Genomic DNA, 54,140 nt, shown 5'->3' with positions numbered 1-54,140 from the left:
GCCGTACTGGCCTGGTCCTGGCAGGGCGCGGAGATGAATCCGCTGCTGCTGATTCGTGACAGCGCCAACATGGCGACCTTTGCCGCCGACTTCTTCCCGCCGGACTTCAGCAACTGGCAGCTGTACCTCAAGGAGATGATCACCACGGTGCACATCGCCCTCTGGGGCACCCTGCTGGCGATCGTCTGCGCCATCCCGCTCGGCATTCTCAGCTCCGAGAACATCGTGCCCTGGTGGGTCTACCAGCCGGTGCGCCGGCTGATGGATGCCTGCCGGTCGATCAACGAGATGGTCTTCGCCATGCTCTTCGTCGTCGCCGTCGGCCTCGGCCCCTTCGCCGGCGTGCTGGCGCTGTGGATCAGCACCACCGGCGTGCTCGCCAAGCTGTTCGCCGAGGCGGTGGAAGCCATCGAGCCAGGCCCGGTGGAAGGCGTGCGCGCCACCGGTGCCAGTGCGCTGCAGGAAGTCATCTTCGGGGTGATTCCGCAGGTACTGCCGCTGTGGATTTCCTACTCGCTGTACCGCTTCGAATCCAACGTACGCTCGGCCACGGTGGTCGGCATGGTCGGCGCCGGCGGCATCGGCGTGATCCTCTGGGAAGCCATCCGCGGTTTCCAGTTCGGCCAGACCGCCGCCCTGCTGCTGATCATCATCGCCGTGGTGAGCCTGATCGACCTGTGCTCCCAACGCCTGCGCAAGCTCTTCATCTGACGGAGTGAGGCGCTGTGCGCCTCTCGAAAAAAACCATGCAGTTGTCTAGACAACCCAGCGAACCGCTTTACCTCGAACTGGCCCAGGTGCTGCGCGGCGAGCTGCGCCACTACCGCATCGGCGACTTCCTGCCTGGCGAGATGCAGCTGGCGCGGCGCTTCGCGGTCAACCGCCACACCCTGCGCCGCGCCGTCGACGAGCTGATCAACGAGGGCCGCCTGCTGCGCCGCCAGGGCAAGGGCACGCAGGTGCTGCAACGCCCGCTGGTCTATCCGCTGCAGGCCGACAGCGCCTACAGCGATGCGCTGGCCGCCCTCGGCGTGCGCACCGAGGCGCGCCTGCTCGAGCGCCGCCAGCTCAGCGCCAGTGCCGAGGAAGCGCGCCACCTGCAACTGGCCGAGGGCGCCGCGCTGATCGAGCTGAGCACCCTGCGCCTGCTCGACGGTGAGCCGGTCAGCCTGATCCGCCACCGCTACTGCGCCAGCCACGCCGAACTGCTCGCCGACTACCAGGGCGGCTCGTTGCGCCGCTACCTCGGCGAACGCGGCCTGCCGCTGACGCGCCGTTTCAGCCTGATCGGCGCGCGCCTGGCCGATCGCGACGAGGCCGCACAGCTGCTGATGCCCCTGCGCATGCCGCTGCTGTCGGTGTTCACCCTGTCCTGCGACGCCAGCGGCCGACCGCTGGAGATCGCCCTCTCGGCCAGCCGTTCCGACCGCTTCCAATACCAGGTCGCCACCTGATGGAGAACCCCATGCACACCCGCGAACAATCCCCACGCCAGCGCTGGATGGCCGTACTGGCCCGCGCCAGTGCCGCCGAACTGGCGCCTTTCGAGAGCGCCCTGCGCGACTGCGCCTACCAGCTGATCCGCCCGGCGGAAATCGGCATGACCTTGGTGCGCGGCCGCATGGGCGGCACCGGCGCGCCGTTCAACCTCGGCGAGATGAGCGTCACCCGCTGCGTGGTGCGCCTGGCCGATGGCAGCACCGGCTACAGCTACCGCGCCGGTCGCGACAAGCGCCAGGCCGAGCTCGCCGCCCTCGCCGATGCCCATCTGCAAGGCCCGCAACAAAGCCGCTGGCTCGCCGAGCTGATCGAACCGCTGGCCGCCGCGCAGGCCCGACGCGCCGCGCAACAAGCTGCCGAAACCGCCACTACCCGCGTGGAGTTCTTCACGCTGCTGCGAGGAGAAGACTGATGCATCGCGCCCCATCCGACCTGTTGCAGGCCGCTTTCGCCGACCCGGTGCTGGACGCGCAGAAGTGCTTTCGCGCCGCGCTCAAGGCCTTGTCCGAACCGGGCACGCGCCAGCCGCTGGTCAGCGTCGCCGCCATCGAGCCACTGCAGGCTGCCGGCTACGCGCTGTGCCTGAGCCTGCTGGATAACGACACGCCGCTGTGGCTGGCGCCGGCCTTCGACACCCCGGCAATCCGCACCAACCTGGCCTTCCACTGTGGCTGCCCAATTGTCGAGACACGCGGGGAGGCCATGTTCGCCCTGCTCGACGCCGCCGCCCTGGACGACCTCTCCGGCTTCTACGCCGGCAGCGAACGCTACCCGGACCAGTCCTGCACATTGCTGATCCAGCTGGAGCACCTCGACCGCGGCCCGGCACTGAGCTGGCAGGGCCCGGGTATCGACGGCAGCCGCCTGGTCGGCCTGCCGCTGGCGCCGGCGTTCTGGCAGCAGCGCGCCGCACGCAACGACTTCCCGCGCGGGCTGGACGCGCTGATCTGCGCCGATGGCGAAGTGCTCGGCCTGCCGCGCAGCACGCGCATCGGCGATTCGCTGCAGGAGGTGGCCTGATGTACGTCGCGGTCAAGGGTGGCGAACAGGCCATCGACAACGCCCACGCGCTGCTGGCGAAGAAGCGCCGCGGTGACACCGGCATCGCCGAACTCGGCGTCGAGCAGATTCGCCAGCAGCTGCCGCTCGCCGTGGCGCGGGTGATGAGCGAAGGCTCGCTGTACGACGAGGAACTCGCCGCGCTGGCGATCAAGCAGGCCGCCGGCGATCTGGTCGAGGCGATCTTCCTCTTGCGCGCCTACCGCACCACGCTGCCACGCTTCGCCGAGAGCCTGCCGCTGGACACCGGCGCCATGCAGCTCAGCCGGCGCATCTCGGCGACCTTCAAGGACGTGCCCGGCGGCCAGTTGCTCGGCCCGACCTTCGACTACACCCACCGCCTGCTCGATTTCGCCCTGCTCGCCGAAGGCGAACGCCCCGGCCCGCAGGTGGATGCCAGCGCCACGCTGAGCAACTGCCCCCGCGTACTCGGCCTGCTCGGAGAGGAAGGCCTGATGACGCCGGAAATCGACCGCGGCGAGCCGGTGCCGGACCTCACCCGCGAGCCACTGGAGTTGCCCTGCAGCCGCGCCGAACGCCTGCAGGCACTGGCGCGCGGCGACGAGGGCTTTCTCCTGGCGCTGGGCTATTCGACCCAGCGCGGCTACGGCCGCAACCACCCGTTCGCCGGCGAGATTCGCATCGGCACCGCCGAGGTCTGGATCGAGCCGCAGGAGCTGGGCTTCCCGGTCTGCCTCGGCGAGATCGAGCTGACCGAGTGCGAGATGGTCAACCAGTTCGTCGGCGAGAGCGCCGCGCAGGCGCAGTTCACCCGCGGCTACGGCCTGGCCTTCGGTTATGCCGAGCGCAAGGCGATGGGCATGGCGCTGGTCGACCGCGCGCTGCGTGCCGGCGAGTACGGCGAGGAAGTGCAGGGCCCGGCGCAGCAGGAGGAATTCGTCCTGATGCACTGCGACAACGTCGAGGCTGCCGGCTTCGTCTCGCACCTGAAGTTGCCGCACTACGTCGACTTCCAGTCCGAGCTGGAGCTGATCCGCAAGCTGCGCCAGCCGCAGGCCGAGCCGGCCGAAGCGCTCGCTGAAACGCCAGCGAAGGAGAAACGCGCATGAATGCCCACGCCATCCCCGCCCGCGAGGCGGGCTACAACTTCGCCTACCTCGACGAACAGACCAAGCGCATGATCCGCCGCGCGCTGCTCAAGGCGGTCGCCATTCCCGGCTATCAGGTGCCCTTCGGCGGCCGCGAGATGCCGCTGCCCTACGGCTGGGGCACCGGCGGCATGCAGCTGACCGCGGCCATTCTCGGCGCCGACGACGTGCTCAAGGTGATCGACCAGGGCGCCGACGACACCACCAACGCGGTGTCGATCCGCCGCTTCTTCGCCCGCACCGCCGGGGTCGCCACCACCGAGCGCACCCCCGCGGCGACGGTGATCCAGACCCGCCACCGCATCCCGGAAACGCCGCCCGCCGCCGGGCAGATCATGGTCTACCAGGTGCCGATTCCCGAGCCGCTGCGCTTCATCGAGCCGTCGGAAACCGAGACGCGCACCATGCACGCGCTGGGCGACTACGGCGTGATGCACGTGAAGCTCTACGAGGACATCGCTACCTTCGGCCACATCGCCACCAGCTACGCCTATCCGGTGACGGTGGACGGGCGCTACGTGATGGACCCGTCGCCGATTCCCAAATTCGACAACCCCAAGCTGGACCGCAGCCCGGCGCTGATGCTGTTCGGCGCCGGCCGCGAGAAGCGCCTCTATGCCGTGCCGCCGTACACCCGCGTGGTCAGCCTGGATTTCGAGGATCACCCGTTCCAGATCCAGCAATGGGAACAGTGCTGCGCCATCTGTGGCAGCGGCGATTCCTACCTCGACGAACTGATCGTCGACGACGCCGGGACCAAGCAGTTCGTCTGCTCGGATACCGACTATTGCGCGCAGCGCGCCCAGCAACAGGAGAACCGCCCATGAGCGCCGCCGAACAGCTGCTGCCCGCCGCAAGCGTCAGCACCGAGCCGCTGTTCGCGGTGCGCGACCTGACCCGCCTGTACGGCCCGGACAAGGGCTGCCAGGGCGTGTCCTTCGACCTTTACCCCGGCGAAGTGCTGGGCATCGTCGGCGAGTCCGGCTCGGGCAAGTCCACCCTGCTCTCGCTGCTCTGCGGCCGCTGCCCGCCGGATCGCGGCAGCGTGCAGTACCGCGATGCTGCCGGCGACTGGCTCGACCTCTACGCCGCCAGCGAGGCTGAGCGGCGCACGCTGCTGCGCACCGAATGGGGCTTCGTCGAACAGAACCCGCGCGACGGCCTGCGCATGGGCGTTTCCGCCGGCGCCAACATCGGCGAGCGGCTGATGGCCCAGGGCGTCAGGCATTACGGTCAGCTGCGCGCCGCCGGGCTGGATTGGCTGCAACAGGTGGAGATCGACCCGGCGCGCATCGACGACCTGCCGCGGACCTTCTCCGGCGGCATGCAGCAGCGCCTGCAGATCGCCCGCAATCTGGTTTCCAGTCCGAAGCTGGTGTTCATGGACGAGCCCACCGGCGGCCTCGACGTGTCGGTGCAGGCACGTCTGCTCGACCTCCTGCGCGGGCTGGTGCGCGAGCTGGATCTGGCGGTGGTGATCGTGACCCACGACCTCGCCGTGGCGCGCCTGCTGGCCGACCGGCTGATGGTGATGCGCCGCTCGCGAGTGATGGAGGCCGGCCTGACCGACCAGATCCTCGACGACCCGCAGCACCCCTATACGCAGCTGCTGGTGTCCTCGGTGCTGCAGCCATGAAGGAATCCGCCATGAACACGCTGATCGAGGTCCGTGACCTCGCCAAGACCTTCACCCTGCACCAGCAGCACGGCGTCAGCCTGCAGGTGCTGCGCGGGCTGAGCTTCACCGTCGCGGCCGGCGAATGCCTGGTGCTGCACGGCCAGTCCGGCGCCGGCAAGTCGACCCTGCTGCGCACGCTGTACGGCAACTACCTGCCCGCCGGCGGCAGCATCCGCATCCGCCATGCCGGCGACTGGCTGGAGCTGGTCGGCGCCGAGCCGCGCCAGGTACTCGCCGTGCGCCGGCAGACGCTGGGCTACGTCAGCCAGTTCCTGCGGGTGATCCCGCGGGTGCCGGCGCTGGAGGTGGTGATGGAACCGGCGCTGGCGCGCGGCTGGACGCGTGCCGACGCCGAGGCGCGGGCCAAGGCGCTGCTGACCCGGCTGAACATTCCCGAACGGCTCTGGCAGCTCGCCCCCGGCACCTTTTCCGGCGGCGAGCAGCAACGCGTCAACCTGGCGCGCGGCTTCATGGTGAGCTGGCCGGTGATGCTGCTCGACGAACCCACCGCCTCGCTGGACGAAGCCAACGCCCGCGTGGTGCTGGAACTGATCGACGAGGCCAAGGCGGCCGGCAGCGCGCTGATCGGCATCTTCCACGACCGCGCGATCCGCGAGGCAGTCGCCGACCGTTACCTGGACATGACGCAGGAGGACCTGGCCCATGCCAGCTGAACAGATACTCAGCAACGCCCGGCTGGTACTGGCCGATCAGGTGATCCACGGCAGCCTGCTGATTCGCGACGGCCTGATCGCCGACATCAGCGCAGGCGCCAGCAGTCTGCCGCAGGCCCAGGACCTGGACGGCGCCCTGCTGCTGCCGGGGCTGGTGGAACTGCACACCGACAACCTGGAAAAGCACATGAGCCCGCGCCCCGGCGTGGACTGGCCATCCGCCTCGGCGGTGCTTACCCATGACGCCCAGATCGTCGCCGCCGGCATCACCACGGTGTTCGATGCGCTGTCGATCGGCGATATCAATCCCAAGGGCAAGCGCATGCAGCAGCTCGGCGTAATGCTCGAGGCCATCGCCGCGGCCGAAGCGGCCGGGCAGACCCGCGCCGAGCACCGCCTGCACCTGCGCTGCGAAGTCAGCCACCCGCAGTGCCTGGAGCTGTTCCGCGAGCTGGTCGAGCAGCCGCTGGTGCAGCTGGTCTCGGTGATGGACCACGCGCCGGGCCAGCGCCAGTTCGCGCGCATGGAGAAGTACCGCGAGTACTACATGGGCAAGTACCACCTGAGCCCGGCGGAGATGGATGCCTTCGTGACCGAGCAGCTGGCCAACTCGGCGCGGCACAGCGACCAGCAGCGCGCGGCCATCGTCGATATCTGCCGCAGCCGCGAACTGGCGCTGGCCAGCCACGATGACGCGACCCTGGAGCACGTTACCGAGTCGGCGGACTACGGCATGGCCATCGCCGAATTCCCGACCACCTTCGAGGCCGCCGAGGCCAGCCACGCGCGCGGTCTGAAGGTACTGATGGGCGCGCCGAACATCGTCCGTGGCGGCTCGCACTCGGGCAACATCGCCGCCGCCGACCTGGCGCAACGCGGCGTGCTGGACATCCTTTCCAGCGACTACTACCCGGCCAGCCTGCTGCAGGCCGCACTGGGCCTGGCCGAGCAGGACAACGGTTACGACCTGCCCCAAGCCATCGCCACCATCAGCCTGGCCCCGGCACGCGCGGCCGGGCTGGATGATCGTGGCGAGATCGCCGTCGGCCTGCGCGCGGACCTGGTGCAGGCGCAGGTACACAACGGCCAGCCGGTGATCGGCCAGGTCTGGCGCCAGGGCCGGAGGGTGTTCTGATGCGCCGAGCACAGCCTGTCGACCGCGCCGCCCCCGCACCTGCGGCGGGCTCTATACTGCCCGCCCACCCTCGACTTTCGACCCTCGGGAGTAACCTGATGCAAGGCCGCCTGATCTATCTGATCGGCCCCTCCGGTGCCGGCAAGGACAGTCTGCTCGACGCCGCTCGCGCAGCGCTCGCCGAGCGTGGCGTGCGCATCGCCCGGCGGGTCATCACCCGCTCGGCCGAGGCCATCGGCGAAGCCGCGCATTCGGTGAGCGCCGAGCAGTTCGCGCGAATGGAAGCCGAACAGGCCTTTGCCCTCGCCTGGCGCGCCAACGGTCTGGCCTACGGCATTCCCGCGGAAATCGACGCCTGGCTGGCGGCCGGCGAGGATGTGCTGGTCAACGGCTCGCGTGGTTACCTGCCGGAGGCGCGCCAGCGCTACCCGGAGCTGCTGGCGGTGCTGCTGACCGTCGAGCAGGACGTGCTGCGCGAGCGCCTGCTGAACCGCGGCCGGGAAACCCCCGAACAGATCGAGGCGCGCCTGGCACGCAACGAACTGTTCAGCGGCGAGCTGGACGACTACATCCGCCTGGACAACTCCGCCTCGCTGGCGAGCAGCGTCGAACGCCTGCTGCACCTGCTCGACGAGCACCACCGATGCGGCTGACCCTGCTCGGCACCGGCGGCGCCGCGCAGGTGCCGGTGTACAACTGCAGCTGTCCGGCATGCCGCGCCGCGCAGCTCGATCCGAACCGTCGCCGCCGTGCCTGCTCGGCGCTGGTGGAGTGCGGCGAGCTGCGCTGGCTGCTCGACAGCGGCCTGCCGGATCTCTGCGAGCGCTTCGCCCCGGGCAGCTTCAACGGCATCCTGCAGACCCATTACCACGCCGATCACGCCCAGGGCCTGCTGCAGCTGCGTTGGGGCATCGGCCTGCGCATTCCAGTACTCGGCCCGGACGATCCCGAAGGCCTCGCCGATCTCTACAAGCACCCCGGCATCCTCGATTTCAGCGAGCCGTTCGCCGCCTTTGAACAGCGAACCCTCGGTACGCTGCGGGTCACCGCCCTGCCGCTGGTGCATTCGAAACCCACCTTCGGTTATCTGCTGGAAGGTCATGGCCGCCGCATTGCCTACCTCACCGACACCGTCGGCCTGCCGGACAGTACGCGGCAGCTTTTGCAGGACACCGCGCTGGATGTGCTGGTGCTGGACTGCTCAACCCCGCCACGCGATACGCCACCGCGCAACCACAACGACCTCACCCGCGCGTTGCAGAGCATCGAGGAACTGCAGCCGGCGCAAGCCGTGCTGACCCATATCGGCCACGAGCTGGATGCCTGGTTCATGCAGGCGCCGAGGGAATTACCGGGCAACGTGCGCCTGGCGCACGACGGGATGACACTCTAGCGCTGCACGGACGACGCGAAAGCTGACTTCAGGGAACGGGACGAAACAGCCGTTGGCCCGCTGGTGACGCGTGGAAAACGCTGCGCGGTTTTCCACCCTACGGTGTCGGTGTCGGTGTCGGTGTCGGTGTCGGTGTCGGTGCGAGCGTAGGGTGGATAACGCGAAGCTTATCCACCATGGGTCCGTTGCAAGACGAAACGTAGGGCAGGGCCTCCGACGCGTGGAAAACGCTTCGCGGTTTTCCACCCTACGGCCATGAAGCATGGAGCGGATTCAGGGCTGACGTCGGCTCAGCGCCCCGGCTGCGGACGGAAACCCGGCACGCCGCTCGGCCGGTCGACGCGCGCGGCGGGCATGCTGCAGTTGAGATCGCGGAAGGGTCGGCCGTCGAGCTGCTCCCAGCCTTCCCCTGGGGAGGTCTGGCGGCAGATGATGGTGCCGTCGAGCTTGCTCTGCCATTGGTAATAGGGCGCCGGCGCGGCGCTGGCCGCGATGGGCAGGAACAGGCTGAGGGCGAGCAGGAAAATGCGCATGGCGGACTTCGGCGGTGCGATGGCGCCACTCTAACCGTTCGGTTGGCCTTGGCAAGCGCCGTCCGGCGCGCTCAGAACCAGACCCGCGCCGCCTCGCGCATGAAGATCTCCACGGTCTTCGGCCCGACACCTTCGAATTCCTGCAGGCGCCTTTCCACCCCGCTGCGTGTCTCACCGAGCTCGCGCAGGCGGCTCAGGCTGCCGCCGTACTCGCTTTCCAGCTTGTCGCAGAGTTTCAGCAACCGCGCTGCAGTGGATTCGTCGTAACGCACGTAGCGCGCCTGGCCGAGCAACTGCACCAACCGACGATGACCAGAGCGGCGAAGCCTGTCCGGCGTGTCCAACTGGTTGCGCTCGACCAGCACGCGATAGGCCTCGGCGGCGATGTCGCGCTGGATACGCTTGCCGAACAGAAAGCTGGCGACGAACCACTTGAACAGCTCGGCTTCGCCCTGCATCACGTCGATGCCCAGATCTGCTGCCGCTGCTTCCGTCATGTGCCCTCCCGTCCTCGTTGAACATTCGAAGGCTGCGTGGCGGAAGGGTTCGCCGGTACATGAGCGAGATCCCGCCTATCAGATCATTGTCATAGGCGGATTTTTGCCTACTGACACCGCGCTCTGCGCCATCACCCGCGGCCTAGAGCCCTCAAAGCAGCTGGCACGGCTTCTGCTACTGGCAATCTGCTCGATGCGATTCCAACGACAAGAAGAGCTGCCAGCGATATCACTCGTCCGGACTTCCCGGCGCCATCGCCCCTCTGCTTGTTCGACCGGCGCGTTCGCTGAATGCGGCATCGTCTATCGTCAACATGCTGCGTCAACCAATAAAAATGAAACGGAGATCCACCATGAGACTGACCAAACGCCTGGGCCTGCTCGCTGCCGCTGCGGCCTTCACTGCCAGCACCGCGGCCGTCGCTGCGCCGACCTTCATCAACATCCTCACCGGCGGCACCAGCGGCGTGTACTACCCGATCGGCGTGGCCCTGTCGCAGCAGTACAACAAGATCGACGGCGCCAAGACTTCGGTACAGGCCACCAAGGCCTCGGTAGAAAACCTCAACCTGCTGCAGGCCGGTCGCGGCGAGCTGGCCTTCTCCCTGGGTGACTCGGTGGAAGATGCCTGGAACGGTGTCGAGGACGCCGGCTTCAAGGCCCCGCTCAAGCGCCTGCGTGCCATTGCCGGCACCTACAACAACTACATCCAGATCGTCGCCAGCGCCGAATCCGGCATCAAGACCCTGGACGACCTGAAGGGCAAGCGCATCTCCGTCGGCGCGCCGAAGTCCGGCACCGAGCTCAACGCCCGCGCGATCTTCAAGGCCGCCGGTCTGGACTACAAGGACATGGGCCGCGTCGAGTTCCTGCCTTATGCCGAGTCGGTCGAGCTGATCAAGAACCGCCAGCTGGACGCCACCCTGCAGTCCTCCGGCCTGGGCATGGCTGCCATCCGCGACCTGGCCAGCACCATGCCGGTGACCTTCGTCGAGATTCCGGCCGAAGTGGTCGAGAAGATCGAGAGCGATGCCTATCTGGCAGGCGTGATTCCGGCCGGCACCTACGACGGTCAGGACGCCGACGTTCCGACCGTGGCCATCACCAACATCCTGGTGACCCACGAGAAGGTCTCCGATGAAGTGGCTTACCAGATGACCAAACTGATGTTCGACAACCTGGCCGCCCTGGGCAACGCCCACTCCGCCGCCAAGGACATCAAGCTGGAAAACGCCACCAAGAACCTGCCGATCCCGCTGCACCCGGGCGCCGAGCGCTTCTACAAGGAAGCCGGGGTTCTCAAGTAACCCAGCGCTGAACGACGGGCTGAGCAGGCCGTAGCGCCTGCTCCAGCCCGCTCCTTGTAGCAGCAGGCTTGCCTGCGTTGCCTCGTCGGCAAGCCTGCTTCTACAGGCATCCCCTTGCAGTGAGAGAGTGATTCCCATGAGCGAAAGCCAAGGGCTGCACGCCAGCCCCAGCGAATGGCCGAGGGCGCTGTTCTACGTCGCCCTGCTGTTCTCCATCTACCAGATCGTCACCGCCGCCTTTCACCCGGTGTCCAGCCAGGTACTACGCGCCGGTCACGTCGGCTTCCTGTTGCTGCTGGTGTTCCTCTGCTACCCGGCACGGGGCAACGGCAAGCCGTTCCAGCCAGTGGCCTGGCTGCTCGGTCTGGCCGGCTTCGCCACCTTTTTCTACCAGTGGTACTTCGAGGCCGACCTGATCCAGCGCTCCGGTGACATGACCACTGCCGACATGGTGGTGGGACTGACGCTGATCGTGCTGGTGTTCGAGGCCGCGCGCCGCGTCATGGGTATCGCCCTGCCGATCATCTGCGCGCTGTTCCTCGCCTACGGTCTGCTCGGCGAATACCTGCCCGGTGATCTCGCGCACCGCGGCTATTACCTGGACCAGATCGTCAACCAGCTGTCGTTCGGCACCGAAGGCCTGTACGGCACGCCGACCTACGTATCGGCGACCTACATCTTCCTGTTCATCCTGTTCGGCTCGTTCCTCGAGCAGGCGGGGATGATCAAGCTGTTCACCGACTTCGCCATGGGCCTGTTCGGCCACAAGCTCGGCGGCCCGGCCAAGGTGTCGGTGGTGTCCTCGGCATTGATGGGCACCATCACCGGTTCCGGCGTGGCCAACGTGGTCACCACCGGCCAGTTCACCATCCCGCTGATGAAGCGCTTCGGCTATCGCCCGGCGTTCGCCGGCGGCGTCGAGGCCACTTCCTCGATGGGCAGCCAGATCATGCCGCCGGTGATGGGCGCGGTGGCCTTCATCATGGCTGAGACCATCAACGTGCCCTTCGTCGAGATCGCCAAGGCCGCGCTGATTCCGGCGCTGCTGTACTTCGGCTCGGTGTTCTGGATGGTCCATCTGGAAGCCAAGCGCGCCGGCCTCAAGGGCCTGCCGAAGGACGAATGCCCGAGCGCCATGGCCGCGGTGAAGGAGCGCTGGTACCTGCTGATCCCGCTGGTGGTGCTGGTCTGGCTGCTGTTCTCCGGGCGCACACCGATGTTCGCCGGCACCATCGGCCTGGCGTTGACGGCAATCGTCATCCTCGGCTCGGCGATCATCCTCAAGGTCTCCAACTTCGCCTTGCGCATCGCCTTCTGGATCGCCCTCGGCCTGCTCTGCGCCGGCTTCTTCCAGCTCGGCATCGGGGTGATCTTCGGCGTCATCGCCGCGCTGGTAGCGGTGTGCTGGTTCATCAAGGGCGGCCGCGACACCCTGGTGATCTGCCTGCATGCGCTGGTTGAAGGCGCACGCCACGCGGTGCCGGTGGGTATCGCCTGCGCCCTGGTCGGCGTGATCATCGGCGTGGTCTCGCTGACCGGCGTGGCCTCGACCTTTGCCGGTTACATCCTGGCGGTCGGCGAGAACAACCTGTTCCTTTCGCTGCTGCTGACGATGCTGACCTGCCTGGTGCTGGGCATGGGCATCCCGACCATCCCGAACTACATCATCACCAGTTCGATCGCCGCGCCCGCGCTGCTCGACCTGGGCGTGCCGCTGATCGTCTCGCACATGTTCGTCTTCTACTTCGGCATCATGGCCGACCTCACCCCGCCGGTGGCGCTGGCCTGCTTCGCTGCCGCGCCGATCGCCAAGGAAAGGGGGCTGAAGATCAGCATGTGGGCCATCCGCATCGCCATCGCCGGGTTCATCGTGCCGTTCATGGCGGTGTACAACCCGGCGCTGATGATGCAGGGCGGCGACTGGGGCGCGACGCTCTACATGCTGTTCAAGGCGGCCTTCGCCGTCGGCCTGTGGGGCGCGGTGTTCACCGGTTATCTGCAACGGCCCATGGCCCTGTGGGAGAAGGTGCTGGCCTTTGCCGCGGCCGCCTCGATGGTGCTGGCGATGCCGATCAGCGATGAAATCGGCTTCGCCCTCGGTGCGCTGTTCCTTATCCAGCACATCTGGCGCGCCCGTCGCGCCGAGCCGGCGACAGCGTGATCGGTCTCTGCCTGGGGCTGGCCGGCGTGGTGTGGGCCGAAGTGCCCACGCCCGCCTTCACCCTGGCGTGGAACCACACCATCGAGAAGATTCGCTGGGAAGAGGATTACCGCGTGACGCCGGACGGGCTGCTGCTCGGCGAAGCGCGGGTCAAGGGTTCTGGTGCCGGGATGGAAATCCCGGATGACGCCGAACTGCGCGACGGAGCCTGGCACTACCAGCGCCAGATGCCTGCGTTGCCACTCCTGCGACTGGGGCGAACCCCCGAGGCAGGGGATTACCAACTGTGTTTTGACCAGCGTTGCCACGCGATGAGCGAATGGCTCGGCCCGCCAAAAGCGGACCAGCCGGCGCTGGAAGTCTGGGGCTGTACCGTGCAAACGGCGAGTGTCGGGAACGATTGACCGGCTGGCCGGTGATCGTTGATGAGGGGTGTTCGCGCAGGCGGCACCCCTTTTTCTTTGGTTCTTTTCCGGCCAGGCAGGCTGGGTGCGTTGGATGAACGTTTTGCTTCATGGCCGTTTGCGAGTTGCCTGGTGGGCCGTGCGAGCAGAACAGCCGGATCGCTTTTGACTTCGGATTTTAAGCGGACACTGATAGCCCCAAATCTCTACAGCGCGCCTAGGAGAGTGGACAGGATCAAACGCTTTGCTTGGGTTCTTACGCACAAGTTATCAGGCGACGCCATTCGCCCCCATCAGGAGGGTGAGTGGAATCGGTGCGTAAGGGGGTGAGCCGCAGGGATGCGGCGAAAGGCTTAAAGGGCCATGGATGGCCCTTGTAAGTCGACCCCTGAAGCAGCGATGGAGCGAACGAACCCCGCGCGAAGCGCGGGGCCGGATGGCAGGGGCAAGACCTTTTGGTTTCTTTTGGGGCGACTGCCAAAAGGAACTCGCCCAGCAGGGCGAAACCAAGCTCCCAAGCACCTCGCCAATCGGCGAGAGCTGAAGACGTTCATTCACCGCGTGCTATCCGCCAGTCAGGCAATACTCCTTTTTCAGAACGGCGAGGCAGCCATTCCCCGCCCATAAAAAAGACGCACACCCCTTTCGGTGATGTGCGCCAAAGCGTCCCGCTCGCACGCTGTTACTTGGTTTGCATGATCAGATCGCGGCGCATCAGCGTCTTGATCTTCACCAGATGGTCGTCTTCCTGGGTTTTGGCATGAACGAAGCTGTCGGCGATGTTCGGATGACCGGCCGCCTGCGCCAGCTCGATCAGCAGTTCCCAGGCGGCGTTATCCGCCAGCTCGGCCGTCAGCAACGCATTCAGACATTGCGGAACATTGGTCCGCGGATCGGTCAGCACCTGCATGATGCCCATCGCCATCACCCCGGCGACGTCGGCGCAGGGCGTCTGCGCGGTCGGGTCGGCACCGAGCTTCTCCATCGCCGCATGCACCAGCATCATGTGCTCGAACTCTTCGTCGCGGATGTGCTGCAGCACGCCCACCAGATCGTTGCCGGTGTCCATGTTGCGCGCCTTGGCGATCATCGCCTCGTACAGACGCACGCCGTTGCGCTCAAAGGCCAGGCGCTCGCCGAGCTTGTCGATGAACACCTCGGGGCTCTTGCCCTTCATCATGTCGAAGCCGGTCTTGAGCATGCCCTTGGCCGAACCCGGCACCGGTACGGAGCCGATGCGGTCAGCTTCTTCGTTGCGCTCGGCGCGTTCAACCAACATGCCGCGCTCGTCGCCCGGCACGTCCGGATGAATCTCGTTGACCGCGTCGAGCAGGCGTTTGGTGTCCTTCGGGGACATTTGTACGCCGGTGAAATTGGTACCCACTTTCGCTGCAGTAGCCATGGTCGTCTCCTCAGGAAGCCTTGCGCATCAGTTCGCCACCCGGTGCCCACTGGTAACCCGCCGAGACGATGTCCGAGGCGAGCCCTTGCGAGGCGAGGTGGTTGCGGTAATCGAGCGATGATTGCGGTTCCTTGGCCTTGTCCACGTAGACCGGGCCGGCGGTACGCAGGTTGACTTCGGCGGCCAGCACTTGGCGGACGAAATCGCGCTGGCTCTTGAACTCGACCATCTTCGGCAGCGGTCCGGCGAGGATCTCCGCCGGGTCGCGGCCCTCGAGCTTCTTGAACCACTCGCAGGCGACGTTGAGATGGCCCAGCTCGTAATCGAGGAAGCGCTCCCACATCGCCTTGATGCGTGGATTGCTCTCCTGCTCGGCGCAGCTGGCGTACATGTAGACCTCCATCGCCTCATGCACCAGCCACTTCTCCATATGGCTCTCGCTGGGGTCGGAGAGCGAGCCGTACTGGGTCACGTGCTGCTCTTCCACCGAGGCGATCTCGGCATACAGCTGGCGCGCCAGCGGGTCGGCGAACAGCGGGCCGATGTTCATGTAGTAATCGTGGGTCTGGTACTCCGCACCGGTGATCAGCGCCGCGTGGATCTTGGTGATCAGCGCGGCGGAGTTCTTCTCGTAGTTGTCGCGGATATCGTTTTCCGGATGACGATGGTGCTCCGATGTTTTGCGCCCGGGCACGATGTCGGTATAGCCCTGCAGGATGTTGTTGGCATCCTTGCCCTCGAGGCGATCGAGCATCGCCGAGTAGCGGTACAGGTGATCGAAGTCTTCCAGCAGGCCGAAGCGATAGGTCTGCGCCTGATAGGGGTCGGGCTCGTTCTGCGCCACGGCGGCGGTCACCTCGATGGCCACCTGTTCGTAGGCCACGGTGGTTTCCAGCGGCGAGTGATCGGCGCCGATCAGCCAGTTGACCATCGTCGCCTGGTGCTGCTCGACGCGGCGGATCTCGGCCAGCGGCAGGCGCAGCTCCTTGTTGAAACGGGCGATGCCGTGTTTCAGGCGCAAGGCGTCGGTTTCGACACCGTTCATGAGGATGATGCGCACACGGGTAAACGCATCGTCATCGAGTTTGCTGATCGGCTTGCCGGCCATTTCCTTCCAGGTGAACTTCTGCTTCTCCAGTGGCGTGCCTTTGTTGTCGAGAATTCCGGAAATGGTCTCCATGGAGCCTCCGTTGTCATTCGTGGGGTATCAGGCATAGGGGGGATCGCCGCGTGGGAAAATGCGCGACCTATAAAGGGGACCGGGGCGGCTGGAAAATGATTCGAACCGTTCAGCGGATCCTCAGATCGCTGCCGATAAACGGTAAATCGAGGATTTTCGGCTCTAGCGCTTAAACCCGACGCAACCCGCGCCGTTGCCGGGCGCGCCGTTTCGCTTGTTCAGCGGGCCAGTCGAACGAGCGTTGCTTCCCGCTCGTCGGCAGGCATCTCGGCAAGGGTCGCGACCGCTGCGTGAAAGCGCGCCCAGTCGCCGCCGTTCTCTTCGAATAGCGCGGCGAACGCCGGCACCCAGCGGTCGTAAAGGCCGAACGGCAACAATGTGGCGTTGTTCAGCGGCTGGGCAAACCAGCGATCGAAACGCGCGTCGCCCTGCCATTGCTCATCACGCAAGGCCCGATAGCGCTGACGCAGCGCCGTGAACTCGGTCTGCTTGAGCGCGCGCAACTCGGGTGTCGGGCGATCCGAGGCGTACAGCCTGTCCAGGCGGCTGCGCGTATCGAGCAACAGCTCAACCAGTTGCCGATAGCGCATCCGCCCCTGCTCGTCCTGCTCCGGCAGGCCGCGATGGGCACGCCACTGCCGCAGCCCTTCGCGCTCGACGAAGGTGGCATAGGACTCGTTGAACGCCGTATCGCCGGGCAGGTACAGCTGCTGGTGCGCCAGTTCGTGGAACACCAGCGCGGTCAGCTGCTCGTCGTTGCGCCGCAGCATCGAACTGAGCAGCGGGTCGGCGAACCAGCCGAGGGTGGAATAGGCCTCGACGCCCGCCACATGGGTATCCAGCCCGGTCATGCGCAGCCGTGCCGCCTCGCCGCGGGCAGCGCCCTGGCAGAAATAGCCGCGATAGGCGACGCAGCCGGCGATGGGAAAGCAGTGCTCCAGCGGTTTGACCGAGAACTCCTCGGTGGCGAACAGATTCCACACCACATACGGCCGCCCGAGCTCGGCGTAGAGCCGGTAGCTGCGATTGTCCGGCAGGTCCAGCGCCTGGCTGGCGAACGTGCGCGCCTGTAGTACCTCGGCCAGCCGCTGGCGCAGCGCCGGGTCGCGTGTGTCGTCGGCGATCAGTGTTTCGATGGGTTGGCGTTGGCGCAGCAGATCGAGCTGGCCGACCGCGAGCTGGCTGTAATAGCTGCAACCATTCAGACAGACGGCAAGCAACAGCGGAACCCAGTGCAGGTTGCGGGTGTCGATCAAGGCGGCGTTGGGCTTGGGCATCGGATGAACCGGTCAGTGGTCGGGCGGCGCCGGCGCGCGTAGCGCACCCTACAAAGGCCATGCCGTCGAATGCAACCTGCGGCTACCAGGCTTCCTCTTTCGATTTCTCGCCGGGCCGGATGGTTTCGGCTGGAGCATTGCACATGCGCGGTTTCCTTCTTCTCCTGTTCCTCGCCAGCCTGACCGGCTGCGCGGCCATGATGCCCAAACCCGACCCCGAGCAGGCCTGGATCGATCTCAATCCGAACGGCGAAACCCAGCTGCAGGCCGTCGCCGTCGACGGTCGGACGCTGGAGGATTCGCGCTATTTCCAGGTAGCCCCCGGCAGCCGCAAGCTGGAGATGCGTTACCGCTTCGACGTCGACGGCGCCAACATCGGGCCGGGCAGCAACGCCCTCGCGCGAGACTGCAAACTGACCCTGGAGTACGACAGGTTCACTGCCGGCGCGCGCTATCGACTGGTCGCCGGCGGTTATGGTTTCCGCCCGTGGGCCAAGCTCTATGACCAGCACCAGTACGTGCTGGCGCGTGCCGAGGAAAAGGGCTGCGGCGACCTCGCCGGCGGCTGAGCCTGCGTTGAAATGCGCCGCTTTCTGGCGCACCCTCGACGGCATCGGACAGGCGCCAGCGCGTCTTGCCCAGCCATTCGCCGAGGATCCAGTCATGCGTCGCTCACTTTCCCTCGCCATCCTTGCCCTGCTGCTGACCGGCTGCGCAGGGCCTTTGCCGCAACCCGATCCGAACATGGCCTGGGTCGAGATGACCGCACAGACCAGCGACATCTTCATGTCCGACCAGCTGGACGGTAAACGCACGCCCGACGGCCGCTATTTCCAGGTCCCGCCAGGCGCCCATGAACTCGAAGCGCGCTATGAATTCGAAGTGACAGGGGGCGCCTTCGGCCTGTTTGGCGAAACCCATACCATTCGCTGCACCCTGGTGGTCCGCTACGACGATTTCCAGCCCGGCCAGCGCTACCTGTTCCAGGCCCGCTCGCTGGGCTTTACCCCGCAAGGCTGGTTGCGCGACGAACAGCGCAACGTGGTGGCCGAGGCCCAGGCCGAACACTGCCACTGAGCCGACAGCATTCTTCGCATGAGGTAACCGATGTCTCGCATTGCCCAGACCCGCTTTTCCGCCCTCGACCTGGCCCCCATTCGTGATGACGGCACGCCAGCCCAGGCCCTGCACAATGCCCTGGCCCTGGCGCGGCACGTCGAGGGGCTCGGCTTCGAGCGCTTCTGGGTCGCCGAGCACCACAACATGGACGGCATCGCCAGCGCCGCGACCGCAGTGTTGCTCGGCTATCTGGCGGCCAACACCACACGCATCCGCCTCGGCGCCGGCGGCGTGATGCTGCCCAATCACGCACCGCTGGTGATCGCCGAGCAGTTCGGCACGCTGGAGGCGCTCTACCCGGGCCGCATCGATCTGGGCCTCGGTCGCGCACCGGGCGCCGACCAGTTCACCGCCCACGCCCTGCGTCGCGACCGCATGGGCAGCGCCGACGACTTCCCGCAGGACGTCGAGGAGCTGGAGCTGCTGCTCGGCCCGCGCCAGCCGAACCAGCGCGTCATCGCCATGCCCGGCGTGAACAGCAACGTGCCGATCTGGCTGCTCGGCTCCAGCCTGTTCAGCGCCCAGCTGGCCGCAGCCAAGGGCCTGCCCTACGCCTTCGCCTCGCATTTCGCACCGCGCTACATGCACCAGGCGATCAAGCTCTACCGTGACAACTTCAAGCCTTCCGCGGTGCTCGACAAACCCTACGTGATGCTGGGCGTGCCGCTGATTGCCGCCGACAGCGATGAGCGGGCCGAACATCTGGTGACCAGCGTCTACCAGCGCATCCTTTCGCTGATCCGCGGCCAGAGCCTGGTGCTGCGCCCGCCGGTGCAGAGCATGCAGGGTCTGTGGCTGCCGCACGAACAGCAGGCGGTGGGCGATTTCCTCGGCCTGGCGCTGATCGGCGGCCCGGAAAAGGTTCGCGCGCGCCTCGAGGTGCTGCTGGAGCAGACCCAGGCCGACGAGCTGATCTTCACCTGCGACCTCTACGAAACCACCGATCGCCATCGCGCCTTCGAGATCGTTGCCGCTCTGCGCCAGTAGCAGCGGGCGACTGCCCTGACCGGCGGTGGCCTACTACGGCCCTGCCGGCGAACCCTGCCGCCGACCACCGTTCCAATGGCACACATTCCCTGGGCGCAACGACGCGCCCCGCCACCGGAACACGCATGAATTTTCTCGAATGGATGGCCGTACTCGGCGTCCTGCTACTGATCCTCGCCCTCGCTTCGGCCTTCCTGCGCTGGCTGCCGATCACCACGTCGCTGATCTACCTCGGTTTCGGCGTGCTCATCGGCCAGCTGGGCATCGGCCTCTGGGAGATGGAATTCCTGCATATCGCCGGCTGGATGGAACACCTCACCGAGGTCGCCGTGCTGGTATCGCTGTTCGTCAGCGGACTGAAACTGCGCATGCCGCTACGCCATCCGGCGTGGAAAAGCGCCTATGTGCTGGCCGGGCCGGTGATGCTCGCCTGCATCGGCGGCGTCACCCTGCTCTGTCACTACGTGTTCGGCCTGAGCTGGGGCGTCGCAGTACTGATCGGCGCGATCCTGGCGCCCACCGATCCGGTGCTGGCGAGCCTGGTGCAGGTCAACGATGCCCGCGACAGCGACCGCCTGCGCTACGGCCTGTCCGGCGAAGCGGGATTCAATGACGGCACCGCGTTCCCCTTCGTGGTCTTCGGCCTGATGCTGATCGCCCAGGGCCAGCTGGAAGCCGACTGGGTCGGCGAGTGGGCGCTGCATCGGCTGTTATGGGCGGTGCCGGCTGGGCTGCTGATCGGCTTTCTGCTGGGCAAGCTGGTCGGCCGCGTGGCGATCTACCTGCGCGCACGCCACACCGATACCGCCATGTCGCCCAACGATTCGCTGGCCCTGGCGCTGATCGCGCTGGCCTACGTCGGCGCCGAGTTGGCCGGTGCCTGGGGCTTTCTCGCCGTGTTCGCCGCGGGCCTCGGCCTGCGCCATGCGGAAATGGCCGCCGCCGATGATTCGGAGACGCCGTCCGAAGAGCTGATCAACGATGCCGTGCCGCATCTTGCCGAAGGTGGCCTGGCGCCGCGCGCGCTGTCACTGGATGACCGACAGCTCGGGCAACCGCGGGTCGCCGCCGGCGTACTGATGGGCGATGTGCTGGCGTTTGGCGGACAGCTGGAACGCAGCCTGGAAGTGCTGCTGGTGACCATGCTCGGCGTACTGGTTTCGGTGCACTGGGACTGGCGCGCGGTGCCGCTCGGCCTGGCGCTGTTCCTGTTGATTCGTCCGCTGAGCGTGATGCTGCTGATGCCGCGGCGCTATCTCGACCGCGGCCAGTGCCTGACGGCCGGCTGGTTCGGCATCCGTGGCATCGGCAGCCTGTACTACCTGAGCTATGCGGTGACCCACGGCCTGCTGCCGGAAGAAGCGCATACGATCATCGGCCTGGTGCTATCGGTGGTAGCGCTGAGCATCGTGGTGCACGGCCTGAGCACCCAGCCGCTGTTGCGGCGCTACGAACGCAGCCGCGGCGAGACGCCCGACGGCCAGGGGTGAAGCCGGCATCCCGGGCAGCCGACCAATCAGTCGCTGCCGGGTCGCCTGGACGGCAGATCAGCTGTTGGCGAGGCGGAAGCCGACCTTCATGGTGACCTGGAAATGCCCGACCTTGCCGTTCTCGACGTGGCCGCGGATTTCGCCGACCTCGAACCACTCGACGTTCTGCAGCGAGCTGCTCGCCTCGGCGATACCGTTCTGAATCGCCTCATCGACGCTGTTGCGCGAGGAACCGACGATTTCAACCTTCTTGTAGGTGTGATGATCCGACATTGAAACAATCCCCTTCTGGTCTGGAGAGCCTCCGCTCGGTGATGACGCGTCCTGTTCATTGAGGCCCGCAGATCGCCCCGGAAGTTCAGCGCAGCGGTCAGTCTGCGATGGCGGACGGCGAATCCTGATGGCGGGAAATGCCGCGCGGTTCGTAGGGTGGATGTCGCTTTCTACATCCACCGCACCGCCACCGGGTGGATGCCCACCCCGTGGATGGCCACCCCGTGGATCGGTGAAGCGCGATCCACCCTACGACCTGCAGCGGCACACGCAGGGTGGCTAACGCGCAGCTTCCACGCGGTTCCTGGCACGATCACTCCACGCGCCGATAGCGGTAATGCTGCGGCTTGAACACCTGATTGAAATGCCGACCCAGCGAGTCAGCTTCGAGCAAGGCCTGCACCGCATCGGGCGGGACCTCTTCATAGCGGTACAGCGCGCCGCTGCTGAATTGCACTTCCAGCACCTGCTGCTCGGGGTCGTAGCCGAGCGAGCGCAGGCTCCTCGAAGACACCGCTACATGCTTCATACCGCCGGCCCGGGTTCCTGGGCGAAGCCTTCGGCCTGCATGCGCCATAGCGCGTCGAACTCACCACCCTGACGGCGCAGCTCCTGCGGCGGGCCGTCTTCGACGATACGGCCGTCGCGCAGCACAATGATGCGATCGAAGCTCGCCAGGGTGGACAAGCGGTGCGCCACCGCGACCACGGTGCGGTTGTGCACCAGGTTGTTCAATGCCGCCTGGATCTCGCCTTCGGACTGGGTATCCAGCGCCGAGGTGGCTTCGTCGAGGATCAGAATCGGTGCGTCCTTGAGGAAGGCGCGGGCGATGCCCAGACGCTGGCGCTGGCCGCCGGAAAGCATCACCCCGCGCTCGCCGACCAGGGTGTCGTAACCCTGCGGCAGCTCGCGGATAAAGCCATCACAGAAGGCACTGCGCGCCGCCTCGCCCACCTCCTCGTCGCTGGCGTCCGGGCGGCCGTAGCGGATGTTCTCGCGGATGCTGCGGTTGAACAGCGCGGTTTCCTGCGGCACCACGGCGATCTTCTCGCGCAGGCTGTCCTGGCTGACGCTGCGGATATCCTGGCCATCGATGAGAATGCGCCCGTCCTGCACGTCGTCGAGGCGCTGGATCAGGTTGATCAGGGTCGACTTGCCGGCGCCGGACGAGCCCACCACGCCGACCTTCTGCCCGGCCGGAATATGCAGGTCGAGGCCTTCGAACACGGCGCCGCGGTCCGGGTAGCTGAAGCCGATGCGCTCGAAGGTGATATCGCCTTCGGCCAGCATCAGCTGGTTGTCGCTGTCATCGAGGCCGTGGGGCTGGACGATGATGCGCAGGGTGTCGTCGATCGCGCCGATCTGCTGCGTGGCGTCCACCAGCGCCAGCGCCAGATCCCGCGAGCCATGCAGGATGCGAAAGGTCAGCGCGCTGACCAGCACCACGTCGCCGGCCGTTACCTCGCCGCCCACCCACAACTGGATCGCCCAGATCAGCATGCCGCCGGCCATCACCGACAGGCAGATGTCGTGCATCACCCGTGCCTTTTCCAGGTACATCCAGCTGCGCCGCTGGGCGCGGGCTTCGAAGCCGATCTCGTGGGCCAGGCGCTCGGCCTCGCGGTCACGGGCGGAGAAGGCCTTGATGGTCCAGACGTTGGAAACCGCATCCACCAGCTCGCCGCCGACCCGCGCCGATTGCGCGGCGAAGCGCTGATGCTTGTAGCGACCACGAATACCGAAACCGGTGATCAGCACGGCGACGATGGCGACGAACAGGATCAGCGCCACCGCCATGCGCACGTCCACCGTCAGCAGCACCACCACGGCGCCGAGAAAGTCGACGATCGGCGGCACGATCTTCCACGCCAGGCCGCCGTAGATGGCGCCCGCCGCCTGGCCGACGGCGGAGATGCGATTGCCCAGCGAGCCGGCGAAATGCTCGGTGAAATAGCGCATCGGGTGGCCGGTCAGGTGCTTGAACAGGTCGACACGGATATCCACCACGCTGGCGACCACGGTGCGGCAGCCGAGCCAGCCGCCCAGGCGCCAGAACACGTTCTCGGTGACGATCAGGCCGATGAACAGCCCCAGCGGCCACCAGACGTTGGCCGAGCCGCGATCCGCCGTGCCCTGGGCCATGGCGTCGACCAGCAGTTTCATGCCGTATTGCACCGCCACCGCGCAGCTGGCGGCACCGATGATCAGCGCCAGCAGGCCACCGAAATGCCAGGGCCGGGCGCAGATGTAATGCCAGAGAAAGGCGACCGGGCGGCTCGGCAACGGCAGCTCGTCCGCCTGCGCCTGCGGTATCCCGGTCGCCTGGTTCATGGCGTGGCTTCGGCGAACTGCGGGGCCGGGCTGGACTGGCTGAAACGCATCTGCTGCAGCCGCAGCTCGTCGGCCAGGCCCTCGTGCACGCAGCGCTTGCCGTTTTCGTCAGGGAAGCCGAGCAGGCCGACCGGGCAGTGGCGCTCGTCGGTCCAGCCCGGGTAGTCGAGCACCGGATACAGGCAGATGCCTTCCACCGGCACCCCGGCCTGCATGGCCAGGCCCGCCTGCTCGCTGACATAGCGCAGCCAGTCGCCGCGCACGTCGCCCTCGGCCCCGGTTTCGGCGATCAACAAGGGTCGCTGATAGCGCTGATGGATCTCCCGCAGGATGCCCTTGAAGGGCCGGTAATCCGGGTTGTGCCGCTCGATGGTACGGCCATCGCCGTGGTACCACTGGTTGTTCGAGTAGTAGTTGATGCCCAGCACGTCGAGGTACTCCGGGGCACCGCCGAGGCCCGGCCATTGCTCGCCGCAGAGCATGTCCCAGGCCTCGAACTGCGACTGGCGGAACCGCTCGGCGTCGCGCTGCGGCCCGGGCCGGTCGTTGCCCGCGACCACATGGATGGCCGGGTCGACCTGAACGAAACGCGCCCGTGGCTCGACCGCACGGATCGCCTGCATCGCGGCGATGGTGGCGCGCACCAGCTGGTGCTTGAGTTCGAAGCCACGGCCGCGGGCCATGGGATTGAAATAGGCCTCGTCACCGCCGGCCCAGGCCCAGAAGGAAATCTCGTTGAGCGGCGCATAGAACGGCACCTCACCGGTCTCGTCCTTGATCAGCTGCGCGGCCGCTGCGGCATAGCGGGCGAAGCGCTCGGCGAACTGCGGTCGCCAGATGTCGATGTCGTCCGGCCAGCCGTAATGGCACAGATCCCAGATCACCTGGGTGCCCTGGCGCTGCGCCGCCTGCAGCATGGGCAGAAAGCTGGACCAGTCGTATTGCCCTGGCTGGCGCTCGATCAGGTGCCAGCGCAGACCGTCGCGCACGCTGTGCAGGCCGTAGCGGTGCAGCTCGGCGTAGTCGTGGGCCGCCCAGCGGTCGTGCCCCGTCGCGGCAATCAGATCGAGACGGCGGCCGTCGCTGCGCCGGTGGTTCGAACACTCGAAACCACCAAGGAAGAAACTCTTGAACAGACTGGGGTGGTGCATCGTTTACCTCATGGATGACTCGCTACAGCCGGGCGGCAGCCGAGCGGCACTGGCCTGCCGCGGCGACAGGCTCATGCATAACGACCGTCTGGCTTCAGCCGAGTTGCTCGGGCACCGCTTGCGGCTGCGTTGCCAGCTCGGCTTCCTCGATGCGCTTGTACAGCGCCAGCGCCTGCCCGACCACTTGATCCATGTTGTAGTACTTGTAGGTGCCCAGACGGCCGACGAAGGTCACGCCGGGCGTCTCGTCCGCCAGCTGCTGATAGCGCTTGTAGAGCTCGGCGTTTTCGGGACGGGGGATCGGGTAATAGGGGTCGCCCTCGGCCGCGGGGTACTCGTAGGTGACGCTGGTCTTCGGATGGACCTGCCCGGTGAGGTGCTTGTACTCGCTGATGCGCGTGTAGGGCACGTCCTCGCTGGGGTAGTTGACCGTACCCACGGCCTGGAACTGTTCCTGCTCGAGCTGCTTGTGCTCGAACTTCAGCGAGCGGTACGGCAGCTTGCCGAAGCGGTAGTCGAAGTATTCGTCGATCGGTCCGCAGAAGATCAGGTGGTCGTACTGCACCTCGTCGCGGATCTCGCGGTAGTCAGTGTTGAGCATGACCTTGATGTTCGGATGCGCCAGCATCTTCTCGAACATCCGGGTGTAGCCATGCTTGGGCATCTGCTGGAAGCTGTCGGTGAAGTAGCGGTCGTCGGTATTGGTGCGGGTGGGGATGCGCGAGGTCACCGACTTGTCCAGCTGCGACGGGTCCAGACCCCACTGCTTGCGGGTGTAGCCGCGGAAGAACTTCTGGTACAGCTCGCGGCCGATGCCGTTGATCACCACGTCCTCGCTGGTCTGGATGTTCTCCACCGGCTCGGCGCGGCTGGCGAGAAAATCCGCCGCCTCCTCTTCGGTCGTCATGTTCAGACCGTAGAGCCTGTTCAGCGTGGTCATGTTGATCGGGATCGGCACTTCCTGCCCGTCCACCTGCGCCAGCACGCGATGCTCGTAGGGCCGCCACTCGGTGAACTGCGAGAGGTAGTCAACGATGCGCTGGGCGTTGGTGTGGAAGATGTGCGGGCCGTAGCGGTGGATCAGCACGCCGGACTCGTCGTGATAGTCGTAGGCGTTGCCGGCGATGTGCGGGCGGCGGTCGACCACCAGCACGCGCTTGTTCAAGCCCCGGGCCAGCCGCTCGGCCAGCACGCTGCCGGCAAAACCGGCACCGACGATGAGGTAGTCGAAGCCGCGCCTGCGCGCCTGTGTCTGGTCGCCAGAGCCTGCGCCTAGACGTTCCGGGTTGCGGTCCTGCGGGCTCATATCGCGCATTGCATCTTCTCCTTCATCAGGCTCCAGGTGTGATCCCAGGACATATCGCCAAGGATCTCGTCGGCCTTGGCCAGCAGCGCATCGCGGTCCTCGGCATCGGCCAGCGCAGCTTCGGTGGCGGCGACGAACGCCTCGGCGCTGTCGGCGATACGCACGATGCCGGTATCGCCGTAGGTGCGCACCACATCGGTGATCGGCGTGGAGACCACCGGGCAGCCGCCGGCGAGGTATTCGGGGGTCTTGGTCGGGCTGATGAAGCGGGTCGACTCGTTCAATGCGAACGGCATGATCGCCACGTCCCAGCCCGACAGGTACTGCGGCAGCTCGTCGTAGGTCTTGCCGCCGAGGTAGTGGATGTTGTCGCGCTGCGGCAGCTCGGCCGGGTCGATCTTGACCACCGGGCCGATCAACACGATCTGCCAGTCCGGCTTCATCCGCGCGACCTGCTCGATCAGTTCGAGGTCGAGGCGTTCGTCGATCACGCCGTAGAAGCCGAGACGCGGATGGGGAATCTCCGCCTGGTCGTCCGGGTCATGCTGCGGCCGGCGCGCGGCGGCGAAGTGCTCGACATCGACGCTGCTGGGGAACGGGTGGGCGTTGTCGTGGCGCTGGCGCTTGGCCTCGTAGAGGCTGTAGCCGCCGGTGAAGACCAGATTGGCCCGGCACATCAGCTCCACTTCGCGCTCGATCAGCTGCGGCGGCGCGCCGCGAAACGCCGACAGCTCGTCCATGCAGTCATAGACGATCAGGTTGGGCGCCAGGTGATCGGAGAAGGCCAGGCTCATTGGCGTGTAATACCAGAGCAGCAGGTCGCTGACGCCCAGCTTCTCCAGGTAGCCATCGAGCAACTGACGTTGCACGCGGGTCGCGTCTTCGCCCTCGCAGCCCGCCGGCAACCGGGGAATCAGCACCTGCACGCCGTTCTCCTCGGGGCGCACTTCCAGCCAGGGCTCGGCATCCTCGGTGGGGATCGGCTCCTCATGGAAAAGCACGTTGTAGTCACGGGCGAAACGCGACATCAGGTGCTGAGGGCGCTGGTAGACGAAGCTCCAGCGCAGGTGCGACAGACACAGCAGCGTCGGCACCTGATCATCGAAGACCACTTCGGCCGGCGCCTGCTGCGCGTTACGGGATTTGCCGATGTCGTATTGGAAAGGGCCGGCCCAGCTCATCTAGCACCTCGTGTCGGTAACCGTGCCCAGGCGCTCCTGCCCGTTCACCTGCCACTCCGATGCCAGCGCTGCCCTGCGTAAGGCGTTTCGACGTGCGACACGGGGCTGTCAAAACGTCCTGCAACCCGCGTCGTCCGCCGGTAGTGGACGGCAATCAGCGGTACGGGTTCCCGCCAATCATCCGATAGCGCAGCCCGTCGACCGGCCGGCGGGTAGATGGAACTCGTTCGAAGTTCACCCCGTCCCTATCAGCAGGACGCCTGATTTAAACCGGCACCGGAACCCCCCGCGCGCAGCTTGTCGTCGCCGTCCCGTTCCGTTTCGCCGAACCCAATTACGGAGACTCATGCAGCGCCAGCCATGGCCCGCCGCAGTGTCCCGAGCGTGTCGAAAGACTGCGAATTTCGGAGGTAGACAGATGATTCTGGTAACAGGAGGGGCTGGATACATAGGCTCACACGCAGTGCTCGAACTGCTGCACGCCGGCCACGAAGTGCTGGTGCTGGACAATCTGTGCAACAGCTCGCAGCTGGCCCTCGACCGCGTCGAGCAACTGGCTGGCCGGCCGCTGCACTTCGTCAAGGGCGACGTGCGCAACCGGGCGCTGCTCAAGGCGCTGTTCGCTGCCTATCCGATCACCGCAGTGATGCATTTCGCCGGTCTCAAGGCGGTCGGCGAAAGCGTTCGCGAACCGCTGCGCTATTACGAAACCAACGTCGGCGGCAGTATCGCACTGTGCCAGGCGATGGCCGAAGCCGGCGTGTTCAAGCTGGTGTTCAGCTCGTCGGCGACGGTCTACGGCGAGTCGCCGGTGATGCCGATCACCGAGGACCGCCCGACCGGCGTGCCGACCAATCCCTACGGCCAATCGAAGCTGATGGCCGAGAATGTGCTCAAGGGCCTGGCAGACTCCGACCCACGCTGGTCGATCGGTCTGCTGCGCTATTTCAACCCCATCGGCGCTCACGAGTCGGGACTGATCGGCGAAGACCCCAACGGCGTGCCGAACAACCTGCTGCCGTACATGCTGCAGGTGGCGGTCGGCCGTAGAAAGCAACTGAACGTCTATGGCAACGACTACCCGACGCCGGATGGCACCGGTATCCGTGACTATATCCATGTGGTCGACCTGGCCAGAGGTCATCTGAAAGCCCTGGAACGTCTGCAGCTGATTCACGGTGTTTCCACGTGGAACCTCGGCACCGGCAAGGGTCATTCGGTGCGCGAGATGATCACCGCCTTCGAGGAAGTCACCGGCCGCAGCCTGCCCCATGTGATCAAGCCGCGCCGCAGCGGCGACATCGCCCAGTGCTGGTCGGACCCGAGCAAGGCCGAACGCGAACTGGGCTGGCGCGCCGAGAAGGACCTGACCAGCATGCTCGCCGATGCCTGGCGCTGGCAGAGCCGCAACCCGCGCGGTTATGCCGCGGACAAGGTCACCGCGGCCGAATTGCTACCCACGCAGACCGCGCTGGCCAGCTGAGCCAGCCGCGCTGTACCCCTGAGCTACAAGCACATCACGGCTGAACAGCGGTGATGTGCTTGCCTGCGTTTGCCCGCCGTTACTGCCGCTCGGCCAGATAGGCCTCGGTGGACTGCACGTTCGCATAGCCGAACGCCAGCGACGCCATGATCGCCGCATGCACCTGCTCCGCCGGCACCTGGGTGCCATTGAATTCGAGGTCACGCGCTGCACAGGCGTCGTGGATCACCGTGGCGCTGAAGCCGAGATCGGCACTGGCACGGGTGATGGCATCGATGCACAGATGGCTCATGTTGCCGACGATGGTCAGCGTGTCGACGCCGCGCCCCCTGAGCAGGGCCTCCAGTTCGGTGTCGCGAAACGAGTTGACCTGATGCTTGAGGATCACCGGCTCGCCCGCAAGGCTCTCCACCTTGGGATGAATCCGCGCGCCATCCGAGCCCGGCGTGAAGAATGGCGCATCCGCCGAGGCGAATTCGTGGCGCACATGCACCACCAGATCACCCGCGTCCCGCGCCGCGGCAAGGAGACGCGCCGCGTTGTCCGCCGCTGCCTCGATCCCGTGCAGGGTCCACTTGCCGCCCGGGAAATAATCGTTTTGGATGTCGACCAGAACCAACGCTCGCTTGCCCATCACTCTCTCCTGTCGTGAGCCCAATGCCCGTCTGCAGACTGTAGATGCCCTGGCGACCGCCGAGGATGGGCCAGACCGACATTATCGTGGGAAAAACTGACATGCCTGCCGCACCCGAGACGCTGGAAATCGGCCTGCTCCTCTACCCGGGCGCGCAGCTGGCGGCCGTTTACGGGCTGACCGACCTGTTCAGCGTGGCCAACCGCATGGCGGCCGAACGCGGTGCCGCGAAGCTGCCAGCCCTGCGCGTCACGCATTGGGCGCTGCAGGACGGCACATCAGGCATTCAGCGGGTGTTCGACAGCCTGCCTGGCAGCCAGCGTTCGCCACGGATCATCATCCTGCCGCCGTGTCTGGAGGCCCGCCCCGAGGCGCATGTGATCCAACCCTTCGCGGCCTGGCTGGGGCAATGTCATCAGGCCGGCGTCACCCTCGGTTCGGTCTGCGCCGGCGCCTTTCTGCTCGCCGAAACCGGCCTGCTCGACGGCCGCACCGTCACCACCCACTGGGGTCTGGCCCAGGCGCTGCGCGAGCGCTTTCCGAAGGTGCAGGTGGATGCGGACCGGATGATCGTCGATGACGGCGACATCATCACGGCCGGCGGCCTGATGGCCTGGACCGACCTCGGCCTGGCGCTGGTGGAGCGACTACTGGGGCCGACCATTGCCTCGGAAACCGCGCGTTATCTGGTGATCGACCTGACGCGGCAGTCGCAGCGCTACTTCAGCAGCTTCGCCCCACGCCTGGATCATGGCGACGAGGCCGTATTGCGGGTGCAGCGCTGGCTGCAGAGCCAGAGCGCCAGCGCCGTGCCCGTCGCCGTCATGGCCGCCCAGGCCGGAATGGGCGAACGCACCTTCCTGCGCCGATTTCGCGCGGCCACCGGCCTCAAGCCGACCGAATATTGCCAGCAGCTGCGCGTCGGCAAGGCGCGGGAACTGCTGGAGCTGACCAACCGTGGCATCGAGCAGGTGGCCTGGGCGGTGGGTTATCAGGACCCGGGCGCCTTTCGCAAGGTGTTCCAGAGACTGGTGGGACTTTCGCCCGGCGACTACCGCCGACGCTTCGGCAGCGGCGCGCAGCCGTCGGAACCGACGTAACCCCGCCGCTACTGGCGGTCGATCTGATGGCCGATACCGGATGTCGACAGCGCCGGCTCGTCACCGCGCCACTTCAGCTTATTGTCGATGCCGTCCAGGGTGACCTGCGCGGGCCCGTCGAACTCCAGTTCCAGTTCATGCTCGCCGCCCGACACCTCGACGATCGCCGTCTGCCCGTGTCCGACGACCTTGGTGCGGATGCGGTTCTGGTTGGTGTCCACCAGCAGTCGGCCGACAGAGGTCGCCGTCACGCTGTTGTCGATACCGGAAACCTCCAGCGCCGAGGCCGTTGCCAGGCTGACCTCATGCTCCGTCCCGTAGACCTGCACCACACCACACTCGCCGGTAAGGCTGATCTTGTTGGCGCTGCCGGAGATGTTCACATCCTTGCCGAGGCAGGGCACATCGCGGGACAGCTGAATGCCATCCAGTTCAATCGGTTGAGCATGGGCAGCACCAGCCAGCAGCAGGCTGGCCACGAGCATCGCAGCAGAAGCGCAAGCATTCATTCGCAAAGTCCTTTCGAGGCGGAAGAAGGCATCGGAAAAGCCGCTGCGATCACGCGATCGCTCCGCTGCCGTGCCGCGTAGGACTCGACGGCGGCGACCGAGTTCAGGCCGGCATGGGCGTCTGCGAACGGCTATATCCCGCCCGGCGGCAAACGATGCACACGGCCGTGCCTTGCAGGAACGCAACGAGCGGGCGCCGGCGCTCGTTGCGCTTACGCTTTTACCCGCTGCGTTCAGCGCCCGGCCTGGTTGGACATTGCAAGCGTAGCTATCTCAAGGCGTGCCGCAGGCCAGTTCACGACCGATCTTCGACGCATCCAGGCGGCGATTGAGTTGCACCACGCCGGTCAGCTGCGGGTCCTGCACGGCCAGGCGCAGCAGCGCTTCGCGGGTCTGCGCGGCCGTGGCGCAGGGGTTTAGCGATGCGTACAGCGCGGCCGCACCGGTGACGTGCGGAGCAGCCATGGAGGTGCCGCTCATGTAGGCGTAACCGGCCGCGCCCTTGGCAGTCGGCACCGTGGAAACGATATCGACGCCCGGCGCGGCGATGTGCACGCTCTTCGCCCCGTAGTTAGAGAAGCCTGCGCGTTGCCCGTTCTGACCGATCGCGGCGACGGCGATCACGTTCGGCAGCTGATAGCTCGCCGGGTAGCTTGGCGTCGCGTCGATGTCGAGGCCGCTGTTGCCCGCCGCAGCGACGAACAGGATGTTGGCATTGCCAGCGGCACGAATGGCGTCGTACAGCGCCTGGGAATAGCCACCGCCACCCCAGGAATTGTTGGTCGCAACCAGATTGATCTTCTTTGCCAGCTTCAGCTGGGTCAGGTAGTTGACCGCCTTCACCGCACCGGCGGTAGTGCCGCCATTGGCGCCGAGAAATTTCGCCGTGATGAGCCTGGCGCTCGGGCAGACGCCGAACACCCCGGCGCCATTGTTGGCCACGGCGGCAACGGTGCCGGCCACATGCGAGCCGTGGTCGTCGGCCGGGCCGTCGTAGACGCTGGCGTCGTTGGCGCTGAAATCCCAACCGTGGATGTCATCGATGAAGCCGTTACGGTCATTGTCCTTGCGGTCGGCGCGACTGCCCTCGCCCGGGTTGATCCAGATATTGGCGCGCAGATCGCCATGGGTGGTCATCACGCCTTCGTCGATGATGCCCACGTGGATCTGGCTCGAACAGGCTGCGCCAGCGTTCCAGGCGGCCAGCGCGCCACTGCCGTAGGGTGCTGCCGGCGAGGTGGTCGCGCCCTGCATGCCCCAGAGGCTAGCGAGCCCCGGATCGTTGGGGTTGGCCAGCTGGGTGCGGTAGATCCAGTTCGGCTCGACGAACTCTACCGCCGGGTCGGCAGCCAGCCGGGCCAGCAACGCGGCATCGATTTTCTTGCCCTTGCCCAGCTGCGCCTGCACCAGATCGCCCTTGGCGTCTTTGCGTGCAGCCTTGTCTAGCAGCTTCTGCGCGGCCTTGGCGCCCTGTTTGCTCAAGGCCGCGCTCTTCGCCGCCTCCGAGGCGCCAGGCTTGAACTGCACCAGCAATTCACCTTCGACAAATGGCCGACCCGCCTTCAGCGAAGCTTCCACCGCCGGGTCCGCCTTGGCGGCCACCTGCTCGGCCGCGACCGCCAGCACCACGAACATCAACAAACCGACACGCCGTGTCATCACCATCACTGTTCTCCTCGAACGACTGCAGACAGCTCCGGCATCAGCGCCACCGGATGCTAACTCTGGGGATCATGCGACTGTATCGACGCAGCCAGCGCCGCTTTAGTGGCGCCAGACAAACGGCGACACCGTTCGTCGCCATGCCGTTAAATGCGGCCGGGCTGGCACCGGTTCGGCTTCGCTATTGCGTGCAGTGTTCACGCCCAACAGCACACGCCAGCCCGTTTTTGAGAGGCACTGCCGGTCGCGTGACGGCCCGCCTGCCCTGGCGTGTGTCAGCTTGGCTTTTCCACGCTCCGCAGCTCTGCTCGTAGCCAGTCGGCCAGCCGCTCCGCCCGCCGATCCAGCCGCCGTGCCGGCACCCAGAGCGCCAGCCGGGCGCTGGTTTCGACGAAACCCCAGGGCGCAAGCAGCCGCCCCGATTTCAGGTCATCGGCGACCAGCTGCTGCGGCGCGATGGCCACGCCCAGCCCGGCCAGCGCCGCTTCCAGGAGGAAATACAGGTGCTCGAAGCTCTGCCCCAGGCGCAGTTGTGTCGGGTCCAGCTGCTGCTGGCTGGCCCAGGTCGGCCAGGCCTGTGGCCGCGAGGCGGTGTGCAGCAGCGTCTCTTCGAGCAATGCCTTGGGCGGCGCGCTGCGCAGTTCGGCACAACGCGGGTGGTAGGGGCTGAGCACCGGGCCGATACGCTCGGCGGCCAGCTCGAACACCTGCATGTCCGCCGGCCACGGTGGCTCGGCGTACCACAGCGTGGCATCCAGCCCCGGCTTGCGCGGGTCCAGCTCGCCCTCGCTGGCGGACAGCTGCAGGCGCAGCTCCGGCAGGTCGCGATTGAGCCGATCCAGCCGCGGAATGAACCAGCGCGCCAGCAGGCTGCCGGGGCAACCGAGGACGAACGGCGCCTCGGCAGTCTGTCGCTGCAGCTCGGCGCAGGTGCTGCGCAGACGCTCGAAGGCCTCGCTGGCCGCCTCGCGCAGACGCCCGCCGGCATCGGTGAGTTTTACGCCGCGGCCATCCTTGACGAACAGCGTGATGCCCAGCTGCTCCTCGAGCTGCCTGACCTGCCGACTGACGGCACCATGGGTGACGTGCAGCTCACGGGCCGCTTCGCTTACGCTACCCAGGCGGGCGGCCGACTCGAACGCACGAAGGGCGTTGAGTGGTGGAAGTTCGTGCGGCATATGTGTGAATTTTCCTGACATGTTGCGGCGATCTTATCGCTTTTAACCGGATGCCCATAGCCGTACTCTGAGGCCATCGCACCTGCCGTCCCTCGTGGCAGCGCTCGGGTCCGCAACCTGACCGCAGACGCCAGCCGGATTTGGCAGCCAGCCCAGACAGGAGCCTCACATGACCTCATACCGCACCGGTCCCGACAATCGTGGCCTGTTCGGCCGCTTCGGCGGTCAGTTCGTCGCCGAAACTTTGATGCCGCTGATCAACGAGTTGGCCGCCGAATACGAGAAGGCCAAGAGCGATCCGGCCTTCCTCGAGGAGCTGGCCTACTTCCAGCGCGACTACATCGGCCGCGCCAGCCCGCTGTACTACGCCGAGCGCCTGACCGAACACTTCGGCGGCGCGAAGATCTACCTCAAGCGCGAAGACCTGAACCACACCGGCGCGCACAAGATCAACAACTGCATCGGCCAGATCCTGCTGGCCAAACGCATGGGCAAGCAGCGCATCATCGCCGAGACCGGCGCCGGCATGCACGGCGTGGCCACCGCCACCGTGGCCGCGCGTTTCGGCATGCAGTGCGTGGTCTACATGGGCACCACCGACATCGACCGTCAGCAGGCCAACGTCTTCCGCATGAAGCTCTTGGGCGCCGAAGTGATCCCGGTCACCGCCGGCACCGGCACGCTGAAGGACGCGATGAACGAAGCCCTGCGCGACTGGGTGACCAACGTCCACAACACCTTCTACCTGATCGGCACCGCCGCCGGCCCGCACCCCTACCCGGCCATGGTGCGCGATTTCCAATCGGTGATCGGCAACGAGGTCCGCGAGCAGATCATGCAGAAGGAAGGCCGCCTGCCCGACTCGCTGGTCGCCTGCATCGGTGGCGGCTCCAACGCCATCGGCCTGTTCCACCCGTTCCTCGATGACGAATCCGTGCAGATTGTCGGCGTCGAAGCGGCCGGCCACGGCATCGACACCGGCAAGCACGCCGCGAGCATGGCCGGCGGTGCGCCGGGCGTACTGCACGGCAACCGCACCTTCCTGTTGCAGGACGCCGACGGCCAGATCACCGACGCGCATTCGATTTCCGCCGGCCTCGACTACCCCGGTGTCGGCCCCGAGCACGCCTGGTTGCACGAGATCAAGCGCGTCGAATACGTGCCCTGCACCGATGACGAAGCCCTTGAGGCCTTCCACCAGTGCTGCCGCCTGGAAGGCATCATCCCCGCGCTGGAATCCGCCCACGCCCTGGCCGAGGCCTTCAAGCGCGCGGCCAAACTGCCCAAGGAGCACCTGATGGTGGTCAACCTCTCCGGCCGCGGCGACAAGGACATGCAGACCGTGATGCACCACATGAGCGAACAGGAGACGCACGCATGAGCCGCCTGCAGAGCCGCTTTGCCGAGCTGAAAGAACAGAATCGCGCGGCGCTGGTGACCTTCGTCACCGCCGGCGACCCGGATTACGCCACCTCGCTGGCCATCCTCAAGGGCCTGCCGGATGCCGGCGCCGATGTCATCGAACTGGGCATGCCGTTCACCGACCCGATGGCCGATGGTCCGGCGATCCAGCTGGCCAACATCCGCGCCCTGGCGGCCAAGCAGAACCTGCCGAAAACCCTGCAGATGGTCCGCGAATTCCGCGAAAGCAACACCAGCACCCCGCTGGTGCTGATGGGCTACTACAACCCGATCTTCGCCTACGGCGTCGAACGTTTCGTGGCAGACGCGAAAGAGGCTGGCGTCGATGGCCTGATCGTCGTCGACCTGCCACCGGAACATAACGACGAACTCTGCGACCCGGCGCAGGCGGTGGGCATCGACTTCATCCGCCTGACCACCCCGACCACCGACGACAAGCGCCTGCCCACCGTGCTCAACGGCAGCTCGGGCTTCGTCTACTACGTTTCGGTGGCCGGCGTGACCGGTGCAGGTTCCGCCACCATGGAACACGTCGAGGAGGCAGTCGCTCGCCTGAAGCGTCACACCGATATCCCGGTGTGCGTCGGCTTCGGCATCCGCACGCCGGAACAGGCCGCCGCCATTGCCCGCCTGACCGACGGCGTGGTGGTGGGCTCGGCGCTGATCGACCAGATCGCCAGCGCCAAGAGCCCGCAAGACGCGGTGGAAGGCGTGCTCGGCCTGTGCCGCGAGATCAGCGCCGGAGTACGTGGCGCCCGCGGCTGAGGCCTGGTTGCCGCAACCGAAAAAGCCGCTGCCCCATGAGAGGTCAGCGGCTTTTTCGTTTGTGTACCGGGTGTCCCGATTTGCGTCGGACCATGGCGACTCCGGGGGGCTTCAGTCAGCCACTGGACCGCAGCAATCACCACTGCTTTCTGCAAGACCACTAAGAGGCGTCAGACATGGACATCAACGACCTCCCCTTCGGCACTACCGACTGGGCGACCATTGAACCCACCCTGCATCCAGGCGAAACCGGCAGCGCTTGCTGGCGCACCCGCCGGTTCGGCGGCATCCGCGTGCGCATGGTCGAGTACACCGCGGGTTATCTGGCGGACCATTGGTGCAGCAAGGGCCATATCCTGCTGTGCCTGGAAGGCGAACTGCATACCGAACTTGCTGATGGTCGCCGCTTCGTCCTCACGCCGGGCATGAGTTACCAGGTCGCCGACGGCGCCGAGCCGCATCGTTCATCCACCGAAGTGGGGGCGAAGCTGTTCGTGGTGGATTGATTGCAATCGACAGCCGCTGCAACCTGAGGCGCTTCGCACTAAATCAGCGCCTGCGAGGCAGGCACACGGCTGGTGACCACACCGTCATCGGCAGCGAAGGCGCCCATCGCCCGGCCATCACTTCTTTTTTTTCTTCAGTCCCTTCAACCGCTGCGCCGCGCGCTCTACCGTGGCCTTCTTGTCCGGGCGCTTCATGCGCTTCCATTTGCGGATCTCATCCTTGGTGCGCCCGCAGCTGGTACACAGCTCGTCACTGAGCTTGCAGACGGAAATGCACGGATTCTCGACGTCCTTGGCCACTGTCAGTGCCTTGTCGTGGCGTTGCGGGCCAGGCGCCGTTGCCAGTCACCGCCATCGTTGCGCTTGCAGGCTTCCTCGCTGTCAGAGCGCACCGGGGCGATAAGCGCACTCATGTCGATACCCGCCTCAGCCAGCGCCGCTTGGGTGAGCGCCTGCATTCGGGCGCCCTGTCCTTGGCCTATCGCCAGCGCCCTCTGTGCCTCCGTGACGAATACCCAGGTGACCTGCAGGCTCTCGGGAAAGCGCGCGTAATCGACCTCATGGGTGAGCCAGCTGAATCCGACGATCTCCGCCTTGCCCGCTTCGCAGGCCTGGCTCAGGCAGCTCGAGAGTTGCCGTTCCATACGGGTCTGATCGCGTTTGCTGAGAAGCATCGTGCCGTCCTGTTACGGTTTGGCCCCGCGTCGAAGGGGGGGCAGAAAGAAAGAGTCTAACGCGACCCCTGCATGCCGGACCGTCAGCACCGCTTGTTGGCAATACCGCTGATCGATTACTGACTATGGTTGCCACGCTCGCGGCAATCTCACACAGCGAAGCGCTAGCGTGGGCTGTAGGCATTCACCACGGCAGGACCCTGGCCGCTACAGCTTGCGGTAGCGGCGGCACTGCTGAACGACGTATTTGCGCACATGCTGCACCTTCGCCCAACCCACCTCATCCATGCCAACCGTCTGCAGTTCAGCTTGCAACTCAGCGCTATTGGCAGCTGGCTCGAGCAGATCCAGCATTTGCCGCAGCTCCCGCAGTACGAACGGCGGCGCGAGGCCCATGTGGCGCGCCAGCTCTTCCCAATCGGCTCTGCGCAGCTGCTGCGGATGGAAGTTACCGCCGACCGCGAAACCAAGACTGGGGCTGTATGGCAGCACCATCGTACATACCAGGTCATAGGCCGGCGCCAATGACCAGCGCCCCTTGGCGTCTTGTAACAGCGAAATGTTCTTGGCATGGCCATCGCTGTTGCCGGCCAGCACGTTGAATATCTGCCAGCGCAGCAGCTGGCGCACCTGCAGCGCAGGCATGGCCGTCACCGCGCGCAACAGGTCTGCGCAGGCAGCCAGCGTCGGGCCGCCCTCTTCCTGGTACTTGAGCCGCCGCGGATAGCCAAGCGCCTGGCACATGTCCTCCTGGTGCACACGCTCGATCCGGTTATCCACTCGCTCACGATCGTAACGCGTCACAGCAAGGTAGTGAGCCTTCCCTGCCTGACCTGCATGCGAGTCCGGAACCACAAGCCCTGCGATCCGAGCCAGGCGGTTCATATAGAGCTCGTTGAAAACCAACGCCGGCTTTAGCGAGAACTTGATCAGATGCGAAGAAGCGGCGGTACCGCTCGGGAGGTAGAGCTGGCCGCCTTCGAGAATTACGGGAATCTTGTCCTGGGCGCCGGCAAGCGAAAGCCGTGTCGCCTTGCCCGGCTGGAACAAGGCGTAGCGCTCCTTACCCTGCGCCCAGCGCGCCAGCTGATTGGGGTCAACCGGCTCCTGGCCAGATTCGATCAACGCATCGGCCCGCTCCGGGTCAACAATGCGCAACGCACCGGCACAATCACCACCGATGGCGGCCAACAGCGAAAAGTCGTCATCGGCGATCCCAAGCCGGTTCACCAGCAACTGCCGCGAAGCTTCTTCGGGAAGCAGATTGGCAAACCAGTTATGTGCCGTGCCGAGCGTTGGCGCAAACATACCGGTTGCAAGCGGCAAGCTATTGGAGATTGCAAACCGCGCTGCTTCGCTATAACGAAAACCCATGCTGCGGCCATCGTCACCCAGCCAAAGCTCACCGATACGGCAATCACCCCGGTAGGCGCCGAGCAGTCCGCTCACAGGTCGCTCCCGTCACGTCTAGCCGCCAACAGCTCGATGCCAAGCGTATGACACACGTTCAGCACCCGTCCGAACGAACAGCTCTCACGGCCATTTTCCAGCTCGCTCAGAAAGCGCACGCTCACGCCGCATAGGCCGGCAGCGTCCACCAGACGCAGCCCCTGCCCCTTGCGAGTGCGCTGGATCAGTTTGCCCAGCTCGGCCATCGAAACAAATGCGGTAGGTCCACCCATTTTCCCGTTCCGTACAATTTGGTCTTCGGAAACAGCTCATTCCCAATTTTTTCCCAATAGGGAAAATACTCTCCGTCGCTGGCCAGTGCACTGGATTTTTTACCGATCGGGAAAAAGATCTTCTAGCTCATCTCAACAAACCACCTCGCAGAACAAACCATCGCCCATCGATGACCAATATCGACCCGCTTGATTTCGACAGCGCCGGCCGAGGGCGTAGCATGCCCTGCACATCCCCAGTAGCCACCGAGGAGATTGTTCATGCCTGATACCCCTTACGTCCCGCCGAAGGTCTGGACCCACGACGCGCCCTCGGGCGGCAAGTTCGCCAGTATCAATGCCCCCACCGCCGGTGCGCGGCAGGAGAAGGTGCTGCCGGTGGGCAAGCATCCGTTACAGCTCTATTCGCTGGCGACGCCCAATGGCGTGAAGGTTTCGATCATGCTCGAAGAGCTGCTCGCCGCCGGCCACGCGGGCGCCGAGTACGACGCCTGGCTGATCAACATCGGTGACGGCGACCAGTTCGGCAGCGGCTTCGTCGAGATCAATCCCAACTCGAAGATTCCCGCGCTGGCCGATCACAGCGTCGACGGCGAACCGCTGCGGGTGTTCGAGTCCGGTTCGATCCTGGTCTACCTGGCGGAGAAGTTCGGCGCCTTCCTGCCCACGGAAATCCGTGCGCGTACCGAGACGCTGAACTGGCTGTTCTGGCAGATGGGCTCGGCGCCCTTCCTCGGTGGCGGCTTCGGGCACTTCTACGCCTACGCGCCGGAGAAGTACGAGTACCCGATCAACCGCTACGCGATGGAGGTCAAGCGCCAGCTCGACGTGCTCGACCGCCAGCTGGCGGAGAACCGCTACGTGGCCGGTGACGACTACAGCATCGCCGACATGGCGATCTGGCCCTGGTACGGCGTGCTGGCCAAGGGCGAGCTGTACGACGCCGGCGAATTCCTCTCCGTGCAGGACTACAAACATGTGCAGCGCTGGGCCGCGGAAGTCGCCGAGCGCCCGGCCGTGATCCGCGGACGCAAGGTCAATCGCACCTGGGGCGAGGAATCCGAGCAGGCACCCGAGCGCCACAGCGCCGCCGACCTCGACTGAAGCGCAACCCCAGCGGGCCGGTAGAAAGCGCAAAGCCCCTGCCATCGCCCGCTGCCTGCCCGCGCTGGTTGCCCGGCCCGTCCGCCGGGTAGCCGGCGAGGCGTTCTGCTTCAGAGCTTCCTCGTCACGCGCACGTCCTTCGCGCAGCGACCGCGCTGCCCTCCTCCGACCGCTGATCCTCCACGCTGAACTATGCCGGTGCGCTCCGACCCAATGTTCATGAGCGCCGTTAATCCGCGACAGACGCGGCCATCAGCACACGGCCGCTGCCATCGCGACAGGTGCAGAGCGCTCACAACCCGGTTGTTCAACACAACGTGAGGTGGATCATGAGACACACACTGGTAGCAGCGTTCGCAACGCTGACCGACGCCAACCGCACTCGCGGCGACCTGATGTCGCGAGGCATAGCGCGCGAACAGATTCACGCCATTGGCGCCGAAAGCGCCGATATCCATGCCTACGACGCGCCCTACACCACCACTCCCGACGTCCCGGTGGATCGTACGCATCACGAATCCAAGGTCACGCATTTCTTCAAATCGCTGTTCGGCCATGAGCCGCACGAAACGCACCGCCACTACGCCACCGCCTATCCGGATGCCGTGCGCCGCGGCGCCCTGGTTATCGCCGTGGATGTCGACGATGAAGACCAGCTGGCCAAGGCGCGCGATGCCATGGAATACAACGGCGCCATCGACATAAACGAGCGCGGCGGCACTGGCACAGTCGAAGGCTACCCAGGCCCGAGCAGCCCCTATGCCGGCGCGACCGGCGGCGACAGCCACCTGGACAAGCATTTCACCACCCCCGCAACGGGCACCGCTGCGACGGCTACCGGGATACGATCGGCAAGCGAGCGTGTCGGCGAAGGCACCGGAGTCAACACCGCCGCCGGCGTAGGCCACACTACCGACCCGACCGACTACAACGACCGCAGCTCGGCCGACACTGGCCGCTATGACATCGGCAGCGCGGCCAAGCGGGCCGGGACCGACTACCCGGACACCACCGCCACCACTGCTCCGACTGGCGCAGGCACGACCGGCCATGGCAGCAGCAGCGAAATGCCGGAAGTCGCAGCGGGCGTCGGCACCCGAGATGCAGGGCTCAGCCGCGACCGTATCTGCGTGATCCAGCGACCGAGCTGACCGCAGTCCTACGGGCCGCATCATGCGGCCCGTTTTCTGTCAGGTCCCGGCCGGGCTTTCACCCCGTGACGACTTGCGATTCATCAAGGCCATAGGCTCCCGCTGCTGCGACGATTGGCGCAAGGCCGGACCGCTGAGTGCTGGATGCACCTGGCGTATGCTGGCGCTTCAGGCAGCCTGAGCGCTGCCAAGCATGCAGAGGGCCACGCCATGCTTACGCTGAGAACCGTCTCGTCCTGCCTGATGCTCTGTCTTCTCGCTTCGAGCGCCTGGGCCGCGCAGCCCGCCATGGAGCAGACCGAAGGCGCGTCGAAGAGCGCCTTCGTCCTGCATGAAGGCGGCAACATGCACACCGACCAGACGGCGCTACGTGAACGGCGCGCCAGAGCCTACGAAGCGGAGTTACGGGAAGCCGAGGACGAGCTGATGGCGGCCAAGTACGCGATCACCCGGAAATACCTGGCCAAGCTGCCCGCCCATGAACGCGAGGCCATGCAGGCCGAACTCGCCGCGCAACACGCCACCTTCGCCTATCGCTACCCCGAAGCCCACGCACGTCTGCTCCAGAGCAATCCGCACAAGGCCGAGCTCACGCCTGAGTGACGGCCCCGGCAGCACCGGCCGTACGGCGGAAAACGGCAACCCTTTGCCACGCGTCCACATCACCGCTACGTGAAGCGCGAGTGGCGTGTTACCGCCTCCGCCCGCCTTCGCCCAGCGCCCGCCGCAACCCAGCCTTGCCGACCGTCAAGGCCAGACATTCCTCGACCGCACCCAGCGCCGCGTTGACCAGCGGCCTGGGCTGATAGGGCTTGCGTAGGCTCAGCCCGATCTTGGCTGCGACCAGCGCCGCCGTCGCGCCGAGCAGTGCCGGCAACAGCATCGGCTCGCGGCGCACACCGGCCAGCGCCGCCGCACTCACACCGCCGGACAGCGCACGGAACATCATCGACGGCACGATGGTGCGATCCGGCGCAAAGGGCAGCTTGTCACCGATCATCTCGCTGACCGCGAGCGTGGGCAGGAAGGTCTGTGCCGTATCCGACGTCAGCAGTTGCGCGGCCTCCCCCGCCCCGGCGAGATCATCGCGCTCGCTCAGTGCCCGGCTGACCAGCGTCGGCGCCAGCATGCTGCGCATGCCCGTCACCGCGCCGATCGCCAGGGCAGCCCATACCAGATTGCTCGAAGTCGTCATCGTCAGTTCTCCCGTCGGTTGCTAATACCGACCGGAAGCCCGCCGCAAGCGTTCCGCGCAACGCGTTAACGGCGGCCCGCCCCAGTCGCTCGTTGAGGAGCCTCCCGGCCATCACGGGGCTTAATCCGGGCCATACTGATAAAACGGCCTGCAAGGAGGATTCGGTCATGCTGGCAGCGAGTTACCTGAGGGCGACAAGATGGGCCGTACTGACGCTGCTGGCGGCGCTCTGCAGCGCGTGTCTGGTGATTCCGGTCGGGCTGTTCAACGAGCAGCCATATGGGCCGGAGCTGCTGCAGAAGCTGCACCAGGCCGATCGGAGCCAGGTCCGCCGCCTGCTGGGCGAGCCGTTGCTGACGCGGGCGTCCAACCGCTACTGGTACTTCAGCGACTCCCGCACGCTCGCCGGTGTAATCGGAGGCACAACCAGTACGGCGTTCGAACAATACTTCTGGCTGCTCGTCCATTTCGACCAGCGTGGCCGCGTCGACTTCGCTGAAGCCGCCAAGCTCGACGAATGCCTCAGCAACGGCCAGTGCTTCGATGGGTCGTCCTCCGGCGCCGAAACCGTCAGCGCCCGCAACTACCGGCCTGGCACCGATGAATGCGCGGTTTACCTGTACCTACAGGCGCTGCCAGCGCTGCTGAATACCGGTGCCGTGGATTACCGCGTGGATGGCCGCACGGTTGGGCGGGTCAACAAGCACAGCTACCTGTTTCTCACCCATCGTCCCGGCCCGATCCGCATCGCCGCCTATGACCTGGCCATCGGCACCGAATGCGAGGCCGGTGACCGGCTGTTCATCCAGGCAGTGAAAAAGCGCGATTTTTCCTGGGAAACCGGCGAAGACCTGGCCCCTGTCTCTCAGCCGGAAGGAGACGCAGCGATTGCCGTACGCCGCCTGGCCTTGCCGCACTGAACACTGCGCCTCACCACTGGTAGAGCCCGTAAGCGCATACACCCAGACCGAAGCCCATCTGCGCCAGCAGCAGCGCACGGATGGCGAAGGTGTAGCTGATCACCCGGCTCTGCCCCAGCGCATCGGCGGCGAACAGCCGGTAACTCTCGGGATACTCGGCTTCCATCTCCTTGAGTGCGACGATGGTCAGCTCCAGCAGCTGCCGGCTGCGCGCGTCCACCAGCCAGAAGACCTGCGCGAGCAGCATGGTAAAAGCGCCCAGCAGAATCAGCAGCCCCGGCGAGAAGCCGCGCTGCAGCGCCGCCAGTACACCGCCATCGGCAAAGATCGCCAGCACCACGAAGAAGTTGAAGCCCCGCAGGCGCTGCTCGGCATTGAGCTTGAAATGCGCCCAGACAAACTCTCGACCATCCACGCGATTGCCCTCTGACGAAACCTGCTGCGGGTGCGATGCCGTGCCGACGCGGCGGCAGCGATCACTCAGATAAGAGCGTCAGCCCCGGCAATAAGTCCCGCTGAACAAGACGTACCGCTCAGGCCGGATCGACCAGATCCTGCCATTCCGCGTGGCGCTCGATGTACCTGGCGAGGAACTCGCATTGCGGCACCACCCGCTTGCCGCAGCGACGCGCATCTTCGAGCGCGGCCTTGGCCAGCACACTGCCCAGCCCCTGCCCGGACAGGCTGGGGTCGACCTCGGTATGGGTGAAAACCATCCGCTCGCCCTGCTCGCTGTACTCGGCAAAGCCGAGTGGCTGGCCGTCGACCAGCAACTCATAGCGCTGCTGCGCGGCGGCGTGACGAACGCTGGCTTGTCTATCGCTCATGGCGGACTCCCTCTCGATTAATGGCGGCTAGAGGTACGAGTGAGCACGACGTATGAGGGTTCAGCTGAGTCGACGAGTCGTAGCGGCCTGCATCGCGGGCGCGGTCCACGGGCATTAACCGCATGCAGCGAGAGCTGGAGATGGAGGGCCTCGCTCATCCTGAATGCTGCCGGAACTGTTATGCGCCACCCGTCGACTCAGCGAGCACGCGCGTAAGCCGATCAATGTTTTGCTCGTTCGCGGAACCCGCTCTTGCCTTGACCGCTTGCGCAGTTTCCGCATCCTCAAAGACCTGGCTCCAGGTCATGCGCGTGCCATCCCCGGCAGGGATAAGTTCGATGGTCAGCGTAAAGTGCGGTGGGCAATCATGCCTGATGACCAGCATTGAATCGGGAACGAGTTCTTCGAACCTGCTCTCATTGCTATAGCTCTTCCCATCAGGCCCATGCATCACGAACTTCCAGCGACCGCCCGGTGCAAACTCGAAGATCTCGAATGTATTGCTGAAACCTTCGGGCCCCCACCATGCAGCGAGCAGATCGGCTGAGGCAAAAGCGCCGTATATCTCGGCTGGCGTGTACGGCAGTGTTCTTGCCGTAGTTAACGTTCTGTTTTCACTCATGCGCCTGACTCCAGCTGGACGTTAATTGGTGCCGCACAACGATCAAAGCAAGCAGCGTAGTCCGTTTGGCCAATGGGCGGGTTCTGGCTTGGCTTCAACGGACGTCATCAACCGAGCACCGTTTCGCTGACTGCATCGCCCCTCCCCGTTGTCCACCCTGCGCCACCCCAGCCCGCGCCGCCGACGCTCAATATCTGCGTAGGGTGGAAAACGGCGAAGCCTTTTCCACGCGTCACCTCCAAGCTACCTCGCACCCTCCCTTGGCGGACAAGTTGCAGCGCCTCGCCACCACCCTCAATCCACCCCGACAAACCCACCCGTCTGGTGCTGCCACAGCCGCGCATAGAGGCCACCGCGGGCGATCAGCTCGGCGTGGGTGCCGGTCTCGATCACCTGCCCCTTGTCGATCACCACCAGCCGATCCATGCGCGCGATGGTCGACAGCCGGTGGGCGATGGCGATCACCGTCTTGCCTTCCATCAGGGTATCCAGGCTCTCCTGAATCGCCGCCTCGACCTCCGAATCCAGCGCCGAGGTGGCTTCGTCGAGCACCAGGATCGGCGCGTCCTTGAGCAGCACCCGGGCGATGGCGATGCGCTGCCGTTGCCCGCCGGAGAGCTTCACGCCGCGCTCGCCCACCATCGCCTCGAAGCCTAGGCCGCCCTGGCTGTCGTCGAGGGTCTTGATGAATTCGTCGGCGCGGGCTTTACGCGCCGCGGCCCAGAGTTCTTCCTCTGTGGCGTCGGGCTTGCCGTAGCGCAGGTTGTCGCGGATCGAGCGGTGCAGCAGCGAGGTGTCCTGGGTGACCACGCCGACATTGGCGCGCAGGCTTTCCTGGCTGACCTCGGCGACGTTCTGCCCGTCGATGAGGATGCGCCCGCTTTCCAGGTCATAGAGGCGCAGCAGCAGGTTGACCAGCGTCGACTTGCCCGCACCCGACGGCCCGACCAGGCCGATCTTCTCGCCCGGGCGAATGTCGATGGTCAGCCCGCTGATCACCCCGCCCTGCTTGCCGTAGTGGAAATGCACATCCTCGAAGCGCACGCCGCCCTGCTCCACCTGCAGCGGCCTGGCGTCCTCGGGGTCCAGCACATCACGCGGCCGGACGATGCTCTTCATGCCGTCCTGCACGGTGCCGACGTTCTCAAAGATGCCGTTGACCACCCACATGATCCACTCGGCCATGTTGTTGATGCGGATCACCAGGCCCAGCGCCAGGGCGATAGCGCCTGTGGTGATCAGCGCCTCGCTCCACAGCCACAGCGCCAGCGCGCCGGTGCCGACGATCAACAGGCCGTTCATGCAGGTGATGAGGAAATCCAGGCTGGTGATCACCCGCGACTGCAGGCGGAACTTGCCGAGCAGCTCCTGCATCGCCTCGCGGGCGTAGCTCTCCTCCTCCCGCGAATGGGCGAACAGCTTGAGCGTGGCGACGTTGCTGTAGCCGTCCACCACCCGCCCCATCACCTTCGAACGCGCCGCGGACGCCGCCGCCGAGCGCGCGCGGATACGCGGCACGAAGTACCAGAGCGCGGCGCTGTAGCCGACGATCCACAGCAACAAGGGCACGATCAGGCGCAGGTCGGCGGCGGCGAACAGATACAGCGCGCTGCCGGCATAGACCACCACATGCCACAGTGCATCGATCACCTGCATGGCCGAATCGCGCAGCGACGGCCCGGTCTGCATCACCCGCTGGGCGATGCGCCCGGCGAAGTCGTTCTGGAAGAAGTTCAGGCTCTGCTTGAGCACGTAGCGGTGGTTCTGCCAGCGGATCAGATTGGTCAGCCCCGGGTTGATCGCCTGATGCGTCAGCAGGTTGTGCAGGCCGAACACCAGCGGCCGGATGACCAGCGCCACCGCCGCCATCCACAGCAGCTCGTTGCGGTGCTCGGCGAAGAAGGTCCGCGCGTCATCGGTCGCCTGGGCCATATCGATCAACTGGCCGAGAAAGCTGAACAGCGCCACCTCGATCAGCGCCGCGAAGAAGCCCACCACCAGCACGGCCGTCATCAACGGCCAGACCTGCTTCAGGTAATGGGCATAGAAGCGCAGCATCCCGGCCGGCGGCGCAACGTCCGGGCTAGGTTTGAAGACGTCGATCAGGTTTTCGAAACGGCGGAACAACATGGGAGGTCTGCTTTGTGGCGGGGTGGGCGGGCGTCTTTCCCGAATTCGACCGCTCGGGCGCGGCATCCGGTTGGACGCCCCGAACCCTCGAGCGTTTCGCCAACCACCTGCCCTGCCCGTCGATTCGCATCGGTGGACAAGCGCAGCGTTGTCCACCCTACGCCACTCGGCCTCCTCTGCCGACACCGCGCATGCGTAGGGTGGAAAACGGCGAAGCCTTTTCCACGCGTTACGTCCAGGCTACCTCGCTAACCGCAAGAGCTGCCGTCTTTAAGACATAGGGAAAAAGCCCGAAACACAGCGCCCCCATGAAACCCAGCGGCGCGACACCGCGGCATGTTTAGATTGGTAGCGTATTGCCCTGTTGATAATCTCTGTCGCCTTCGCCAGCGAGGCGACCGACCCTGTTGGTCTTGCGGCGAGCCCAGGCACTACCGAATACCTCGAACTGGAATCGACGATGACCGAGGACGCTGTAAAAAATCCAGGTACCACAGGGCTGATCCTCTCGGGCGGCGGCGCGCGTGGGGCCTATCAGGTTGGTGTGCTGTCGGCCATTGCCGATCTGTTGCCTGACCCGGCGGGCAATCCGTTTCCGGTGATCGTCGGCACCTCGGCGGGCGCGATCAATGCCGTCAGCCTTGCCTGTGGCGCCCTGCATTTTCGCGAGGCGGTGCGGCGCTTGAGCAGCGTTTGGCGCAGTTTCCATACCGATCAGGTGTACCGCAGTGACTGGCCGGGCGTGTTGCGCCAGGCCAGCCGTTTCCTCGGTCACAGCATGTTCGGTATCGGCAAGCAGGTGCCCGTTGCGCTGCTCGACAGTTCGCCACTGGCCAGGCTGCTCGAGCGTGAACTGGATTTTTCCGGCATCGCCGCAGCACTGCGCCAACAGCAACTGCGTGCGATAGCGGTGACGGCATTCGGCTACGAGTCGGCCGAAGCGGTGACGTTCTATCAGGGGCATGCGGCCATCGACCCATGGTTGCGCCATCGTCGGGTGGGTGTGCCGACCCGCCTGGGAATACCCCATTTGCTGGCCAGCACTGCCATCCCGCTGCTCTTCGAGCCGGTAAAGATCAACCGCGAGTATTTCGGCGATGGCGCGGTACGCCAGACCGCACCGATCAGCCCTGCCCTGCACCTGGGCGCCACACGTGTGCTGGTGGTCGGGGTCAGTGGCAACCCGGTGGATGACCAGAGCGAGATCGCTCCAACACCGAGGCCGACCGGCGCCAGCCCCAGCCTGGCGCAAATCTCCGGGCACATGCTCAACAGCACCTTCATCGACAACGTCGAGACTGACATCGAGCTGCTGGAACGCCTCAACCAGCTGGGGCGACTGGTGCCTGCCGAACAACGCAAGCGCGCCTACGGCCTGACGCCCGTCGAGGTGCTGGTGATTTCCCCCAGCCAGCCGCTGGACAGGATCGCCGCCCGCCATCGGCGAGAGCTGCCCGCCGCCATGCGCCTGTTCCTGCGCGGCCCTGGCGGCACGCGCGAAGGCGGCGGCGGGCTGTTGAGTTACCTGTTGTTCGAACCCGGCTACTGCAGTGAACTGATCGAACTGGGTTATCAGGATGCCATGGCCAAGCAAGCCGAGCTCAGGGCCTTTCTCAGGCTCGAAAAGCCAGAGCAGCGTAGCCAGCAGCTCTCGCCAAACGCGCACAGCGTCTTCAGCAGTTAGCAGTCAACGGTTAGGGGCGAGCGGTAAGCAAGTGCCGGATTTCGCGTGGACAAGCGAAGCGTTGTCCACCCTACGCCACCAACCCCGCCTGCTCCGCCAAGGCCCGGGAATGGGCATGGGTATGCGTAGGGTGGAAAACGGCGAAGCCTTTTCCACGCGTCAGGTCCAGGCCACCTCGCTGTTCGAGGCCGCTCCGGTGGGCTTCAACCCATCCTATGGAGCTGATTTATTTATTGAAGCCACATTTCAAACAAATAATCTGGCCCTTTTTCCTAGTCTGATTTGGCTTCTGCCTTCGACCAGCACTGGATTTCGGCGACCTCCGCCGGATTGAGGCCAAGCAACGTTAGGAAGTTCGCATGCTCGTCGGGGTTCTCACGCTCGAATTCAACGTGCCACAGATGCATGGCTTCTTCGTCGAATCCTGCACGCCGCAAAAGCGCAACCCACGACGCCTTGTCCCATTGCTGCCGACGGTTTCGGATGTCGGGAGCCGCGAGCAGATGTGCAATAAGGCGCTGTTGCGTACGGATACGCTCCACTTCCTGGGTGAGGCCGAGCAGTCGCTTCTCCAGTATCGCCATAGGCCCGGTGCCTCCGCGCAAGTCTGATTCGTCGGAAGGCGAGAGAATGATGCGTATGTCGGCTAGCGCCAGACCGGACTCCCGGAGGCGGCGAATAGTGAGCAGACGATCCAGCTCAGGCTCGCCGTAGAGGCGGTAGCCGGCCGGGCTACGTGCATAAGGAGCCAACAACCCGACGGACTCATAATGCAGGACTGAGGATCGCGCCAGCCCGACGCGTTTGGCGAGCTGGCCGAGCGTGAATGTGTCCTTGCGCGCGTGGCTCATAACGGTAGAGGCTCGCGGTCGGGCGGCGTGAAGCGCTCCTGCGCCACCGTCGAGTTCAAGGTCTCGTCGCTGTAGTGGCGCGCCAGAACAAGGCGCGCACCGCCGACCAGATCGGCGTTGGCTGCGAGAAAGTTCGGCCAGGAGAGTGTCCTATCGGTGGCGCCGCCATGCGCCATCAAACGAACCAGCGCTTCGGATAGGGTTCGGTTGTACTTCCCCGGGACACCGAGATGAGTCGCCAGCCGGGCGATAGCATCACAGGTTTCCGATACGGCCTCTTCCAGCGGGCGACGCTGGAGCAGCAGCCAGGCTGCGCGAACATGGCCCAGGTGGTCAAAGCCCGATGGCGGCATGCTGGAATCCAGAAAGGCTGCAAGAAACTGGTCGTCGTCCATCGATTTCGGGTCGGTCATGATTTGCTCCTGTGGAAGGGGAGCGTCTAGCTTCAGGCCTACTATAGCCGTCAGGTCAAGCAGCCTACTTCCATTAGCGCAAGCCTCCAGTTGCGGCGCGAAAACAAAGCAAACAAAGGGGACAGGTTTACTTTTCTAGCAGGACGGAACATTTGCGAGTAAATAAATCTGTCCCCTTTTCCTGCTTTCATCTTTCACTTGATAAAGCTTGCTAATCGCAGGATTCATATTATCCCCTTTCTTAAAACGGAATATCATCATCAAAATCGTCAAATTTTTTACTAGCTGGAGCAGGATCAACAGCCTTCCAAGTCACTCCGCCTTCAATGTTCGCAACCGGAATTATCTGGGTTTCACCAAAATAACCACTTCCGTTTCGATAAATTCCGGCATGAGCAAACATCATGTGAACATTGTGATCTAGCATGACATTCTTTGGATAAAACCCGTTTTCATCTTTATAGCCTGCTATATAGTTTTGAAGCGCTCGCACAAGGTCTTGAACACCAGGTGGCTCGCAGTGAGACTGGGAAGAGAGAAAACGAGACAGCTCAAAATAACTGACAACATTACCCCAATCCATCACATGGCATGCTTGAATTTTAGGAATTAAAAATTCTGCAAATGAAGCATCGAATCGTTCGCGACTCTTGATTATTTGATAATCACATCGTGCATCCTCAATACATCTCGCCACCTCAAGCAGGTCTCTATCCGGCGTGAGTAGACCATTATTTTCCATGTTGATTGCCCTCTGTGCTTTCGCTAACAGAGCTTGTTCTTCACCAGTAAAAAGAAGCCTACTTTTTTGAGCCCGCCTAGCTTTTAGTATCCCCATTGGAATGGCGAGCACAACAACGATTGGAATCATGATTAAAGTAATAATCAGGCTAATTAGTTTTGCTATCAATCTGGCCACTGTTTATTCCACTTATAGCTTGACTTTTAAGGGCTCTATTTTTGTTCTATAAAACCAGCCAGGGAAATAAAGCGATCAAACAAAATCAGAAACTTATTCTTGGTTTTAATTAATGTTGCCGCATTTTGGTTATCTGGGCACTGAACCATAAATTTAGCGCTACCCCCTGTAGACGCGAAATTCTGGCTGGAGAATTGGCTAAATTGATGCTTTTTCCCACAAACGCAATCATATGGGGCACCATCATAAAGAGAGAAGTCTCGATTGTGAAAAAAGGGCGTTCCAGCAGCCCTCTTGAATTCTTCCCTACTGAGTAATTGCATAAGTTTCTCCAATGTCTAAAAGATGCATAACGTTTGGTTAAGGGGCGGGCTTTAGCCCGTCCCAGTGAGCGAAGCGAGCGGTTTGAACCTATTGTTATGCATTAATTACAACGACTTGTGAAATATGAATAGTCACTTGCCGCCCTTGACACTTATTTCCCATATTCTGATACGGCTTTAGCTAAGCAATAAGGGAGGACGCCGAACGGGCGTGGTGTATAAGATTCTCTTCGCACAAATCTGCTCTAGCTTGGGCAATACAGTGATATCAACGCCCGTATTGCTTTTTATGCACCAGCTTTCGCTCGGTGCAGGTCCTTTTTGTGTAGCCGCGAGCGCAACGGGCAGCGGTAGCTCGTAGCGTCACAGCGAAACCTTGATCGAGTGCACAGTTGCTGCGCGTGATGGCACATTAGCCACTGCTTACGTATGGGTAAAGCATCCGATGGATTAATCCCGCTTTTCACGCTTCCGCCTGACGCACCGCCATACCCGCCGTATGCACTTTCCGCCCGCCTACCCTGTCCACCCCTGCATGGCTCAGGTGCGGAGGTGCTCGTGGAAGGCATGTTTTTCAGTAGCGGAACGACGTTGATTCGCACGCTGGTGGTGGGCGTGCTGGCCTATATCAGTCTGGTGTTGCTGTTGCGCCTGTCGGGGCGGCGGACGTTGTCGAAGATGAATGCGTTCGATCTGGTGGTGACGGTGGCGCTGGGTTCGACGTTCGCGACGATTCTGCTCAATCGCGATGTGTCGCTGGCCGAGGGGGTGCTGGCCTTGGCGCTGTTGATCGGGCTGCAGTATGTGGTCACCTGGTCCAGCGTGCGGGTGGCGCGGGTGCGGCGGACGGTGACGGGCGAGCCGGCGCTGCTGTTCTTTCGCGGGCGTTTTCTCGACGATGCCATGCGCGTGGCGCGGGTGACCGAGGATGAGGTGCGGGCCGCCGCGCGCAGTCAGGGGCTGGCCGCGCTGGATGGCATCGAAGCGGTGGTGCTGGAGACCGATGGCAGTTTCAGCGTGATCACCGATGGCGCCGGCGACAGCCGTTCCACGCTGGACGGGGTGAATGTGCCGGGGCCGAATGAAAAGGGCGTTTGAGGCCGTGGCCCTTTTCGCCAGCGGCTGATCGACGGATCCGCCGCCGGGGGCCCGCGCCGGTCCGGTTGCTGCCACGCGGCGCTGCCGCCAGACTCGTTGTTTCCGCCCTTCGATGCGATTTCCACCGATGAAAACCAAGCTCGACGAAATGCTCGCCTTTGTCAGCGTGGTCGACAGTGGCTCGATCAGCGCCGCGGCCGCGCAGCTGGAACAGACCGCCTCGGGCGTCAGCCGGGCTTTGAGTCGGCTGGAAGACAAGCTGGCGGTGACGCTGTTGCGGCGTACCACGCGACGCCTCGAGCTGACCGAGGAGGGCGCGGTGTTTCTGGCACAGGCGCGGCGCATTCTGGCCAGCGTGGAGGAGGCCGAGGAGCAGATGGCGCTGCGGCGGCAGGCGCCGGCGGGGCGCTTGCGGGTCAATACCGCCTCGCCGTTCATGCTGCATGTGATCGTGCCGCTGATCGGCGATTTCCGTGCACGCTATCCGCTGATCGAGCTGGAGCTGCACAGCGATGACCGCATCGTCGATTTGCTGGAGCGGCGCATCGATCTGGCCATCCGCATCGGCCCGCTGCCGGATTCCACTCTGCATGCGCGGCCGCTGTGCCACACCATGCGCCGGGTGCTGGCGAGCCCGACCTATCTGGCGCGGCATGGCACACCGCAACAGGTCGAGGACCTGGCGGAGCACAGCCTGATCGGCTTTACCGAGCCGGATCGCCTCAACGACTGGCCGCTGCGCCATGCGCTGGGCGAGAGCTGGCGAATCGCCCCGGCGCTGCGTGTCTCCAGCGGCGATACCGCGCGTGAACTGGCGCTGGCCGGCGAGGGGCTGGTGTGCCTGTCCGATTTCATGACCGGCCGGGATCGCCAGCGCGGCGAGCTGGTGGAGGTGCTGGCGGCGCAGCGGGTCGACGTGCGCCAGCCGATCAACGCCGTGTATTACCGCAACAGCGCGCTGGCCTCACGCATCACCTGCTTTCTGGATTATCTGAGTGAGCGCCTTGGGGCTGGCGCCTCGCACGACTGAGTGCGGCGATTGATGCCTGGGCAACCACTGCTGTGCTGCCGGCTGGAAGCAAAACGGCCCTGCCCATCGGTTCTCCGATGAGCAGGGCCGCACGCTGATGTTTCTTGAGGAGCGTCGTTTACCGCCCCAGCAGACCTGCGTTTTGCACCGAGCCGAAGGCGAAGCCCATGAACTCCGGCACGCTCATTTCGCGGCCGTTGAAGGTCACCTTGTCATTGGCGTAGTGCAGCGAACTGACCAGGCGCTCGCCTTCCAGACGCGACCAGCCGGTGTCCAGCGCCATGCCGCTGAAGAGCTCGGTGGCAGCGTCGGTTTCCTGCTGCAGCGCCACCGGATCGAGCTGACCGTCACGCTGGTTGTTCTGCACGACCAGCCCGGCGATATCGCGCACCAGGTTCTTGTCGATGCCGGCGTCGGCCTTGAGCGAGGCGAGCATGCTGGTGATCATCGCGTCCGGGGTGAAGGCTTCTGCGCTCGGCGATTGCAGATCGAGCACGATGGACAGGCGGGCGGCGCCGTGGGCGGTTTCGAAGCCGAACTCGTCGAGGGCCAGGGTAGGTTTGTGTTCGAGCAGCTGCAGGGCGCGGGTCTGCAGTTCCTGCTGCTGGGCGCTGGTGATACCGGCCAGGGATTCCTGCGGGGTGGCGCCGCTGTCGAGGATTTCCCGGTAGCTGGTGACCAGTGCCTTGAGGCTGTTTTCCTCGAGGTTGCGCAGGCTGAAGGCCAGGGCGAGGTTGCGCAAGCTCTGGCCTTTGGCGGTCACTTCACCCACCCGGTAGGCGATGCTCTGGTCGAGGCCGCGGCTGCCACGGCTCAGCTTTTCGTCGACCGAGGCGTTCTGCAGAACCACGGCGGGCTCGTCGCCGAGCTGGATTTCCATGCGTGCGAGATTGAAGGCCGAAGGGCCAAAGCCGATGCCATTGGCATAGTCCTGCTTGTCGGCAGTCAGGCCGATGCCGCGCAGGCTGATGCGCACCGGCTGGCCACTGTCGCTGCGTTGCAGGTCGAGATCGACCTCAGCCAGCTGACCATCCATGCGCACGTCGCTGCCGTCCTCGCTCGCCTCGAAGCTGATGGTGCCGGGCGCAACGCGAACGCTGCCATCTTCGCT

General features: G+C 65.0%; 59 protein-coding genes (2 of these 59 running past the window's edge). 30 read left to right on the top strand and 29 right to left on the bottom strand.

Features of this window, described 5'->3' with window-relative positions:
* The 11 genes from phnE to phnP form a co-directional block, all read left to right on the top strand.
* A protein-coding gene (phnE, locus tag BHD08_RS00840; RefSeq protein WP_015275125.1) for a phosphonate ABC transporter, permease protein PhnE crosses the window boundary here: on the top strand, positions 1-711 show its 3' portion. It extends 84 nt beyond the left edge of the window; the window shows 711 of its 795 coding nt (coding positions 85-795); its start codon lies off the left edge, out of view; its stop codon occupies positions 709-711.
* A 35-nt stretch (positions 712-746) separates the two neighbouring features.
* Positions 747-1,454 (top strand): phosphonate metabolism transcriptional regulator PhnF, encoded by a 708-nt coding sequence (phnF, locus tag BHD08_RS00835; RefSeq protein ID WP_041756387.1) that lies wholly within the window; start codon positions 747-749, stop codon positions 1,452-1,454.
* 11 nt (positions 1,455-1,465) lie between these two features.
* Positions 1,466-1,912 carry a phosphonate C-P lyase system protein PhnG gene (phnG, locus tag BHD08_RS00830; protein WP_015275123.1) on the top strand — a complete coding sequence of 149 codons (447 nt, stop codon included), beginning with the start codon at positions 1,466-1,468 and terminating at the stop codon, positions 1,910-1,912.
* Positions 1,912-2,520: a phosphonate C-P lyase system protein PhnH gene (gene phnH, locus BHD08_RS00825; RefSeq protein WP_015275122.1), complete on the top strand. Its 609-nt coding sequence runs from the start codon at positions 1,912-1,914 to the stop codon at positions 2,518-2,520. The genes phnG and phnH overlap by 1 nt, the downstream gene beginning before the upstream one ends.
* Complete coding sequence (locus BHD08_RS00820) at positions 2,520-3,629, top strand: carbon-phosphorus lyase complex subunit PhnI (RefSeq protein WP_125020481.1); 1,110 nt, start codon at positions 2,520-2,522, stop codon at positions 3,627-3,629. Before phnH ends, BHD08_RS00820 begins: the two co-directional genes overlap by 1 nt.
* Positions 3,626-4,495, top strand: coding sequence for an alpha-D-ribose 1-methylphosphonate 5-phosphate C-P-lyase PhnJ (locus tag BHD08_RS00815; protein ID WP_125020480.1), 870 nt, complete (start codon positions 3,626-3,628; stop codon positions 4,493-4,495). The genes BHD08_RS00820 and BHD08_RS00815 overlap by 4 nt, the downstream gene beginning before the upstream one ends.
* Entirely contained in the window at positions 4,492-5,304 is an 813-nt protein-coding gene (gene phnK / locus BHD08_RS00810) for a phosphonate C-P lyase system protein PhnK (protein ID WP_125020479.1), read from the top strand. The genes BHD08_RS00815 and phnK overlap by 4 nt, the downstream gene beginning before the upstream one ends.
* A gap of 11 nt (positions 5,305-5,315) precedes the next feature.
* The gene (gene phnL / locus BHD08_RS00805) at positions 5,316-6,020 is read left to right on the top strand and encodes a phosphonate C-P lyase system protein PhnL (RefSeq protein WP_015275118.1); all 705 of its coding nucleotides are present in this window, start codon (positions 5,316-5,318) and stop codon (positions 6,018-6,020) included.
* Positions 6,010-7,155: an alpha-D-ribose 1-methylphosphonate 5-triphosphate diphosphatase gene (locus tag BHD08_RS00800; protein WP_125020478.1), complete on the top strand. Its 1,146-nt coding sequence runs from the start codon at positions 6,010-6,012 to the stop codon at positions 7,153-7,155. The genes phnL and BHD08_RS00800 overlap by 11 nt, the downstream gene beginning before the upstream one ends.
* 98 nt (positions 7,156-7,253) lie before the next feature.
* On the top strand, positions 7,254-7,808 hold the full coding sequence (phnN, locus tag BHD08_RS00795) for a phosphonate metabolism protein/1,5-bisphosphokinase (PRPP-forming) PhnN (RefSeq protein ID WP_125020477.1): 555 nt from the start codon (positions 7,254-7,256) through the stop codon (positions 7,806-7,808).
* A complete protein-coding gene (phnP, locus tag BHD08_RS00790) occupies positions 7,799-8,548 on the top strand; it encodes a phosphonate metabolism protein PhnP (RefSeq protein WP_125020476.1) in 750 nt (249 codons plus the stop codon). The genes phnN and phnP overlap by 10 nt, the downstream gene beginning before the upstream one ends.
* A gap of 290 nt (positions 8,549-8,838) precedes the next feature.
* Here the strand turns inward: phnP and BHD08_RS00785 are convergent, their stop codons facing one another.
* Positions 8,839-9,081 (bottom strand): hypothetical protein, encoded by a 243-nt coding sequence (locus BHD08_RS00785; protein WP_053527425.1) that lies wholly within the window; start codon positions 9,079-9,081, stop codon positions 8,839-8,841.
* Between the two features lie 71 nt (positions 9,082-9,152).
* Positions 9,153-9,578: a DNA methylase gene (locus tag BHD08_RS00780; protein ID WP_125020475.1), complete on the bottom strand. Its 426-nt coding sequence runs from the start codon at positions 9,576-9,578 to the stop codon at positions 9,153-9,155.
* 353 nt (positions 9,579-9,931) lie between these two features.
* On the opposite strand from BHD08_RS00780, the gene BHD08_RS00775 reads away from it, so the two are divergent.
* The 3 genes from BHD08_RS00775 (at position 9,932) to BHD08_RS00765 (ending at position 13,450) form a co-directional block, all read left to right on the top strand.
* Positions 9,932-10,885: a TAXI family TRAP transporter solute-binding subunit gene (locus BHD08_RS00775; RefSeq protein ID WP_015275112.1), complete on the top strand. Its 954-nt coding sequence runs from the start codon at positions 9,932-9,934 to the stop codon at positions 10,883-10,885.
* A 136-nt stretch (positions 10,886-11,021) separates the two neighbouring features.
* Positions 11,022-13,046 carry a TRAP transporter permease gene (locus tag BHD08_RS00770; RefSeq protein ID WP_015275111.1) on the top strand — a complete coding sequence of 675 codons (2,025 nt, stop codon included), beginning with the start codon at positions 11,022-11,024 and terminating at the stop codon, positions 13,044-13,046.
* Complete coding sequence (locus BHD08_RS00765; protein ID WP_015275110.1) at positions 13,043-13,450, top strand: DUF1850 domain-containing protein; 408 nt, start codon at positions 13,043-13,045, stop codon at positions 13,448-13,450. The genes BHD08_RS00770 and BHD08_RS00765 overlap by 4 nt, the downstream gene beginning before the upstream one ends.
* Before the next feature lie 682 nt (positions 13,451-14,132).
* Here the strand turns inward: BHD08_RS00765 and BHD08_RS00755 are convergent.
* The 3 genes from BHD08_RS00755 to BHD08_RS00745 all read right to left on the bottom strand — a co-directional run bounded on the left by BHD08_RS00755 (position 14,133) and on the right by BHD08_RS00745 (position 17,309).
* The gene (locus tag BHD08_RS00755; protein ID WP_125020473.1) at positions 14,133-14,852 is read right to left on the bottom strand and encodes a ferritin-like domain-containing protein; all 720 of its coding nucleotides are present in this window, start codon (positions 14,850-14,852) and stop codon (positions 14,133-14,135) included.
* A 10-nt stretch (positions 14,853-14,862) separates the two neighbouring features.
* Entirely contained in the window at positions 14,863-16,032 is a 1,170-nt protein-coding gene (locus BHD08_RS00750) for a hypothetical protein (RefSeq protein WP_125020472.1), read from the bottom strand.
* 218 nt (positions 16,033-16,250) lie between these two features.
* Positions 16,251-17,309 carry an aminopeptidase gene (locus BHD08_RS00745; protein ID WP_125020471.1) on the bottom strand — a complete coding sequence of 353 codons (1,059 nt, stop codon included), beginning with the start codon at positions 17,307-17,309 and terminating at the stop codon, positions 16,251-16,253.
* A 143-nt stretch (positions 17,310-17,452) separates the two neighbouring features.
* Between BHD08_RS00745 and BHD08_RS00740 the strand changes: the two genes are divergently transcribed.
* The 4 genes from BHD08_RS00740 to BHD08_RS00725 all read left to right on the top strand — a co-directional run bounded on the left by BHD08_RS00740 (position 17,453) and on the right by BHD08_RS00725 (position 20,905).
* A complete protein-coding gene (locus BHD08_RS00740) occupies positions 17,453-17,878 on the top strand; it encodes a hypothetical protein (RefSeq protein WP_125020470.1) in 426 nt (141 codons plus the stop codon).
* A 94-nt stretch (positions 17,879-17,972) separates the two neighbouring features.
* Complete coding sequence (locus tag BHD08_RS00735) at positions 17,973-18,386, top strand: hypothetical protein (protein ID WP_125020469.1); 414 nt, start codon at positions 17,973-17,975, stop codon at positions 18,384-18,386.
* 30 nt (positions 18,387-18,416) lie between these two features.
* Positions 18,417-19,415: an LLM class flavin-dependent oxidoreductase gene (locus BHD08_RS00730; protein ID WP_125020468.1), complete on the top strand. Its 999-nt coding sequence runs from the start codon at positions 18,417-18,419 to the stop codon at positions 19,413-19,415.
* Positions 19,416-19,540: 125 nt separating this feature from the next.
* A complete protein-coding gene (locus BHD08_RS00725; RefSeq protein WP_125020467.1) occupies positions 19,541-20,905 on the top strand; it encodes a sodium:proton antiporter in 1,365 nt (454 codons plus the stop codon).
* 57 nt (positions 20,906-20,962) lie between these two features.
* On the opposite strand, the gene BHD08_RS00720 is transcribed toward BHD08_RS00725, so the two are convergent.
* From BHD08_RS00720 to BHD08_RS00695, 6 genes are all read right to left on the bottom strand, one after another.
* Complete coding sequence (locus BHD08_RS00720; RefSeq protein WP_015275102.1) at positions 20,963-21,178, bottom strand: dodecin; 216 nt, start codon at positions 21,176-21,178, stop codon at positions 20,963-20,965.
* Positions 21,179-21,491: 313 nt separating this feature from the next.
* A complete protein-coding gene (locus BHD08_RS00715; RefSeq protein ID WP_125020466.1) occupies positions 21,492-21,707 on the bottom strand; it encodes a KTSC domain-containing protein in 216 nt (71 codons plus the stop codon).
* Positions 21,704-23,509 (bottom strand): ABC transporter ATP-binding protein, encoded by a 1,806-nt coding sequence (locus BHD08_RS00710; RefSeq protein ID WP_125020465.1) that lies wholly within the window; start codon positions 23,507-23,509, stop codon positions 21,704-21,706. The genes BHD08_RS00715 and BHD08_RS00710 overlap by 4 nt, the downstream gene beginning before the upstream one ends.
* Positions 23,506-24,660, bottom strand: a complete 1,155-nt coding sequence (locus BHD08_RS00705) for a beta-glucosidase (RefSeq protein ID WP_125020464.1) — start codon at positions 24,658-24,660, stop codon at positions 23,506-23,508. The genes BHD08_RS00710 and BHD08_RS00705 overlap by 4 nt, the downstream gene beginning before the upstream one ends.
* 94 nt (positions 24,661-24,754) lie before the next feature.
* Positions 24,755-25,975, bottom strand: coding sequence for a UDP-galactopyranose mutase (gene glf, locus BHD08_RS00700; RefSeq protein WP_177412614.1), 1,221 nt, complete (start codon positions 25,973-25,975; stop codon positions 24,755-24,757).
* Positions 25,963-27,147, bottom strand: a complete 1,185-nt coding sequence (locus tag BHD08_RS00695) for a glycosyltransferase family 1 protein (protein ID WP_125020463.1) — start codon at positions 27,145-27,147, stop codon at positions 25,963-25,965. Before BHD08_RS00695 ends, glf begins: the two co-directional genes overlap by 13 nt.
* Positions 27,148-27,565: 418 nt before the next feature.
* Here BHD08_RS00695 and galE point away from each other — a divergent pair, with 418 nt between their 5' ends.
* A complete protein-coding gene (gene galE, locus BHD08_RS00690; RefSeq protein ID WP_125020462.1) occupies positions 27,566-28,630 on the top strand; it encodes a UDP-glucose 4-epimerase GalE in 1,065 nt (354 codons plus the stop codon).
* Between the two features lie 79 nt (positions 28,631-28,709).
* Here galE and BHD08_RS00685 read toward each other — a convergent pair whose 3' ends face one another.
* Complete coding sequence (locus tag BHD08_RS00685) at positions 28,710-29,264, bottom strand: cysteine hydrolase family protein (protein WP_125020461.1); 555 nt, start codon at positions 29,262-29,264, stop codon at positions 28,710-28,712.
* A gap of 101 nt (positions 29,265-29,365) precedes the next feature.
* Here BHD08_RS00685 and BHD08_RS00680 point away from each other — a divergent pair, with 101 nt between their 5' ends.
* A complete protein-coding gene (locus BHD08_RS00680) occupies positions 29,366-30,364 on the top strand; it encodes a GlxA family transcriptional regulator (RefSeq protein ID WP_125020460.1) in 999 nt (332 codons plus the stop codon).
* Positions 30,365-30,372: 8 nt separating this feature from the next.
* On the opposite strand, the gene BHD08_RS00675 is transcribed toward BHD08_RS00680, so the two are convergent.
* The 3 genes from BHD08_RS00675 to BHD08_RS00665 all read right to left on the bottom strand — a co-directional run bounded on the left by BHD08_RS00675 (position 30,373) and on the right by BHD08_RS00665 (position 33,713).
* Positions 30,373-30,873: a DUF3060 domain-containing protein gene (locus BHD08_RS00675; protein ID WP_125020459.1), complete on the bottom strand. Its 501-nt coding sequence runs from the start codon at positions 30,871-30,873 to the stop codon at positions 30,373-30,375.
* Between the two features lie 273 nt (positions 30,874-31,146).
* Entirely contained in the window at positions 31,147-32,538 is a 1,392-nt protein-coding gene (locus BHD08_RS00670) for a S8 family peptidase (protein ID WP_125020458.1), read from the bottom strand.
* A 272-nt stretch (positions 32,539-32,810) separates the two neighbouring features.
* Positions 32,811-33,713 carry a LysR family transcriptional regulator gene (locus BHD08_RS00665; RefSeq protein WP_125020457.1) on the bottom strand — a complete coding sequence of 301 codons (903 nt, stop codon included), beginning with the start codon at positions 33,711-33,713 and terminating at the stop codon, positions 32,811-32,813.
* Positions 33,714-33,882: 169 nt separating this feature from the next.
* Here BHD08_RS00665 and trpB point away from each other — a divergent pair, with 169 nt between their 5' ends.
* The 3 genes from trpB (at position 33,883) to BHD08_RS00650 (ending at position 36,406) form a co-directional block, all read left to right on the top strand.
* Entirely contained in the window at positions 33,883-35,094 is a 1,212-nt protein-coding gene (trpB, locus tag BHD08_RS00660; RefSeq protein WP_125020456.1) for a tryptophan synthase subunit beta, read from the top strand.
* Complete coding sequence (gene trpA, locus BHD08_RS00655; RefSeq protein ID WP_125020455.1) at positions 35,091-35,900, top strand: tryptophan synthase subunit alpha; 810 nt, start codon at positions 35,091-35,093, stop codon at positions 35,898-35,900. The genes trpB and trpA overlap by 4 nt, the downstream gene beginning before the upstream one ends.
* Before the next feature lie 176 nt (positions 35,901-36,076).
* Positions 36,077-36,406, top strand: a complete 330-nt coding sequence (locus tag BHD08_RS00650; RefSeq protein ID WP_125020454.1) for a DHCW motif cupin fold protein — start codon at positions 36,077-36,079, stop codon at positions 36,404-36,406.
* Between the two features lie 117 nt (positions 36,407-36,523).
* Here the strand turns inward: BHD08_RS00650 and BHD08_RS00645 are convergent, their stop codons facing one another.
* The 4 genes from BHD08_RS00645 to BHD08_RS00630 form a co-directional block, all read right to left on the bottom strand.
* Positions 36,524-36,706, bottom strand: coding sequence for a DUF1289 domain-containing protein (locus BHD08_RS00645; RefSeq protein WP_125020453.1), 183 nt, complete (start codon positions 36,704-36,706; stop codon positions 36,524-36,526).
* Positions 36,707-36,708: 2 nt separating this feature from the next.
* Positions 36,709-37,080 (bottom strand): hypothetical protein, encoded by a 372-nt coding sequence (locus BHD08_RS00640; RefSeq protein WP_038655779.1) that lies wholly within the window; start codon positions 37,078-37,080, stop codon positions 36,709-36,711.
* 207 nt (positions 37,081-37,287) lie between these two features.
* On the bottom strand, positions 37,288-38,529 hold the full coding sequence (locus tag BHD08_RS00635; RefSeq protein ID WP_125020452.1) for a type II toxin-antitoxin system HipA family toxin: 1,242 nt from the start codon (positions 38,527-38,529) through the stop codon (positions 37,288-37,290).
* Positions 38,526-38,762: a helix-turn-helix domain-containing protein gene (locus BHD08_RS00630; RefSeq protein ID WP_230357644.1), complete on the bottom strand. Its 237-nt coding sequence runs from the start codon at positions 38,760-38,762 to the stop codon at positions 38,526-38,528. Before BHD08_RS00630 ends, BHD08_RS00635 begins: the two co-directional genes overlap by 4 nt.
* A gap of 261 nt (positions 38,763-39,023) precedes the next feature.
* Between BHD08_RS00630 and yghU the strand changes: the two genes are divergently transcribed.
* The 3 genes from yghU (at position 39,024) to BHD08_RS00615 (ending at position 41,620) form a co-directional block, all read left to right on the top strand.
* Positions 39,024-39,866 carry a glutathione-dependent disulfide-bond oxidoreductase gene (gene yghU / locus BHD08_RS00625; protein ID WP_125020451.1) on the top strand — a complete coding sequence of 281 codons (843 nt, stop codon included), beginning with the start codon at positions 39,024-39,026 and terminating at the stop codon, positions 39,864-39,866.
* A gap of 329 nt (positions 39,867-40,195) precedes the next feature.
* Complete coding sequence (locus tag BHD08_RS00620) at positions 40,196-41,017, top strand: hypothetical protein (RefSeq protein WP_125020450.1); 822 nt, start codon at positions 40,196-40,198, stop codon at positions 41,015-41,017.
* A 210-nt stretch (positions 41,018-41,227) separates the two neighbouring features.
* Positions 41,228-41,620: a hypothetical protein gene (locus tag BHD08_RS00615; RefSeq protein ID WP_125020449.1), complete on the top strand. Its 393-nt coding sequence runs from the start codon at positions 41,228-41,230 to the stop codon at positions 41,618-41,620.
* An 88-nt stretch (positions 41,621-41,708) separates the two neighbouring features.
* Here BHD08_RS00615 and BHD08_RS00610 read toward each other — a convergent pair whose 3' ends face one another.
* On the bottom strand, positions 41,709-42,212 hold the full coding sequence (locus tag BHD08_RS00610) for a DUF4126 family protein (protein WP_125020448.1): 504 nt from the start codon (positions 42,210-42,212) through the stop codon (positions 41,709-41,711).
* A gap of 167 nt (positions 42,213-42,379) precedes the next feature.
* On the opposite strand from BHD08_RS00610, the gene BHD08_RS00605 reads away from it, so the two are divergent.
* A complete protein-coding gene (locus BHD08_RS00605) occupies positions 42,380-43,132 on the top strand; it encodes an outer membrane protein assembly factor BamE (RefSeq protein WP_218567501.1) in 753 nt (250 codons plus the stop codon).
* A 10-nt stretch (positions 43,133-43,142) separates the two neighbouring features.
* Here the strand turns inward: BHD08_RS00605 and BHD08_RS00600 are convergent, their stop codons facing one another.
* The 4 genes from BHD08_RS00600 to BHD08_RS00585 all read right to left on the bottom strand — a co-directional run bounded on the left by BHD08_RS00600 (position 43,143) and on the right by BHD08_RS00585 (position 46,711).
* Positions 43,143-43,547: a hypothetical protein gene (locus BHD08_RS00600; RefSeq protein WP_125020447.1), complete on the bottom strand. Its 405-nt coding sequence runs from the start codon at positions 43,545-43,547 to the stop codon at positions 43,143-43,145.
* Positions 43,548-43,665: 118 nt separating this feature from the next.
* Positions 43,666-43,959, bottom strand: coding sequence for a GNAT family N-acetyltransferase (locus BHD08_RS00595; protein WP_125020446.1), 294 nt, complete (start codon positions 43,957-43,959; stop codon positions 43,666-43,668).
* A gap of 178 nt (positions 43,960-44,137) precedes the next feature.
* On the bottom strand, positions 44,138-44,581 hold the full coding sequence (locus BHD08_RS00590) for an SRPBCC domain-containing protein (RefSeq protein WP_125020445.1): 444 nt from the start codon (positions 44,579-44,581) through the stop codon (positions 44,138-44,140).
* 294 nt (positions 44,582-44,875) lie between these two features.
* Positions 44,876-46,711, bottom strand: a complete 1,836-nt coding sequence (locus BHD08_RS00585) for an ABC transporter ATP-binding protein (protein WP_125020444.1) — start codon at positions 46,709-46,711, stop codon at positions 44,876-44,878.
* A gap of 460 nt (positions 46,712-47,171) precedes the next feature.
* On the opposite strand from BHD08_RS00585, the gene BHD08_RS00580 reads away from it, so the two are divergent.
* Complete coding sequence (locus tag BHD08_RS00580; protein WP_125020443.1) at positions 47,172-48,395, top strand: patatin-like phospholipase family protein; 1,224 nt, start codon at positions 47,172-47,174, stop codon at positions 48,393-48,395.
* Positions 48,396-48,667: 272 nt separating this feature from the next.
* Here the strand turns inward: BHD08_RS00580 and BHD08_RS00575 are convergent, their stop codons facing one another.
* The 4 genes from BHD08_RS00575 to BHD08_RS00560 form a co-directional block, all read right to left on the bottom strand.
* Positions 48,668-49,246 (bottom strand): MerR family transcriptional regulator, encoded by a 579-nt coding sequence (locus BHD08_RS00575; protein WP_125020442.1) that lies wholly within the window; start codon positions 49,244-49,246, stop codon positions 48,668-48,670.
* Positions 49,243-49,659, bottom strand: coding sequence for a hypothetical protein (locus tag BHD08_RS00570; protein WP_125020441.1), 417 nt, complete (start codon positions 49,657-49,659; stop codon positions 49,243-49,245). Before BHD08_RS00570 ends, BHD08_RS00575 begins: the two co-directional genes overlap by 4 nt.
* Positions 49,660-49,900: 241 nt before the next feature.
* Positions 49,901-50,578: a hypothetical protein gene (locus BHD08_RS00565; protein WP_125020440.1), complete on the bottom strand. Its 678-nt coding sequence runs from the start codon at positions 50,576-50,578 to the stop codon at positions 49,901-49,903.
* Between the two features lie 35 nt (positions 50,579-50,613).
* A complete protein-coding gene (locus tag BHD08_RS00560) occupies positions 50,614-50,901 on the bottom strand; it encodes a hypothetical protein (protein ID WP_125020439.1) in 288 nt (95 codons plus the stop codon).
* A 558-nt stretch (positions 50,902-51,459) separates the two neighbouring features.
* On the opposite strand from BHD08_RS00560, the gene BHD08_RS00555 reads away from it, so the two are divergent.
* Positions 51,460-51,999, top strand: coding sequence for a DUF421 domain-containing protein (locus BHD08_RS00555; protein WP_125020438.1), 540 nt, complete (start codon positions 51,460-51,462; stop codon positions 51,997-51,999).
* A 127-nt stretch (positions 52,000-52,126) separates the two neighbouring features.
* Positions 52,127-53,029 (top strand): LysR substrate-binding domain-containing protein, encoded by a 903-nt coding sequence (locus BHD08_RS00550; RefSeq protein WP_125020437.1) that lies wholly within the window; start codon positions 52,127-52,129, stop codon positions 53,027-53,029.
* 118 nt (positions 53,030-53,147) lie between these two features.
* Here BHD08_RS00550 and BHD08_RS00545 read toward each other — a convergent pair whose 3' ends face one another.
* A protein-coding gene (locus BHD08_RS00545; protein WP_125020436.1) for a YdgA family protein crosses the window boundary here: on the bottom strand, positions 53,148-54,140 show its 3' portion. It continues 489 nt past the right edge of the window; the window shows 993 of its 1,482 coding nt (coding positions 490-1,482); the start codon falls outside the window, past its right edge; its stop codon occupies positions 53,148-53,150.

This window comes from Pseudomonas sp. SCT (genome assembly GCF_003864275.1).
GTDB lineage: Bacteria > Pseudomonadota > Gammaproteobacteria > Pseudomonadales > Pseudomonadaceae > Stutzerimonas > Stutzerimonas stutzeri_AE.
Note: the sequence above shows the minus strand (reverse complement) of the source record. Positions and strands in the feature narration are given on the sequence as shown.

Excerpts from the sequence above, each read along its gene's own strand:
- BHD08_RS00665 (WP_125020457.1), bottom strand. The coding sequence starts at position 33,713 with ATGCCGCACGAACTTCCACCACTCAACGCCCTTCGTGCGTTCGAGTCG.
- BHD08_RS00590 (WP_125020445.1), bottom strand. The coding sequence starts at position 44,581 with ATGAGTGAAAACAGAACGTTAACTACGGCAAGAACACTGCCGTACACG.
- BHD08_RS00705 (WP_125020464.1), bottom strand. The coding sequence starts at position 24,660 with ATGCACCACCCCAGTCTGTTCAAGAGTTTCTTCCTTGGTGGTTTCGAG.
- BHD08_RS00640 (WP_038655779.1), bottom strand. The coding sequence starts at position 37,080 with ATGCTTCTCAGCAAACGCGATCAGACCCGTATGGAACGGCAACTCTCG.
- BHD08_RS00560 (WP_125020439.1), bottom strand. The coding sequence starts at position 50,901 with ATGCAATTACTCAGTAGGGAAGAATTCAAGAGGGCTGCTGGAACGCCC.
- BHD08_RS00710 (WP_125020465.1), bottom strand. The coding sequence starts at position 23,509 with ATGAACCAGGCGACCGGGATACCGCAGGCGCAGGCGGACGAGCTGCCG.
- BHD08_RS00800 (WP_125020478.1), top strand. The coding sequence starts at position 6,010 with ATGCCAGCTGAACAGATACTCAGCAACGCCCGGCTGGTACTGGCCGAT.
- galE (WP_125020462.1), top strand. The coding sequence starts at position 27,566 with ATGATTCTGGTAACAGGAGGGGCTGGATACATAGGCTCACACGCAGTG.
- BHD08_RS00585 (WP_125020444.1), bottom strand. The coding sequence starts at position 46,711 with ATGTTGTTCCGCCGTTTCGAAAACCTGATCGACGTCTTCAAACCTAGC.
- BHD08_RS00770 (WP_015275111.1), top strand. The coding sequence starts at position 11,022 with ATGAGCGAAAGCCAAGGGCTGCACGCCAGCCCCAGCGAATGGCCGAGG.
- BHD08_RS00570 (WP_125020441.1), bottom strand. The coding sequence starts at position 49,659 with ATGACCGACCCGAAATCGATGGACGACGACCAGTTTCTTGCAGCCTTT.
- BHD08_RS00670 (WP_125020458.1), bottom strand. The coding sequence starts at position 32,538 with ATGGTGATGACACGGCGTGTCGGTTTGTTGATGTTCGTGGTGCTGGCG.
- BHD08_RS00725 (WP_125020467.1), top strand. The coding sequence starts at position 19,541 with ATGAATTTTCTCGAATGGATGGCCGTACTCGGCGTCCTGCTACTGATC.
- BHD08_RS00780 (WP_125020475.1), bottom strand. The coding sequence starts at position 9,578 with ATGACGGAAGCAGCGGCAGCAGATCTGGGCATCGACGTGATGCAGGGC.
- BHD08_RS00550 (WP_125020437.1), top strand. The coding sequence starts at position 52,127 with ATGAAAACCAAGCTCGACGAAATGCTCGCCTTTGTCAGCGTGGTCGAC.
- BHD08_RS00775 (WP_015275112.1), top strand. The coding sequence starts at position 9,932 with ATGAGACTGACCAAACGCCTGGGCCTGCTCGCTGCCGCTGCGGCCTTC.
- phnH (WP_015275122.1), top strand. The coding sequence starts at position 1,912 with ATGCATCGCGCCCCATCCGACCTGTTGCAGGCCGCTTTCGCCGACCCG.
- yghU (WP_125020451.1), top strand. The coding sequence starts at position 39,024 with ATGCCTGATACCCCTTACGTCCCGCCGAAGGTCTGGACCCACGACGCG.
- BHD08_RS00680 (WP_125020460.1), top strand. The coding sequence starts at position 29,366 with ATGCCTGCCGCACCCGAGACGCTGGAAATCGGCCTGCTCCTCTACCCG.
- BHD08_RS00715 (WP_125020466.1), bottom strand. The coding sequence starts at position 21,707 with ATGAAGCATGTAGCGGTGTCTTCGAGGAGCCTGCGCTCGCTCGGCTAC.
- BHD08_RS00595 (WP_125020446.1), bottom strand. The coding sequence starts at position 43,959 with ATGAGCGATAGACAAGCCAGCGTTCGTCACGCCGCCGCGCAGCAGCGC.
- BHD08_RS00785 (WP_053527425.1), bottom strand. The coding sequence starts at position 9,081 with ATGCGCATTTTCCTGCTCGCCCTCAGCCTGTTCCTGCCCATCGCGGCC.
- BHD08_RS00605 (WP_218567501.1), top strand. The coding sequence starts at position 42,380 with ATGCTGGCAGCGAGTTACCTGAGGGCGACAAGATGGGCCGTACTGACG.
- phnG (WP_015275123.1), top strand. The coding sequence starts at position 1,466 with ATGCACACCCGCGAACAATCCCCACGCCAGCGCTGGATGGCCGTACTG.
- BHD08_RS00745 (WP_125020471.1), bottom strand. The coding sequence starts at position 17,309 with ATGCCCAAGCCCAACGCCGCCTTGATCGACACCCGCAACCTGCACTGG.
- BHD08_RS00615 (WP_125020449.1), top strand. The coding sequence starts at position 41,228 with ATGCTTACGCTGAGAACCGTCTCGTCCTGCCTGATGCTCTGTCTTCTC.
- BHD08_RS00820 (WP_125020481.1), top strand. The coding sequence starts at position 2,520 with ATGTACGTCGCGGTCAAGGGTGGCGAACAGGCCATCGACAACGCCCAC.
- BHD08_RS00815 (WP_125020480.1), top strand. The coding sequence starts at position 3,626 with ATGAATGCCCACGCCATCCCCGCCCGCGAGGCGGGCTACAACTTCGCC.
- BHD08_RS00730 (WP_125020468.1), top strand. The coding sequence starts at position 18,417 with ATGTCTCGCATTGCCCAGACCCGCTTTTCCGCCCTCGACCTGGCCCCC.
- BHD08_RS00575 (WP_125020442.1), bottom strand. The coding sequence starts at position 49,246 with ATGAGCCACGCGCGCAAGGACACATTCACGCTCGGCCAGCTCGCCAAA.
- BHD08_RS00630 (WP_230357644.1), bottom strand. The coding sequence starts at position 38,762 with ATGGGTGGACCTACCGCATTTGTTTCGATGGCCGAGCTGGGCAAACTG.
- BHD08_RS00740 (WP_125020470.1), top strand. The coding sequence starts at position 17,453 with ATGCGCGGTTTCCTTCTTCTCCTGTTCCTCGCCAGCCTGACCGGCTGC.
- BHD08_RS00750 (WP_125020472.1), bottom strand. The coding sequence starts at position 16,032 with ATGGAGACCATTTCCGGAATTCTCGACAACAAAGGCACGCCACTGGAG.
- phnK (WP_125020479.1), top strand. The coding sequence starts at position 4,492 with ATGAGCGCCGCCGAACAGCTGCTGCCCGCCGCAAGCGTCAGCACCGAG.
- BHD08_RS00755 (WP_125020473.1), bottom strand. The coding sequence starts at position 14,852 with ATGGCTACTGCAGCGAAAGTGGGTACCAATTTCACCGGCGTACAAATG.
- phnL (WP_015275118.1), top strand. The coding sequence starts at position 5,316 with ATGAACACGCTGATCGAGGTCCGTGACCTCGCCAAGACCTTCACCCTG.
- glf (WP_177412614.1), bottom strand. The coding sequence starts at position 25,975 with ATGCGCGATATGAGCCCGCAGGACCGCAACCCGGAACGTCTAGGCGCA.
- BHD08_RS00685 (WP_125020461.1), bottom strand. The coding sequence starts at position 29,264 with ATGGGCAAGCGAGCGTTGGTTCTGGTCGACATCCAAAACGATTATTTC.
- BHD08_RS00675 (WP_125020459.1), bottom strand. The coding sequence starts at position 30,873 with ATGAATGCTTGCGCTTCTGCTGCGATGCTCGTGGCCAGCCTGCTGCTG.
- phnN (WP_125020477.1), top strand. The coding sequence starts at position 7,254 with ATGCAAGGCCGCCTGATCTATCTGATCGGCCCCTCCGGTGCCGGCAAG.
- BHD08_RS00650 (WP_125020454.1), top strand. The coding sequence starts at position 36,077 with ATGGACATCAACGACCTCCCCTTCGGCACTACCGACTGGGCGACCATT.
- BHD08_RS00610 (WP_125020448.1), bottom strand. The coding sequence starts at position 42,212 with ATGACGACTTCGAGCAATCTGGTATGGGCTGCCCTGGCGATCGGCGCG.
- BHD08_RS00695 (WP_125020463.1), bottom strand. The coding sequence starts at position 27,147 with ATGAGCTGGGCCGGCCCTTTCCAATACGACATCGGCAAATCCCGTAAC.
- BHD08_RS00580 (WP_125020443.1), top strand. The coding sequence starts at position 47,172 with ATGACCGAGGACGCTGTAAAAAATCCAGGTACCACAGGGCTGATCCTC.
- BHD08_RS00720 (WP_015275102.1), bottom strand. The coding sequence starts at position 21,178 with ATGTCGGATCATCACACCTACAAGAAGGTTGAAATCGTCGGTTCCTCG.
- phnP (WP_125020476.1), top strand. The coding sequence starts at position 7,799 with ATGCGGCTGACCCTGCTCGGCACCGGCGGCGCCGCGCAGGTGCCGGTG.
- BHD08_RS00735 (WP_125020469.1), top strand. The coding sequence starts at position 17,973 with ATGCGTCGCTCACTTTCCCTCGCCATCCTTGCCCTGCTGCTGACCGGC.
- trpA (WP_125020455.1), top strand. The coding sequence starts at position 35,091 with ATGAGCCGCCTGCAGAGCCGCTTTGCCGAGCTGAAAGAACAGAATCGC.
- BHD08_RS00620 (WP_125020450.1), top strand. The coding sequence starts at position 40,196 with ATGAGACACACACTGGTAGCAGCGTTCGCAACGCTGACCGACGCCAAC.
- phnF (WP_041756387.1), top strand. The coding sequence starts at position 747 with ATGCAGTTGTCTAGACAACCCAGCGAACCGCTTTACCTCGAACTGGCC.
- trpB (WP_125020456.1), top strand. The coding sequence starts at position 33,883 with ATGACCTCATACCGCACCGGTCCCGACAATCGTGGCCTGTTCGGCCGC.